Origin of the sequence: Halalkalibacter sp. AB-rgal2 (assembly GCF_041821005.1) — a bacterium.
Classification (GTDB): domain Bacteria; phylum Bacillota; class Bacilli; order Bacillales; family Bacillaceae_D; genus Halalkalibacter.
Map to the genome: position 1 here is coordinate 1 of NZ_JBGUAV010000035.1, position 44,645 is coordinate 44,645.

The 44,645-nt window shown below is 38.4% G+C and carries 34 protein-coding genes; 26 read left to right on the forward strand and 8 right to left on the reverse strand.

Features of this window, described 5'->3' with window-relative positions; all coding sequences use genetic code 11:
* From ACERJO_RS19305 to ACERJO_RS19335, 7 genes are all read left to right on the forward strand, one after another.
* The coding region (locus tag ACERJO_RS19305) for a cadherin-like beta sandwich domain-containing protein (protein WP_373648567.1) at positions 1–1,167 on the forward strand (1,167 nt) is incomplete at its 5' end.
* 148 nt (positions 1,168–1,315) lie between these two features.
* Positions 1,316–2,407 (forward strand): AI-2E family transporter, encoded by a 1,092-nt coding sequence (locus ACERJO_RS19310; RefSeq protein ID WP_373648568.1) that lies wholly within the window; start codon positions 1,316–1,318, stop codon positions 2,405–2,407.
* A 290-nt stretch (positions 2,408–2,697) separates the two neighbouring features.
* Complete coding sequence (fosM, locus tag ACERJO_RS19315; RefSeq protein ID WP_373648569.1) at positions 2,698–3,120, forward strand: FosM family fosfomycin resistance protein; 423 nt, start codon at positions 2,698–2,700, stop codon at positions 3,118–3,120.
* A gap of 237 nt (positions 3,121–3,357) precedes the next feature.
* Complete coding sequence (locus tag ACERJO_RS19320) at positions 3,358–3,969, forward strand: TetR/AcrR family transcriptional regulator (RefSeq protein ID WP_373648570.1); 612 nt, start codon at positions 3,358–3,360, stop codon at positions 3,967–3,969.
* Positions 3,969–4,817, forward strand: coding sequence for an ABC transporter ATP-binding protein (locus ACERJO_RS19325; protein ID WP_247103544.1), 849 nt, complete (start codon positions 3,969–3,971; stop codon positions 4,815–4,817). Before ACERJO_RS19320 ends, ACERJO_RS19325 begins: the two co-directional genes overlap by 1 nt.
* Entirely contained in the window at positions 4,814–5,530 is a 717-nt protein-coding gene (locus ACERJO_RS19330) for a fluoroquinolone export ABC transporter permease subunit (protein WP_373648571.1), read from the forward strand. The genes ACERJO_RS19325 and ACERJO_RS19330 overlap by 4 nt, the downstream gene beginning before the upstream one ends.
* Positions 5,527–6,306, forward strand: a complete 780-nt coding sequence (locus ACERJO_RS19335; protein ID WP_373648572.1) for an ABC transporter permease — start codon at positions 5,527–5,529, stop codon at positions 6,304–6,306. Before ACERJO_RS19330 ends, ACERJO_RS19335 begins: the two co-directional genes overlap by 4 nt.
* Positions 6,307–6,416: 110 nt before the next feature.
* Here the strand turns inward: ACERJO_RS19335 and ACERJO_RS19340 are convergent, their stop codons facing one another.
* Both ACERJO_RS19340 and ACERJO_RS19345 read right to left on the reverse strand, forming a co-directional pair.
* Positions 6,417–7,262 (reverse strand): AraC family transcriptional regulator, encoded by an 846-nt coding sequence (locus tag ACERJO_RS19340; RefSeq protein ID WP_247103540.1) that lies wholly within the window; start codon positions 7,260–7,262, stop codon positions 6,417–6,419.
* Positions 7,263–7,342: 80 nt separating this feature from the next.
* The gene (locus ACERJO_RS19345; protein WP_373648573.1) at positions 7,343–9,187 is read right to left on the reverse strand and encodes a sialate O-acetylesterase; all 1,845 of its coding nucleotides are present in this window, start codon (positions 9,185–9,187) and stop codon (positions 7,343–7,345) included.
* 293 nt (positions 9,188–9,480) lie between these two features.
* Here ACERJO_RS19345 and ACERJO_RS19350 point away from each other — a divergent pair, with 293 nt between their 5' ends.
* From ACERJO_RS19350 to ACERJO_RS19425, 16 genes are all read left to right on the forward strand, one after another.
* Positions 9,481–10,503 (forward strand): LacI family DNA-binding transcriptional regulator, encoded by a 1,023-nt coding sequence (locus ACERJO_RS19350; protein WP_373648574.1) that lies wholly within the window; start codon positions 9,481–9,483, stop codon positions 10,501–10,503.
* A gap of 31 nt (positions 10,504–10,534) precedes the next feature.
* Positions 10,535–11,173: a class II aldolase/adducin family protein gene (locus ACERJO_RS19355; RefSeq protein WP_247103738.1), complete on the forward strand. Its 639-nt coding sequence runs from the start codon at positions 10,535–10,537 to the stop codon at positions 11,171–11,173.
* Between the two features lie 19 nt (positions 11,174–11,192).
* Complete coding sequence (locus ACERJO_RS19360) at positions 11,193–12,677, forward strand: rhamnulokinase (protein ID WP_373648575.1); 1,485 nt, start codon at positions 11,193–11,195, stop codon at positions 12,675–12,677.
* Positions 12,670–14,457 carry an L-fucose isomerase gene (locus ACERJO_RS19365; protein ID WP_373648576.1) on the forward strand — a complete coding sequence of 596 codons (1,788 nt, stop codon included), beginning with the start codon at positions 12,670–12,672 and terminating at the stop codon, positions 14,455–14,457. Before ACERJO_RS19360 ends, ACERJO_RS19365 begins: the two co-directional genes overlap by 8 nt.
* Positions 14,458–14,493: 36 nt before the next feature.
* Positions 14,494–16,008 carry a sugar ABC transporter ATP-binding protein gene (locus ACERJO_RS19370; RefSeq protein WP_373648577.1) on the forward strand — a complete coding sequence of 505 codons (1,515 nt, stop codon included), beginning with the start codon at positions 14,494–14,496 and terminating at the stop codon, positions 16,006–16,008.
* Positions 16,005–16,991, forward strand: coding sequence for an ABC transporter permease (locus ACERJO_RS19375; RefSeq protein ID WP_373648578.1), 987 nt, complete (start codon positions 16,005–16,007; stop codon positions 16,989–16,991). Before ACERJO_RS19370 ends, ACERJO_RS19375 begins: the two co-directional genes overlap by 4 nt.
* Before the next feature lie 62 nt (positions 16,992–17,053).
* A complete protein-coding gene (locus ACERJO_RS19380) occupies positions 17,054–18,046 on the forward strand; it encodes an ABC transporter substrate-binding protein (RefSeq protein ID WP_373648589.1) in 993 nt (330 codons plus the stop codon).
* Positions 18,047–18,066: 20 nt separating this feature from the next.
* A complete protein-coding gene (locus ACERJO_RS19385) occupies positions 18,067–18,498 on the forward strand; it encodes an RbsD/FucU family protein (RefSeq protein ID WP_373648579.1) in 432 nt (143 codons plus the stop codon).
* Between the two features lie 536 nt (positions 18,499–19,034).
* Positions 19,035–20,540: a glycerol kinase GlpK gene (gene glpK / locus ACERJO_RS19390; protein WP_247103527.1), complete on the forward strand. Its 1,506-nt coding sequence runs from the start codon at positions 19,035–19,037 to the stop codon at positions 20,538–20,540.
* A gap of 88 nt (positions 20,541–20,628) precedes the next feature.
* Positions 20,629–21,783: a Gfo/Idh/MocA family protein gene (locus ACERJO_RS19395; RefSeq protein ID WP_247103526.1), complete on the forward strand. Its 1,155-nt coding sequence runs from the start codon at positions 20,629–20,631 to the stop codon at positions 21,781–21,783.
* A gap of 46 nt (positions 21,784–21,829) precedes the next feature.
* A complete protein-coding gene (locus ACERJO_RS19400; protein WP_373648580.1) occupies positions 21,830–22,930 on the forward strand; it encodes a Gfo/Idh/MocA family protein in 1,101 nt (366 codons plus the stop codon).
* 81 nt (positions 22,931–23,011) lie between these two features.
* A complete protein-coding gene (locus ACERJO_RS19405) occupies positions 23,012–24,037 on the forward strand; it encodes a TRAP transporter substrate-binding protein (protein WP_373648581.1) in 1,026 nt (341 codons plus the stop codon).
* A 168-nt stretch (positions 24,038–24,205) separates the two neighbouring features.
* A complete protein-coding gene (locus ACERJO_RS19410; protein WP_247103523.1) occupies positions 24,206–24,748 on the forward strand; it encodes a TRAP transporter small permease in 543 nt (180 codons plus the stop codon).
* 2 nt (positions 24,749–24,750) lie between these two features.
* Positions 24,751–26,055 (forward strand): TRAP transporter large permease, encoded by a 1,305-nt coding sequence (locus ACERJO_RS19415; protein ID WP_373648582.1) that lies wholly within the window; start codon positions 24,751–24,753, stop codon positions 26,053–26,055.
* A 118-nt stretch (positions 26,056–26,173) separates the two neighbouring features.
* Positions 26,174–28,504, forward strand: a complete 2,331-nt coding sequence (locus tag ACERJO_RS19420; RefSeq protein ID WP_373648590.1) for a glycoside hydrolase family 31 protein — start codon at positions 26,174–26,176, stop codon at positions 28,502–28,504.
* Positions 28,505–28,777: 273 nt separating this feature from the next.
* Positions 28,778–33,523 carry an endo-1,4-beta-xylanase gene (locus ACERJO_RS19425; protein WP_373648583.1) on the forward strand — a complete coding sequence of 1,582 codons (4,746 nt, stop codon included), beginning with the start codon at positions 28,778–28,780 and terminating at the stop codon, positions 33,521–33,523.
* Positions 33,524–33,576: 53 nt separating this feature from the next.
* Here ACERJO_RS19425 and ACERJO_RS19430 read toward each other — a convergent pair whose 3' ends face one another.
* The 6 genes from ACERJO_RS19430 to ACERJO_RS19455 form a co-directional block, all read right to left on the reverse strand.
* Positions 33,577–34,218 carry a hypothetical protein gene (locus tag ACERJO_RS19430; protein ID WP_373648584.1) on the reverse strand — a complete coding sequence of 214 codons (642 nt, stop codon included), beginning with the start codon at positions 34,216–34,218 and terminating at the stop codon, positions 33,577–33,579.
* A gap of 20 nt (positions 34,219–34,238) precedes the next feature.
* Entirely contained in the window at positions 34,239–34,991 is a 753-nt protein-coding gene (locus tag ACERJO_RS19435; RefSeq protein WP_247103516.1) for a MerR family transcriptional regulator, read from the reverse strand.
* Positions 34,992–35,262: 271 nt separating this feature from the next.
* Positions 35,263–36,081 carry a MerR family transcriptional regulator gene (locus tag ACERJO_RS19440; protein ID WP_373648585.1) on the reverse strand — a complete coding sequence of 273 codons (819 nt, stop codon included), beginning with the start codon at positions 36,079–36,081 and terminating at the stop codon, positions 35,263–35,265.
* A 24-nt stretch (positions 36,082–36,105) separates the two neighbouring features.
* Positions 36,106–37,449, reverse strand: coding sequence for an MATE family efflux transporter (locus tag ACERJO_RS19445; RefSeq protein WP_373648586.1), 1,344 nt, complete (start codon positions 37,447–37,449; stop codon positions 36,106–36,108).
* Between the two features lie 170 nt (positions 37,450–37,619).
* A complete protein-coding gene (locus tag ACERJO_RS19450; RefSeq protein ID WP_247103511.1) occupies positions 37,620–38,411 on the reverse strand; it encodes an MBL fold metallo-hydrolase in 792 nt (263 codons plus the stop codon).
* 206 nt (positions 38,412–38,617) lie between these two features.
* Complete coding sequence (locus ACERJO_RS19455; RefSeq protein ID WP_247103510.1) at positions 38,618–39,190, reverse strand: NAD(P)H oxidoreductase; 573 nt, start codon at positions 39,188–39,190, stop codon at positions 38,618–38,620.
* Positions 39,191–39,310: 120 nt separating this feature from the next.
* On the opposite strand from ACERJO_RS19455, the gene ACERJO_RS19460 reads away from it, so the two are divergent.
* The 3 genes from ACERJO_RS19460 (at position 39,311) to ACERJO_RS19470 (ending at position 44,474) form a co-directional block, all read left to right on the forward strand.
* On the forward strand, positions 39,311–40,213 hold the full coding sequence (locus tag ACERJO_RS19460) for a LysR family transcriptional regulator (protein WP_247103509.1): 903 nt from the start codon (positions 39,311–39,313) through the stop codon (positions 40,211–40,213).
* A 457-nt stretch (positions 40,214–40,670) separates the two neighbouring features.
* On the forward strand, positions 40,671–43,718 hold the full coding sequence (locus ACERJO_RS19465) for an efflux RND transporter permease subunit (RefSeq protein ID WP_373648587.1): 3,048 nt from the start codon (positions 40,671–40,673) through the stop codon (positions 43,716–43,718).
* A gap of 258 nt (positions 43,719–43,976) precedes the next feature.
* Positions 43,977–44,474: a hypothetical protein gene (locus ACERJO_RS19470; protein WP_373648588.1), complete on the forward strand. Its 498-nt coding sequence runs from the start codon at positions 43,977–43,979 to the stop codon at positions 44,472–44,474.
* Positions 44,475–44,645 lie beyond the last annotated feature (171 nt).

The window sequence follows — 44,645 nt, forward strand, 5'->3', positions numbered from 1 at the left end:
TATTTTGAAACAGCCCGAGTTACTGAGAATATTATTCTATATGCAAAATGGAAGGAGCTAGATAGTGAGGCGATTCTCCATGATTTAACGACAAATATAGGAGAATTAAGTCCGACTTTTCGCTCTGATCTTAATGAGTACACAATAACAGTAGGAGAAAGATATGACCGTATAAACATGACAACACTATTCACGGAAAGCGCAACTGTAACTATTAACGGTAAGGCAACACGTAACGGTGAAAAAAGTGAAGATATTTTACTAAACAGTGGTAAAAATGAAATTGAAATCGTTATAACTGCTGAAAACGGTCATATTAATAAGTATATTGTGAAAGTTAATCGATTAAAACAAATCGTAGAAAGTACCCCTATTGAAGTCAATGGAACGGCTGTTGTTCGAGATGATGAGGTTCATTCAGTTGATTACAATGGAGTGCTAGTAGCTTCTCTAAATAATGAATTGGCAAATATAGAAAAGTTCCAATTATCTATAGAACAAGTTGCAACCCTTCGCAAGCGAAATGTCAATGTAATGGTTGTAAAGGATGATGTAACAGTCAATGTAGCAATCGCTAATTTTGATAGTTCAGAAGATTTACTCATTTATCTTGAAAGAATAGGGGAACAGAGGAATTGGCCAAATGCTTCTGATCGTTCGAAAAGTTCCATATATGATTTCACTATTAAACAGAACGGTAAGAAGATAAGAGAGTTTGAACATTCTATTGAATTAGGGTTTCCGATTGATGATTCAGATGAATATATTGTGGATGAATTAAAAGTGTATTTTTGGAATGCAGAACTCGAGCAATGGGAGTATGTAGGAGGATCGTATGTGGACGGCTTCATAAGAGCAATGACGAATCATTTTAGTATTTTTGCTGTGTTTCATCCAAATGACATTTCGGGTATAGAGGATAACGAGGATGACACGAAGGAAGAGGATGACACGAAGGAAGAGGATGACACGAAGGAAGAGGATGACACGAAGGAAGCAAAATACAAAAATGAAATGAAGGAAAAGGAACGCAACTGGCAAACTGATCATACTGAAGGGGTCTTGCCTGTTACATCGACTCAATTTGTTCAATGGTTTTTAATTGGGATCTTATTTGTCTTGTTAGGTACAGGATTAACTACTACACGCCAAAAGATAACAAAATAAGTAAATAATGAGTTAGGTTTAGAAAGGACTACTGATAAGCAAAAAAGCTACTTTCAGTAGTCTTTTTTCTGTTGACAGATGACGATAAAATTTGGAAGTGCTAAAATGAATGGGAAGCAGTTATCTAAGTCAAAGGAGATCATTCGCCGTGTACATAAAAACATTAAAAGTCGGGTCCATCATTATCATGCTGTTTGTCATTATTTATTTGGGCACCTTGATTGATTGGATCTTTCGACCGGTTGTCGTGTTTGTTCAAACATTATTTTTCCCAATCCTGATAGCGGGAATCTTATTCTATCTGTTAAGACCTCTCGTACATTTGCTAAGTAAAAAAGTCCCTAGAGTGTTATCTATTTTGATTATATATGTCGCTTTACTAATAGCCGGTACGATTTTTATTTCGATCATTGGACCGGAAATCCAAAAGCAATTTACGAATTTTATAAATAATATTCCCGCTATTTTTGCTGAGCTGCAGTTATTAATTGCGGAAATACAGCGAAATGAATGGATTGATCGTATAGGTTTAGCGGAAACATTTGAAATTGAAGGTCAAATTGAACAAATAGGTGCTGTCATTGGAGGGATTCTTGGGGATCTTGTTCCTAGAAGTGTTGGTTTTATTGGTTCTATTTTCAATACATTATTAATGTTTTTAATTATTCCTTTTCTTCTTTTCTATTTGTTGAAGGAAGGAGAGAAGCTTCCAAAATATATGGTTCGTTTTTTTAACAAGGAGAAAAAAGATGAAGTGAGCACAATATTGACGAATATGGATAAAACATTAAGTAGCTATATTCAAGGGGTTTTAATTGTTTGCTCATTCATTGGTGTTCTTTATTATATTGGCTTTACGAGTATTGGCTTAGAGTATGCGTTGATATTAGCGATGATTGGTATGCTTACAAATGTTATTCCATATGTTGGGCCTTGGATTGGTGCCGTACCATCCTTTATTGTCGGCTTGCTCCATTCACCGATGATGGCGCTACTCGTACTTATCATAGTTGTGGTCATTCAGCAAATTGAAAGTATTTTTGTTCAGCCGCAAATTATCGGAAAGAAGATGTCGATTCATCCAGTAACGGTGTTAATTTTAGTATTAGTGGCAGGTCGTTTTATTGGAGTATTAGGAATGATTCTTGTCATTCCGACCTATGCAGTTTGTAAGGTGATTGTGACGCATTTGTATGGTTTGTGGAAGGTAAAGGCAGAGGAAAAGGCGAATAAGACGTGAGGTAGGCTGATGAAGGGACGTACATGGCATTTGAATGAATGCTAGTGCGTTTTTCATTCAGCGATAGAAAGACTATCAAGTGGTAGAATTGATTTTATTATTGATGAAAGTGGTCATATTCTAATTGATGCGAGTGATTTTGATAAAGCTGTCATGTGCTGTTCATAATCAAACGGCGACGGTAGAAAAAAGCTGGAACTGTTCTACAAACAGATGCAGAAGGAAGTGGTAAAGAGATCTACCTTCTGCTTGCTGTGATAATAATAAAACGACCTTAGAGGTGATAACTAGTGTCGATAAAAGGACTTAATCATTTTTTGTTCTCCGTTTCTAATTTAGACCATTCCATTCATTTTTACCAAAACGTTTTTGATGCGAAACTATTGGTGAAGGGTAGAAAAACGGCTTACTTCGATTTACATGGAATGTGGCTAGCTCTTAACGTAGAAGAAGACATACCTCGTAATGACATACATCATTCGTATACGCATATTGCTTTTTCCATTGAAGAGAATGAGTTTGATAAAATGTATGATCGATTAAAGGAATTGAATGTACCTATCTTATCAGGGCGTCCGAGAGATGAAAGAGACAAAAAATCAATTTACTTTACTGACCCAGATGGTCATAAATTTGAGTTCCATACAGGTACGTTATCTGATAGGTTGGATTACTATAAGCAGGAAAAAACACATATGGAGTTTTTTAATTAAGCTGTTTGTGACACAATTCATATTCAGTATAGTGAATTAAGGAAGAATTCTTCCATTTCATAACGTCTATTAAAATAAAATGATTGATGTAGAGGCCACTGAGAAGTTAAAATCCACTTCCGGTGGCTTTAATTGTTTAGTAGTATCTGCAAGAAAAAATTGACATATGCTAAGTATTTCTATAATATGAACGTATGAATAAAAAATAAAAACATTCATAAAAGAGGGTGAACTGAAATGCCAAGTGGCTTTAATCAAGAAGAGCAAGAGCACATTAAAGAGAAGTTACAGGAAGCTGGAAGACGACTGTTCGGATCTGTTGGATTGAAAAAGACGAGTATAAAGGATTTAACAGAGTACGCTGGAATTGCGCAAGGCTCGTTCTATAAATTTTACGATTCAAAGGAGGTTCTTTACTTTCGTTTGCTAGAGAAAGATGAGGAAGAGATCAAGCAGGCGCTTATGATTAAGTTTGCTTCGGAGAAAACGATCGATGCAGACGTATTAGCGGAAGGACTCATTGAAGCAATCAAACAGGTTGAGCAATATCCGTTGATTAGAAGGCTTTATACGACAGATGAATATGAAATGGTTGTACGAAAGCTCCCTAAGGAACTTTTAGACGAGCATGGAAAAGAGGATACGGTCAGTTTAGGACCATTGTTGGATCAGTTAAGGATGGCAGGGAAAATCGATTCTCAGCTATCAAATGATATCGTGAGTGGAGCGTTAAGAGCGCTTTTTCTAATGATGATTCATGAAAAGGAAATTGGTGAAAAGGTGTATAAGGAAAGCTTACACTTTCTTGCTGAAGCGATCGCAATGAGAGTATTTAAGGAGGTTAAGTGATGATTCAAGTACAGGACTTAACGTTTACGTATCCAAAGAACGTAGAGCCGACGATTCAAGATATAAATGTATCGATAGACGAAGGAGAAATTTTTGGGTTTTTAGGTCCATCTGGTGCAGGCAAAAGTACGTTACAAAAAATCTTAATTGGCGTGTTAAAAGGATATAAAGGTGATGTCACCGTTTTACATCATAAAGTGAAGCATACGGATTTTTATAATCGACTAGGTGTGGCGTTTGAAACGCCCAATTTTTATCAAAAATTTACAGCTGCTGAAAATCTACAATTCTTTCAATCATTTTATAGAAAGAATCGGTTAGATGGGAAGGAGCTAATGGCTAAGATGGGGCTAAGTGATGCTTATCATACACGGGTTTCAGAGTTTTCAAAAGGAATGAAAATGCGCTTGAATCTTTGTCGGGCCTTTTTACATGATCCAGAGCTTATTTTTTTAGATGAACCGACATCAGGCTTAGACCCTGTTAATGTGAAGAAAGTAAAGGACTTTATTTTAGAGAAGAAAGCGCAAGGAAAAACGATTATATTAAATACCCATAATATGAGTGTAGCTGAAGAGCTTTGTGATCGAGTCGCCTTCATTGTCGATGGTAGTGTTAAATTGGTCGAATCACCGAATGTGTTGAAGAAGCAATATAGTGAGAAGACCGTCACTGTCGTTTATGAAAGTGACGGTGTGGAAAGAAGCGAGCAGTTCGAACTTAAGAAGCTCGGACAACAAACGACGTTTCAAACCATTCTAGAACGCGATCAAATCATCAAGATTGAAACAGAAGAAAAGACATTAGAAGATATCTTTATTGCTGTTACGGGGAGGAATCTCCAATGATGAGATTGTTGAAACAGGATGTTCAGTTTCAATTTAGGCACGGGTTCTATTATGTATATGCTTTTTTTACGGTTGTCTATATAGCGATTTTATTATTTATCCCAAGTGATTATCGTAGCTTTTGGACGGTTTTGATTATATTTACTGACCCAGGAACGCTAGGCTTGTTCTTTGTCGGGACGATTATCATGCTAGAGAGAAATCAGCAGCTATTAACGTACATGTTTATTACACCATTGAAGCTAAGCACCTATCTACTATCAAAAATCATTTCATTAACACTTATCGCTTGGTTAACGAGTCTTCTTATTGTCACGGTGACATTAGGAACAACGACCTCCTTCCTATTACTGTCGTTGACGATTGTTCTATGTAGCTTTTTCTTTACTGCATGTGGAATGGCGATCTCCGTCGACGCACCATCTCTTAATCATTTTATGTTTCGCTCTATCATTCTATTGCTCGTTCTATGTACGCCGTTTCTTCATTACTTGAATTGGATTTCTTTTTCCATATTTGAAATCATGCCGAGTTATTCTGTGCTCGTTTTGTTGCAATTATCTATAGAAGGTTCAGGGCTGATACATAATGAGTCTCTTGTCCATTTTAGCTTGCTTATCATTTGGACGTTAGTAGCATTTTCAATTGCTTTCTACCGATTTCGTAAATATATATCTGCTCAAACAGGTGAAAGCAAGGAGGTGTCGGTATGAATACGCAGCATAGTAAGAAGCGAATGCTCACAATGAAGAAAATCGTCTTATTTCTCAAGGGGGATATTCGCAGTACGATTCGCGATCCATTAATGCTGCTTGTGTTCACGATTCCATTTTTAATGTATATGCTCGTTACGTTTGGGTTGCCCTATATAGATCAGCAAATCGTTCAGTTTAGTCACTTTCAACTGATGGATCATCGAGTATTTATCATTGCGATGATCATGACAATGGTGCCGATGATGGTGGGGATGCTAACAGGGTATTTGTTATTAGACGAAAAGGATGATGGGATTTTGCAGTATATGGAGATTACCCCACTAAAAAAAGCTGGTTACATTTGGTATCGAATTTCACTTCCGGCCTTTCTTTCCTTCATGATCACAATGGTCATGGGATGTGTTCTCTTGTTTCGTGAATCTGTTCATTGGAGCACATTCGTAGCGGCTGTTGTCGTTGTTTCCTTGTTGGGGCCTGTCATTACGATGTATTTAGCGTCGTTCGCTCAAAATAAAGTCGAGGGAATTGCTTATACGAAGCTTATTAATCTTGTCATGATTGCCCCGCTCGTTCCTTATTTATTTGATGGATGGTGGACATGGATAAGCTATGTCATTCCGTTGACATGGGGAGTAGAGGCGTTCAGTGTTGCGATGAATGGAAATGGTACTGTTAATTCTATGAATGTTGTGTTCCTTATAACAGGCGGAGGAGCTGTAACGCTAGGCTGGTTGTATGTGCTTTATTTGAAATTTCAGCGGAGTGTTCATTGAGGAGCTTTTTTAAGTGTAATAATGGTTATGAGTAACATATAACCGAGATGAAAATAAAAGCCCTTAGTGTCAGCAGAAACTGAACCTAAGGGCTTTGGTGGCATGAAGTGTTATTTTTTTATGACAGGAATCCAAATCTCACTTTTTTCATTGGCGCTTGCTAATATTTCTGGCCCGCCTGCATGCTCATATCCTGAAGTTGGAAACCATTCCGAATAAATTTGTCCCCATGCTGTTTGCACCTGAGACCAATCGCCTTCTATTTCAAAGATGGCCCATGTATAGCGAGGGATGTGAAGCTCAGAAAGGTGAGGGGGACAAGGCTTTGTTGTAGCGGCAGCTAAATAATAATCAAGCTCCCCCTCACTAGAATCCTCTTCCGAATAATTGGCACATACGTTAATCACTCCACTTGGGGAAACATTAGAAAGCTGTTCAAGCAGCGAATATGTTTCATCACTAGTCGTTTCCACCATTTTTACGATTTGGGGATTATCCCCAGTTGGTGCTAGCTGTACCCTCTCTTTTAATCCGACAATTCGAAAAGCTTCCTTCTGTTCCAATCTGTAATTCATTTCTGTTCCTCCTTGAATGGATAATTGAAAGGTCATACGCGGATAGGCTTTTAACGATGAGCCATTGTTTCTAGCATCGGTTGGTGTTACACCGTGGATACTATGAAAAGCACGAGTGAAAGCATCGGGTGAGCTGTAGCCATATCTCAAAGCAATATCAATCACCTTATCATTGGAATGCTTGAGATCGAACGCGGCTAATGTGAGCCGCCTTCTCCGAATATATTCAGATAAGGTGATATCTGCTAGAAACGAAAACATGCGTTTAAAGTGATATTCGGAGCAATGAGCAAGCTGTGCGACCTTTGCTAAGTCCATGCTTTCCGTTAAGTTCGCTTCAATGTAACTGATCGCTTCATTCATTCGTTTCAGTGAATCCAACTAAATGACCTCCCTTCGATTCAAGAATAACAAACCTCTCTTGAAGGTACCCGACAATATGTGCACCATTAAGTCGGATGTTACTCAGTCGTAAATGGCGATGCTGGCAATCCTTCTTTATTATATAAATTTGCTTCTTCAGGGTTATCGGACCATGCATAGCGTACATGTACGGGGTTTTGGATTTGATCGTGGTATACGATGACATGATCATCTTTAATATTCGCCGTAGCAGCGAAGAAATTCAGATCCGAACCACAAATTTCAAACGCTTGTAGCTCCCCATCTTTGGTCACTAAACCACTTCCGATATGATCGAATGATAGCTTGATCTTACCATCGATTCGTTTCATTTCTTTATAGTGTGGTCCACTATACACGATATTTTCACCATATGCGATATGTCTAGCACATAAGGCGAGTCGCTGACCGACACTTTTCTTATCTTGTGGATGCAGATCATTCTGCTCACCGACATCAATGGTTACAGCCATCGCTGTGTGCGGAATGGTAAGAGATTTGCGCTGCTCCTCACGTAAGATCGCCCAATGATGATGAGGGTCTCCATTTTCTAAATTTGATAGCTGTGTGTATAAGAAAGGAAGGTCTTGTTGCTGCCAATTCGTCCGCCAATCATGAACGAGCTTGGCAAAAAGCTGAGCGTAGCCGCTTGGGTTAGCTGTATTGGATTCGCCTTGATACCAAAGGACCCCTTTCATAGTCATTTGCTTGAGTGGAGCAATCATTCCATTGTACATTCCAGTCGGTTTGTATTGGAAAAAAGTTGGTGGATCAAGTGTTTCTGTTATCGCTCCAATCTTATAGCTCCAACTACCTTCAAGATTGATTTCGTTGCTATTGACGATAAGCTTATAGGGCATGTCTGTTACAAAGGCTCCTGTCGTTTGTGTACTTATGACGCGGACGGCTAACGTATTCTTGCCAGGCTTCAATATTCCAGCTGGTATGTTGTAACGTCTTGGTGGATAGCGGTATGCAGTTGAACCGATGTGTGTGCCATTTATATACGTATCGTCAGCATCGATAATCGTACCGAGCATGAGCTTCGCATTCTCCGTACACATTTCATCAGATAATTGAAATTCTTTTCGAAACCAAACAGCTCCTCTTAATGACTCAAGTTCACTACTCTTCCAGGAGTTCGGAACGCTGAACTCTTGCCAATCATTCGTTGAAAGGTTCTCCTCATACCAAGCGGGCTTCTGCAATCCAAGGTCATTCGCATTTAATTGCTCATACCATTTAGTATGCCGCTCTTCATCTTGAAGCTTTGTAAGTGAAACATATGAATCATCTTTGTTCTGGTGTAATTCTTCGTCATAGACATGAAGCTCGCGCAAAGTCTTTTCACTGATCCATGCTTCAATTGGTGTACCACCGACAGCAGCATGAACAAGTCCGATCGGGACCTCGTATTTTTTATATAGTTCGTTCGCAAAGAAATAACCGACAGCGCTAAAGTCTAACACTTCATTTTGGATCGCTTTCGTCCATTTTCCCCCTTCTAGGAAATCATTTTCTTGATGAAATTGATATGTTTGTGGTACAGAAAATTGGCGAATGGAAGGGTTATGAACCGCTTTCATTTCTTCGGAAAATAAATCGAGTGTGCGCCTTATCGGTAGCTCCATGTTTGACTGACCACTTAACAACCAAACATCCCCAATGAATATATCCTCTATGACGAGCGTTTCATCAGCTGAAATCGTCATTACATAAGGGCCACCATGGTTAAAGCTTCCTAATACAATTGCCCAATTCCCATGACGGTCAGATGTCGTTTCATATGTACGGTGAAGAAAGGATAATTGAATCGTTTGAGAGGGTATTGTTTCGCCAGATATGGTGATCGTCTGATGTCGTTGAAGAACCATCCCATTACTTATGATACTGGATAATTTCATCTCATTTCCCACTTTCTCATTGTTGGTCGTTTATTTATTTTACAATAGATTGCTAGTCTTATTGATCGTTTTCCTTGAAATTCTTTAGTTATTTAAATGTTTTCTATCGTACGTGTGCTGTCATAAATATACATATTTTCAGTAACAGTTAATGGCTAGTATTGGGCGTAGACGTTAACCATTAGATATGTGGTAAGGGAAAGAGAAAGAGGAGGCGACATAAAATCAAGCATATTCATGTTATCGGTATCATACACATCTTACTAACAAATGAACAATGAGGAATGGATGAGATGGTAACGATATATGACATTGCGAAAAGAGCGAGTGTTTCTCCAATGACTGTATCTAGAGTCATTAATCATACCGGCAACACGAGAGAATCAACGAGAAAAAAAGTAGAGAAAGCGATTAAGGAGCTTGGATATGTCCCAAATGCTGCAGCAAGAAGCTTAACATCGAATCAATCAAATAATCTAGCTTTGTTGTTACCTGATATTTCTAATCCATTCTTTTCAAAAATCGCTAGAGGAGCAGAGGATGAAGCGGCTAAAAAAGGCTATCGACTGTTGCTGAGTAATACCGATGAGAGTAGGGAGAAAGAGGTTCATTATATCGATTCAGTCTTGTCTGCAAGAGTTGATGGTGTGTTGCTTGCCCCGACCTGTGATCATTCGATTAAGCAAATTGAACGATTAACTGCACACAAGATTCCAGTTGTATTAATTGATCGAACCATTGCAGCATTTAATGGAGATTACGTTATTGGTGACAGCTATATAGGAAGTAGAAGGTTAATGGAGCATCTTATTTCTTTAGGACATGAAAGGGTGGCCTTTATTAATGGTCCTCTTAGTATTTCCACTTCTCGTGAACGAAAAAGAGGCTATTGTGAGACATTGAAGCTAAACGAATTGCCTGTATATGACCACTATATTTCCGAGGTTGATTATAACAGCGAAAGTGTAGCAGATATTATCGAACGATTGTATGCGTTACCAAAAATGAAAAGACCTACGGCAATCTTTGCCGCTAATAATCTCATTGCGATTAATACCATTCGAGCGTTAAAGGATATGAATCTTCAAGTGCCTGAAGATGTTTCGATTGTTTGCTTTGATGAGGTAGAACCAGTTGTGTACTTTGATCCCTTCTTTACTGTAGCTGCTCAGCCAGCTCAAGAATTTGGTCGAATTGGGATTCAGTTCTTAATTGAACATGTACAGCAAAAGATGACAACGGAAGCCCGAAAGGTTGTTCTTCAACCGAATATCCATATACGCAAATCGACAAGAGTGATCAAAAGAAGTAAGTAAAGAGGAAAAAAGGAGGAGTTGGAGCTTGAAAATGTTGAATGTGTTAAACGAGTATGCTAACAAGGTCGTACAAACAGGATTAGTCGTTGGTGCTGGTGGGAATTTAAGCATGCGTGATGGAGACTACATGTATATTTCTCCTAGTGGTTTTGATTTGCAAGAAATTGATGATCAATGGGTGAAAGTCCACATTGCGTCAGGGGAAGTGATCAGTGATTTGAAGCCATCTTCTGAACTGTCCATGCATTTGGCTTGCTTCAGAAGGAGGTCAGATATTCAAGCAATCTTACATGCGCATCCGACTTATTCGGTTGCCGTAGCTTCTACTGGGAAGGAGATTCCTAGTATGTTCCCTGATTTTCCCGCTATGGTTAAAAGTGTATCGTATATAAATTATTTAATTCCGACTACTAATGTGCTAGCGGATGCAGTAGATAACGTCATTTCACATCATGATGTCGTTGTGATGAGGAACCATGGTGTTTTAACGATTGGAAAAACGATGAAGCAGGCATATTTCTATATGCAGCTAGTAGAAGAAGCGGCTAAAGTGTATGCGATTTCACAATCTGTTGGAACACCTCGACTTTTAACAGATGAAGAGTGTCAGGAATTAAGAAATCTATCAAGTGAAAAATATCGTGCGACTTTATTGAAGAAACCAACATGATGTGTAGGAGGTGAGAATCATGAAGGGAGTGTGGGCGTTTGATATCGGTGCATCTAATGGTCGTTTAATGCTTTCTCGATTTGATGGGGAACGTTTATTTCTTGAAGAGGAGTACCGATTTGTCAATGAACCAATTTCATTAATGAACCATTTATATTGGGATGTCTTAAATATTGTCCGGGAAATAAAAGCAGCAATGCTCATAGGCTTGAAGAGAAATCATATGGAGCTTGCAAGCGTAGGGATAGACACTTGGGGAGTCGATTTTGGATTGATATCGAAAACAGGTGAATTACTAGCAAATCCATATTGTTATCGTGATCCTCAAAATGATCAAGCAATGGAGCAAGTGCTCACAAGGATTCCAGAAAAAGAATTGTTTCAATTAACGGGCGTGGCCTCGTCTCCAATTAACACGTTGTTTCAATTGTATGCGCTTTCCAATAGTAATCCGGCGTTAATCGAACAATCAGAGTCGCTTCTATTAACACCAAATTTATTAACATACTTTTTAACAGGTGAAAAGCAAAATGAATATACGATTAGTTCAACAACTCAGTTATTGTCTGTAACAGACCAAGATTGGTCAAAGGGTCTGTTACAGGAGATTGGTTGTTCACATGAAATATTAGCACCTGTCGTGAAGCCGTGTACGACTTCAGGGTATACATTGCCGTCGATTAATGGTGAATTACAAATGAGCCGACTAAAGGTAGTCAATGTAGGAGGTCATGATACAGCTAGTGCACTCGCAGCTTTGCCGATTGAAAAGGAAGGTTCAGCATTTATGAGCTGTGGTACATGGATACTTATTGGTGTGCCCGTCAAAAAGCCCGTTACGAGTGACGAAGCAAGGAAGAATGGTTTTACGAATGAGGGAACGATAGATGGGGGGTATCGACTACAGAAGAATTTAATGGGAATGTGGTTCTTGCAACAATGTCGGACGATTTGGAAGCGGCAGGGTGTTGAATTTAATTATGCAGAAGAGAAGAAGCTAATGATGGAGGCTGACCCCTTTCGTTCATTTATTGACCCAGATCATCATCGTTTTTTTAATCCTGAACATATGATTGCGGAAATTAAGCGTTATTGTCAGGAAACGAATCAACCTATCCCTCATACCCCTGCTGAAATTCTTAGGTGTATACTCGAAAGTCTTGTGTTGAAATACCGTTTTGTGATGGATCAATTAGAACGAGTCATTCATAAACGGATCTCGACGGTTCATATGGGAGGTGGCGTCATTCAAAACGAATTATTTTGTCAGTTTGTTGCAAATGCAACGAACCGAGAAGTGATAGTAGGCCCTGTTGAAGCTAGTTCAATTGGAAATGCGATTGCTCAATGGATAGCGTTAGGGGAAATTGGGAACCTTCAAGAGGCTCGAAGCATCGTTAAGCGTTCATTTGATGTGAAGCACTATCAACCGGCTGTGGAAGAAGGTTGGCAAACAGCCTATGAATCTTTTAAGACATTAATAGAGGTGAGTGAAGATGACTAAGGTAGAACGTTTAATCGGAAATAGGCCTGCGATTGGAATACGTCCGACGATTGATGGAAGACGTAAAGGCGTACGTGAATCGTTAGAAGAGAAGACGATGACCATGGCGCAGTCTGTGGCGACATTGCTTGAGTCAAGTCTATATGACAATCATGGTGAGTCGGTACGGGTTGTTATTGCTGATCAATGCATTGGAGGGGTGGCTGAAGCGGCAGAGGCAAAAGCGAAATTTGCACAAGAATCTGTTGGATTAACCATTACTGTCACACCTTGTTGGTGCTATGGATCAGAAACGATGGATATGGATCCAGTCAAACCAAATGCGATTTGGGGATTTAATGGGACAGAACGGCCTGGTGCTGTTTATTTAGCAGCTGTTTTAGCGGCTCATAACCAAAAGGGGATTCCGGCTTTTGGCATTTATGGACGTGATGTGCAGGATATTGAAGATGAAACGATTCCAGTTGATGTGCAAGAGAAGTTGCTACGATTTGCAAAGGCAGGATTAACGGTGGCGATGATGAGGGATCAATCGTATCTATCAATGGGATCGGTATCAATGGGGATTGCTGGAAGCATGATTGATGAGGATTTCTTTCAAGATTACTTAGGTATGAGAAATGAGTATGTTGATATGACCGAAATCCTCCGTCGCGTTCAAGAGGAGATATATGATCCTGATGAATTTGAACGTGCATGTCTTTGGGTGAAGGATAACTGTCACATCGGTGCTGATCGTAATCCGAAGAGCCGTGCAAGGAGTGATCAGGAGAAGGAAGAAGATTTAAAAATGAGTATAAAAATGGCGATGATTACTCGTGATCTAATGGTAGGTAATGAGAAGCTAGCTGATCTAGGCTACAAGGAAGAAGCAACAGGGAGAAATGCGATAGCTTCAGGCTTTCAAGGGCAACGTCAGTGGACGGATTTCCTACCGAATGGAGATTTTATGGAGGCATTCTTAAATTCATCGTTTGACTGGAATGGTATTCGCGCGCCATACATTGTTGCGACGGAAAATGATTCGTTAAATGCGGTTACGATGCTATTCGGTCATTTGCTAACAAATACGGCACAAATATTCGCTGATGTAAGAACGTATTGGAGTCCTAGTGCGATTAAACGTGTAACAGGTGAAAATTTAGAAGGAAAGGCGCGGCACGGAGTCATTCATTTAATTAACTCTGGTGCAGCCGCATTGGATGGGACAGGGGAGCAAGAGATTGGTGGAACACCAGCTATGAAGCCTTTTTGGCAAATAACAGAAGATGAAGTGAGGAAATGCTTAGATGCAACAAGCTTCAGACCTGCTAATACCGAATATTTCCGAGGAGGAGGGTTTTCAAGTAACTTTCTAACGAAGGGAAATATGCCTGTTACGATTGCTCGATTAAATTTAGTGAAAGGACTTGGACCAGTGCTACAACTAGCAGAAGGGTATACAGTGACATTACCGAAGCATGTCCACCAACTATTAGATGAGCGAACAGATCCGACATGGCCGACAACTTGGTTTGTCCCAACATTAACAGGAGAGGGAGCTTTTAAAGATGTCTATTCGGTTATGAATCATTGGGGAGCGAATCATTGTGTAGTGAGCTATGGACACATTGGAGCTGATTTAATTACGTTAGCGTCAATGCTTCGAATACCTGTCAATATGCACAATATTTCTAACGAAGCTATTTTCCGTCCAAGTGCTTGGTCGATGTTTGGTAGTTATGATTTAGAAGGAGCCGATTATCGAGCATGCTCCAATTATGGCCCGCTTTATCGTTAAAAATGAAATCATTCCACTTTTATTAGGAGGGTGACGATGAGTGAGGATTTGTTACGAATGGACGGCATTTCAAAGAATTTCCCTGGTGTGCGTGCATTATCAAATGTCCACTTTGATTTGAATAGTGGTGAGGTTCATGCGATTTTAGGAGAGAACGGGGCGGGAAAGTCAACCTTAATGAAAATCCTCACAGGAATTTATGAAAAGGATGAGGGGACCATTACTTACTGTGGGGAGGAAGTAGAGATAACGAATATGCAAGTAGCTCAAGATTTAGGGATCAGTATCATTCATCAAGAGCTGAACTTAATGCCAGATTTGACAGTTGCTCAAAATATTTTCATTGGCAGAGAACCAAGGAGAAAATTAGGACTTTTTCTAGATGAGCAAGAGCTTAATCGAAATACCCTGTCCTTATTCGATCAATTAAATCTTCAAATCAATCCGAAATCCTTTGTTTCAGAGCTTTCTGTTGCTAAACAGCAAATGGTTGAAATTGCTAAGGCCTTATCCTTTCGCTCGAAAATTCTCATTATGGATGAACCGACAGCAGCTTTAACTAATAGTGAGATTGATCGATTGTTTTCTATTATTGCCGATTTAAAAAAACAAGGAGTCGGAATCATTTATATTTCACATCGAATGGAAGAATTGAAGAGGATAACGGATCGAGTGACCATTTTACGAGATGGTACGTATATCGATACGTTTCAGACAAAGGGTGTATCGATTGATCAATTAATTACAAAGATGGTCGGAAGAAAGATCGATCAACAGTTGAAGCCGAACGTAGAATCTCGAACGGAAGAGGTTGTATTAGACGTTCGTCAATTGTGCAACAGAGAGCTTGAACACGTTAGCTTCCATTTGAAAAAGGGAGAGATTGTTGGGTTTGCTGGATTGATGGGTGCTGGAAGAACAGAGGTGGCAAGAGCTGTTTTTGGTGCAGACCCTATCACGAGTGGTGAAATCTATGTTAAAGGGAAAAAAGTAACGATTAAAAACCCTAATGATGCGGTTCGTCATGGCATTGGTTATGTCTCAGAGGATCGTAAACAGCTCGGACTAATGGTTGATATGGATGTGAAAACGAATATCATCATTTCCTCTATAAAGCACTTTTTGTATCCATTCGGTTGGACGAAAGATCAGGAAATGGTTGAAACAGCACGTGCTGTTTCTGAGCAGCTAACGATTAAGACGCCGTCGGTGCATCAGCAAGTGAAATTTCTTTCAGGAGGAAATCAACAAAAGGTTGTCATCGCCAAATGGTTAACAAGAGATTGTGATATTTTGATATTTGATGAACCGACGCGAGGAATTGATGTTGGAGCAAAAGGGGAAATCTATAAGTTAATGAATGAGTTAGCTAAGCAGGGAAAAGCGATCATCATGATCTCATCTGAATTACCAGAAATATTGAGAATGAGTCATAGAGTGATCGTCATGTGTGAGGGAAGGATTTCTGGAGAATTGGATTATGAAAACGCTTCACAGGAAGCGATTATGACCTATGCAACAAAACGCAAAAGTATGGAGGAATTCATATGAAAAGGGTTGAATTCATAAATCGTTTTAGTAAAGGTTGTTTTCTATTTCAATCAGGTGCTGTTCAACAACTATTGGCGTTTACTAGTTTAATTCTATTAGTTGTTTTCTTTTCTATTGCATCACCTAATTTTTTGCAATTTTCAAATATTGTAGGTATTTTACTTTCTACGGCTGTTATCGGTATTTTGGCGCTTGGAGCAACATTTGTCATTATAACGGGTGGGATTGATTTATCTGTCGGGACAGTCATGACACTCTCCTCAGTGATGACGGCAGTAATGATTACAACTTTGGGATTTCCTATCATCGTCGGTGTATTAGTCGGGATCGTAACTGGAGCAATATGTGGACTATTATGCGGGCTAGCGATTGCCAAGATGAATATTCCCCCTTTTATCGCAACGTTAGCTATGATGATGATTGCAAAAGGAATGGCTCTCGTCATTTCAGGGGCGTCGCCGATCTATTTTACCAATACACCTATTTTTTCCAATATTGCATTAGGGACATTGATTCCAGGAATTCCTAATGGAGTTGTGCTCTTTTTTGCCGTAGCTATGATCGCAGCACTCATTTTGTCTAAAACGGTTATCGGGCGCTTTACGTTCGCTATTGGTAGTAATGAAGAAGCAACTCGTTTATCAGGTGTGAATGTGAAGCGCTGGAAAATAAAAATTTATACGATAGCGGGCTTATTTACAGGATTAGCTGGTGTCATTATGGCTTCTCGATTAAATTCAGCACAGCCCGCATTAGGAATGGGCTATGAGCTAGAGGCAATTGCGGCTGTTGTAATCGGTGGAACATCTCTAAGTGGTGGAAAAGGCACGATTGTTGGGACGGTGATTGGGGCCTTAATTATGAGTGTGCTGACGAATGGCTTGCGGATCTTATCGGTGCCACAAGAATGGCAAACGGTCGTGGTTGGTTGTGTCATTATTCTAGCGGTCTATGCGGATAATTTACGTCGGAAAAATACGTAAACGACATGTATTGAATGAACTCCATCCTCAGGAGCATGATCATACAAAACAAAAAAGGAGAAATGATGATGAATCGAAAATGTGTGCTGTTATTTATGTTTCTTGTTGTTCTTTTACTTGTGGCTTGTGGTGAAGAGGGTGATGAGTCTAATCAAGGGGAGGCGCAACCTGATGTTGGAGAGGATGAATTATTTATTCCGATTATATCAAAAGGGTTTCAGCATCAATTTTGGCAAGCGGTTAGACAGGGTGCCGAGCAGGCTGCTGCGGAATATGGGGCTGTCATCACATTCGAGGGGCCTGAATCAGAGGCGAATGTGGACCGCCAAATTGATATGCTAAGAGCGGCCTTGGATAATCAGCCCGATGCCATCGGCTTTGCAGCGTTAGACAGTCAAGCGTCGATTCCTATTTTACAGCAAGCCGAGGATAGTGGAATTCCTGTGGTAGCGTTTGATTCGGGTGTAGATAGTGAGATTCCGATTACGACCGCTTCAACGGATAATAAGGCGGCTTCAGCACTAGCTGCGGAGAGAATGGCAGAACTAATAGATGGAGAAGGGCAAATTGGGTTAATTGTTCATGACCAAACGAGTATTACAGGTGTGGATCGTCGAGATGGGTTTGTCGAATATATGGAAGAACATTTTCCTGCTATTGAAATTGTTGATATTCAATATGGGGGAGGCGATCATTTAAATTCGACAGACCTTGCGAAAACAATTTTACTAGCATATCCAGACTTAAAAGGTTTTTTTGGATCTAATGAAGGTTCAGCAATCGGTATTATTAACGCGGTGAATGAACTAAATAAAGCAGGAGAAGTGGTGGTTGTTGGGTTTGATTCAGGAGATCTGCAAATGGAAGCGATTCGAAGTGGTGTCATGGCAGGTGCGGTTACGCAAAATCCAGTTGGAATTGGTTATGAGACAGTTAAAGCAGCGGTTCAAGCGGTGAAGGGTGAGGAAGTTGAGGAAATGATAGATACCGGTTTTTTCTGGTACGATCAATCAAATATTGATGATGAAGACATTCAAGCGGCTCTGTATGAATAATAGGAAGAAGGTAGAGTGATATGTTAAAAGGTATTCCATCTATTTTGTCTCCTGATCTTGTAAAAGGATTAATGGAAATGGGACATGGAGATGAAATCGTCATAGCAGATGGACATTTTCCAGCAGCACGTTTAAATGAAAACGTCATAAGGTGTGATGGCCATCAGATTGTTCCCATTCTAACAGCGATATTACAGCATTTACCGTTAGATACGTATGTCGACAAACCTGTTGCCTTAATGGATGTTTTACCTGGTGATTCAATACCTAACATTTGGGAGCAATATGTAACAATTTTAAAGCAGGAAGGTTTTAAAAAGGACAGTATAAAATGGGAGTCGCGCTATGACTTTTATGAGCGCGCAAAGTCAGCGTTTGCTGTTATTGCAACAAGTGAAAGAGCGTTGTATGCGAATGTGATTTTGACGAAAGGGATTGTTAGTGAGGAGTAATTCATTTTGGATGTTTAATCATAGATGTGGAAATGGATACATGGGTGCTATCACCTCCGTTCGTTATCGATTGGTTATTGAAGAGCACGTTCATTTAATCATGACGATGCACACCGTTTGTAAGAAAAGATCACTGCGATTTTTCTTTTTAAAAAGGAAAAAGTATTGACAGCGTTTTCAATGTTTGTTTTAATTGTTACTAAGTTAATAATTTTCGATGAGACTTGGAGATCGACGAAGCTATGTGTCTAGTTTTTTGTAGACACCCTGTTTCGTTGATTTTTTTTTTGAGAGTAGCATGTTTCAGTTTTCAAAAAAGAAATGAATGTTGACTTATTAATGGAAGGGTATCATATCTGACTATTATTTAAGAAAGTAATGTGTATTCATTCCATAAGTTGTCTTAAGTGTTTCTTTGATAAAGTCTACTATTAACATTTTCTCATCTTAGACTCTTTTGATCAGTATGTGAAGGCGACTAATAAGGCATTAGGTATAAAGGGTAAAAAGAAGTCATTGTTCTTGGAGGTAATGTAGTGGAGAAAAAATATGTATTAGCTTTAGATCAGGGGACAACTAGTTCAAGAGCTATCCTTTTTAACAAGCAAGGAGAAGTCGTAGATATCGCGCAGAAGGAGTTTACACAAATTTTCCCAAAGCCGGGTTGGGTTGAACATAATGCCAATGAAATTTGGTCTTCGATCCTATCAGTTATCGCCGAACTATTAAGTAAGTCAGAGATTTCACCGAAAGAGATTGCTTCAATTGGTATTACGAATCAACGCGAGACAGCAGTTGTCTGGGATAAAGAAACGGGTAAACCGATTTACAATGCAATCGTCTGGCAATCGCGGCAAACAGATGGTATTTGTGAAGAGCTTAAGGAGCAGGGGCTTAATGAGACATTTAGAAATAAGACAGGACTGTTAATTGATGCTTACTTCTCTGGAACAAAAGTGAAGTGGATGTTAGATCATGTTGAAGGAGCACGTGAAAAGGCTGAGCAAGGTCAACTATTATTCGGTACGGTTGATACGTGGCTTATTTGGAAGCTCTCTGGTGGGCAGGCACATGTAACGGATTATACGAATGCGTCTAGAACGCTGATGTTTAATATTTATGACTTAAAGTGGGATGAGGAGCTTTTAGATATATTAGGTGTACCAGCCTCGATGCTACCTGAAGTTCGCCCATCTTCACATATATATGCGCATACGATTGATTATCATTTCTTCGGTGAAACTGTTCCGATTGCAGGAGTGGCTGGGGATCAGCAAGCAGCACTATTTGGGCAAGCATGCTTTGAGCCAGGAATGGCGAAAAATACGTACGGAACCGGCTGCTTTATGCTCATGACAACAGGGGAAGAAGCGGTTAAATCCCATCATGGCTTATTAACGACGATTGCTTGGGGAATTGATGGGAAAATCGAGTATGCACTAGAGGGGAGTATCTTTGTCGCTGGTTCAGCAATTCAATGGCTTCGTGACGGGCTACGAATGCTTCAATCAGCAGCAGATAGTGAAAGGTATGCGACTAAGGTGAATTCAACGGATGGAGTGTATGTCGTACCGGCTTTTGTTGGACTTGGGACACCGTACTGGGATAGTGATGTTCGTGGGGCTGTTTTTGGAATGACACGTGGAACGGAGAAGGAGCATTTCATACGTGCGACGCTAGAATCGTTAGCATATCAAACGAAGGATGTATTAGATGCGATGGAAGCAGATGCTGGAATCGATCTCAAAGCATTAAGGGTTGATGGTGGGGCAGTAGCAAACAATTTTTTAATGCAATTCCAAAGTGATATTCTCAATGTACCTGTTCAACGACCAGTCATTCAGGAAACGACCGCTCTTGGAGCTGCTTATCTGGCAGGACTTGCTGTTGGATTTTGGAAGGATAAAAATGAGATTACACAAAGGTGGAACATCGATTGTACGTTTACTGCGCAGATGGATGAATTGGAAAGAAAAGAATTATATGACGGATGGAAGCAAGCAGTCGAAGCCGCGATGAAGTTTAAGCGAAGTTCTTTATAAATAAGCTCAAAATTGTGAGTTTTAGAAAGAGTCTTCATTAATTTGTTGGAACAAGTAATCTATTCTATAAATAAAAGGAGCATTAACAATGATTAAAGTCGCGATAATAGGAACAGGTGCAATATCTACTTCTCATATTGACGGTTTTTTAGCATTTCAAGATCAATGCAAAATTGTTGCATTATGTGATATTTATTCAGAAAAGGCTCAAAAACAGGCCAAAGATTTTAATTTAGATGTAGAAATATTTAACGAATATAAAGACGTAATGGCTCGTAATGACATAGATTTAGTTTCTATATGTACGCCTCCGTACACTCATGCAGATATTACAATTGAAGCTTTAAAGCAAGGAAAGCATGTCATTGTTGAAAAACCTATGGCGTCCTCTTTAGAGGAATGCGATGCAATGAATGCGGCTGCTGAACAGAGCGGGAAAATTTTATCGGTTATTGCACAAAATCGTTTTACATCTCCGATGATGAAACTGAAGAGTGTGCTCGATTCTAAATTAATGGGAAAAATTCTTCATACTCAAGTAGATTCATTTTGGTGGAGGGGCTATTCTTATTATGATTTATGGTGGAGAGGTTTGTGGGAAAAAGAAGGGGGAGGGTGTACCTTAAACCATGCGGTTCATCATATCGATATATTTAATTGGATGAATGGTATGCCAGCTGAAGTTACAGCGGTAATGAGTAATGTGGCACATGATAATGCGGAAGTAGAAGATATTTCAATCGCTATTGTTCGTTATGTAAATGGTAGTTTAGCGCAAATTACAAGCTCTGTTGTACATCATGGAGAAGAGCAACAGCTAATTTTTCAAGGGGAATTTGCTCGTGTCTCTGTACCATGGAAAGTAACGGCATCTAAACCACAGGAAAATGGATTTCCTGAAATCAATGAAGAACTAGAATCTAAAATACAGGAAGAATATGATTTAAAACCAAAACTGCAATATGAAGGTCATGCAGGACAAATTCAAGATGTTCTATTGGCCATAGAAGGGGAGAAAGACGTATTAGTGACTGGCAAGGATGGAAGAGAAACTTTGGAGCTTATCACGGCTATATATCAATCTTCTAGCTTAGGAGAAAGCGTTACATTACCTCTAGGAAAGAATAGCCCATTTTATTCTAGAGAAGGGGTATTAAAGAATGCCACTTATTTTTATGAAAAGAAAAATAGTATAGAAAACTTCGCTACAAATGAGATTACGACAGGTGGCAAATATGAGTAGTCATCATGAATTAGTTAATTCCACTGCCATTAAGGAGGAATAAAAAATGAGTAATAGTGATGGGATGAATTATCAGCCAAAAGGAAAAGCAAGCAAAGTTATCGATAGTGGAGAATTCTTCTTTGCGGCAATTGGTTTAGATCATGGACATATTTATGCAATGTGTAATGGATTGTTGGAAGCAGGAGGAGAATTGAAACTTGTTTATGACCCTGACTCAACAAAAGTAAAAGAATTTGTTAAAAAGTTCCCTAATACTAAAATAGCTAATTCAGAGGAAGAAATATTGCTAGATTCGACGATTAACCTAGTTGCAAGTGCTAGAATCCCAGCAATGCGCTGTGACTTAGGATTAAGAACACTTGATAAAGGAAAACATTTCTTTGTAGACAAGCCTGCATTTACGACTAAAGAGCAATTGGAAGAAGCAAGGAAGAAAACAGAAGAAACAGGGTTGAAGTGGGGGATATACTACAGTGAACGTTTACATGTTGAGGGGGCGATTTTAGCAGGTCAACTAATTGAAGATGGCGCAATTGGCAAGGTTGTTCAAGTTATTGGAACTGGTCCACACCGAGCTAATCCGTCGTCTAGACCGAATTGGTTTTTTGATCGTGATTATGTTGGAGGTATTTTATGTGATATTGGAAGCCATCAAATTGAACAGTTTTTATATTATGCAGGAGCGAAGGATGCAAGAGTATTGCATAGTAAAGTAGCTAATTATAAATTTAAGGATTATCCTAAATTCGAGGATTTTGGAGATGCCACACTCGTTGCTGATAATGGTGCTACTTTTTATTTTCGCGTAGACTGGCTAACACCAGATGGTTTAGGGACATGGGGAGATGGTCGTGTCATCATATTGGGAACAGATGGGTACATCGAAGTACGAAAATATATAGACATTGCTAGAGATGAAAAAGGCGATCACGTTTATGTAGTGAATCATGAAGGAGAGCAACATATTCATTGTCATGGCCAAGTAGGGTATCCATTCTTTGGAAAGTTTATTTTGGATTGTATGAATGGAAGCGAAGAATCAATGAGTCAAGAGCATGCTTTTAAAGCTGCTGAATTATGTATTGACGCACAAAATAAGGCTATACATTTGGATGTGCCAGGTGGTTTTGAGGATGTTACTTAAGTTAGTGGGTTGAGTCTATACTAAAGAATTAGCTGCAAAGCAGTTCATTATATAAGATCAATACTAAAAGGGGGATTTACATTGAAAAAAATAATTGGAAGCTTAATCATGGGAAGTTTGTTAATGTTGGCATCTGCATGTGGGAATGATAATGCTGATCCACAAAAAACACCAACCGGGGACGAGAATGTAGAAGCAACAGAGCATAACTTAAGGCTGGCTCATAACTTGAGTGAAGATCACCCTGTTCATATGGGATTAGAAAGGTTTGTTGAAATAGTAGAAGAACGTTCTGAAGGTCAAATTACAATGGAGATCTTTCCTAATGCAGTGTTGGGTGAAGAAAGAGAGATACTAGAGCAAGTTCAAGTAGGTGGAGTCGATATTACAAAGGTAAGCGCAGCTTCACTTGAGAATTTCTCTTCACAATATTCAGTGTTTAGTTTGCCATATGTTTTTAGTGATGAAGATCATTTCTTTACGTCAATGGATTCTGAAGTGGTACAAGATCTTTTTGATTCAACAGATGAAGAAGGTTTTGTAGGATTGACATGGTATGACTCTGGTGCTCGGAGCTTTTATACAAAAGATCAGCCGATCCTGCATCCAGATGATTTAAGTGGACTTCGAATTCGTGTGATGGATAGCCAAACTCAAATTGAAATGATGGAGGAATTAGGTGGATCACCAACTCCAATGCCTTACGGTGAGATATATACAGCGCTTCAGTCAGGAGTAGTAGATGGAGCTGAAAGTAACCCAACTGCCTTGACAACGGGCAAGCATGGGGAAGTTGCTAAAGCTTTCTCATTTGATGAACATGCACGAATTCCTGATATTGTAGTAATTAGCAGTGATTTATGGAATGAGCTGACAGAAGGTCAACAAGAATTACTAAGAGATGCAGCTAAAGAATCAACAGAGTATCAAAAAGAATTATGGGCTGAAGCTATTAATCAAGCCATAGAAGAGGCTGAAGAAATGGGAGTGGAGTTTTTCTATCCAGACCAGGAACCATTTTTCGAAGCTGTTCAACCAATGCATGAGAAGTATCGAGAAGATGAGCAAATCGCTGAACTGTTAGATGCTTTTGAAGCTTTACGATAATAGGAAAACTTTAAATGAAGTGCCCCTCTTTTTAGTGGGGCACTGACATTTATTGAAATAGATTTAACACGCGGGATTCATATAGAGAGACTAAGATAATTATTTTGATCATAGATAAAGGTTTTACCATTAAGGAGAACATGATTTTATAAAAAGAGGTGACTAAATATGCTGAAAATTTTAAAAAAAGTGAAGAATATCTTGAACCTAGGAATTATGATATTCGCCTCTATACTAACTGTTATCCTTGTTTGCGGAGCGCTATGGCAAGTATTTAGTAGGTATGTATTAAATGATCCAAGTGTATTTACCGAAGAGCTTTTACGATTTCTGTTAATTTGGGTAGCTTTTTTAGGAACAACTTATGCATTTGGCTCAAATGAACATTTAGCAATTACTTTTGTGAAGAACAAGTTACGTGGCAAGGAGAAAAAGTCATTACAAATTTTTATTGATGCCTCTATCGTATTTTTTGCAGCATTAATTCTCGTAAAAGGTGGATATAGTATTACAATTTCAACTCTCAATCAAACTTCTCCAATTTTACAAATTCCAATGGGGTATATTTATGCTATTTTACCGGTTTCTGGGGTGCTGATAATATTTTATCAAATCATAAATGTCTTTGAGAGAAGAGAAGAGGAAAGTTCGATTGAACAAGCTGTAATTGCCCCTAGTTCTTCTAATCTAGAGAATAAAAAGGAGGGATAACAATGGAATTAGCAGTACAAGCGGCTCTGTTATTGTTTGGAGTATTTTTTTTGCTTCTATTATTAGGGGTACCAATATCAATTAGTATTGGAATATCTTCTTTAGCCTCCGTAATTCTTGTTTTGCCAATAGATATTGTTCTATTTACAGCGGCACAAAGAATGCTAGGTGGTATAAATAGTTTTGCATTGTTAGCTGTTATTTTTTTTATTATGTCAGGAAGTATTATGAACAATGGTGGAATAGCGTTACGGTTAGTAAATTTAGCAAAATTGATAGCTGGTAGGTTGCCTGGGTCATTAGCACATACGAATGTAGTTGGAAACATGCTATTTGGTTCTATATCGGGTTCAGCTGTAGCCTCTGCGGCTGCTATTGGAAGTGTTATGTCTCCATTACAAGCAAAAGAGGGCTATGATAAAGGGTTTTCCGCAGCAGTAAATATCGCTTCTTCACCCGTAGGTTTACTCATTCCTCCTAGTGGTGTCTTAATTCTTTATTCATTGACTAGTGGAGGGACGTCAATTTCAGCATTGTTTATGGCGGGTTACTTACCAGGGATTTTAATGGGACTAGCGGTTATGATCGTGGCTTATTTTATTGCAAAAAAGAATAATTATACAGTCTCTGAAAAAGTAAGTATAAGAGACGCCATTAAGATTATATTTCAAGCGATTCCAAGTTTAATGTTAATTGTCATTGTTATCGGAGGGATTGTTGCTGGAATTTTTACAGCAACAGAGGGTGCAGCAATTGCTGTCTTGTACTCATTAGTCCTTTCATTGATTTACGGTAATTTGACGTGGTCACATGTTCCGAAAATATTAAAAGAAACTATTGTTATGACTGGTATTGTCTTATTTTTAGTAGGTGCTTCTTCTATTATGTCTTGGGCCATGGCTGTAACGGGTTTACCGAGTGCTATAAGTAATGCTCTACTAAGTATTTCAGATAATCCTATTATTATTTTGTTGATCATGATGTTTATGTTGTTAGTTATTGGAACTTTTATGGATTTAACTCCAGCTGTATTAATCTTTACACCTATCTTTTTACCGATAGCCATTCAGTTAGGAATAGATCCCGTTCATTTTGGCATTATGCTTGTATTCAATTTAGCAATTGGAGTGATTACACCACCTGTAGGGAGTTGTCTATTTATAGGTTGCAGTGTGGGGAATGTTCCTATTGAAGCTGTTATAAAGCCACTTAGTAAATTTTTTGTTGTTCTAGTTGTTACATTGTTGTTTGTTGTATATATTCCTGAGATTAGTTTAGCTTTGCCACGATGGCTTGGTCTGTTATAGAATGCAAAAAAATGAATTAGTTGAAATATTCTTTAGAGGAGGATGAGGAGTGAATTATTCAAAGAAACAATTTACTGTAAATAAAATAACTGAAGAAGGTTTGCATTTTATAAACCGTATGAAAGACATTGAAATAAGTATTTTAATATTAGAACAGAATATCTTTCGTGTTCTATTTAAAAAAAATAGCGAATTGAAAATGAAAAATACATGGCTAGTTGCACCAGGTATGGAAGATATCCCATTTGAAGGAAGAGATCGTATGGATCTGTCTCCTTTTTCTTTACCTACATTTCAATATGAAGAAAATGATAATAAAGTAACAATCTATACAGACAAGCTAAAAGTATTCGTTCAATTAGATGGCTTTATTCTAACATGGTTTGAAAACAGGAATAATCACTGGCATGAAATTGCAGGTGATAGAAAAACTCAATCGTATAATCATGATGGTTCTCTTGGAAAAGGTATTTTTCATTATATGATAAGAGATTTAGAAGATAAGTATTATGGCTTAGGTGAAAAAACGGGAAATCTTAATCGTCATGGAAGAAGGTATCGCATGATGAACCTTGACCCAATGGGATATGACCCGATTCACACAGATCCATTATATAAACACATTCCTTTTTATTTTACGAGAACGAAAGAAAAAAGTTGGTATGGCATCTTTTATGATAATACGTCAACGTCGACATTTGATATGGGAAATGAATTAGATAACTACCATGGGTTCTATCGCTATTATCACTCGGAAGGTGGGGATTTAGATTATTATATGATCCAAGGATATCAAGCGTCCGAAGTTGTAGAGACATTCTCATGGTTAACTGGTCAAACAGCATTATTTCCGAAATGGAGCTTAGGTTATTCTGGTTCAACGATGACATATACAGATGCTGAAAATGCACAAGAGCAATTATATCAATTTTTAGAGGATTGTAAAAGATATGACATTCCTTGTGATTCATTCCAGTTATCTTCTGGCTACACTTCTATTGAGAATAAACGTTATGTATTTAATTGGAATAAGAGTAAATTTCCAAGTCCTGAACAATTTACTGTTGATTTCCATGAAGCAGGGGTCAAGCTTTGTGCTAATATTAAGCCTGCTCTTCTACATGATCATCCAAAATATGAAGAGTTGAAGCAAGGTGAAATGTTTATTAAAGATTCAGAAGGTGAACGAGAAGAGGTTGTTCAATTTTGGGATGATGTAGGAGCATATTTGGATTTTACAAATTTTGATACGATTAAATGGTGGAAAGAGAACATAAAAGAACAGTTATTAGAGTTCGGAATTGATTCAACATGGAACGATAATAATGAATTTGAATTGTGGAATTCAGATGCTACAGTTAATGGTTTTGGATCGCCAATTAATATTGGATTGCTCCGTCCCATTCAGCCTTTGTTAATGATGAAAGCATCCTATGAAGCGCAAAAAGAATTTGATTCTCATACAAGACCGTACCTTATTTCTCGTTCGGGTTGCCCTGGAATGCAAAGGTATGCTCAAACGTGGACTGGAGACAATAGAACGAGCTGGGACTCATTAAAGTTTAATATTAAAACCGGATTAGGCTTAAGCTTATCAGGAGTTTATAATGTTGGACATGATGTAGGTGGCTTTGCTGGAAGGAAACCAGAGCCGGAGTTGTTTGTTCGTTGGATTCAAAATGGGATCTTTCATCCTCGTTTTACGATTCACTCTTGGAACGATGACAAAAGTGTAAATGTTCCATGGATGTATCCAGAAATCATTAAACCAGTAAGTGAATTAATGAAATTTAGAGTGAAAATGATCCCATACTTATATCATTTGATGTATGAATCACACACAAAGTATAAGCCGATCATTAAGCCTACATTCTATCAATTCCCTGAAGATGAAAAAACGTTTGAAGAGAATGATGATTTTATGCTTGGAGACTCTTTATTGGTTGCTTCTGTTGTTGAAAAAGGTGTTCAACAAAGAGAGGTATATTTACCTCTTAATCAAAAGGGCTGGTATGATTTCTATACAGAAATGAAGTATGATGCAGGTCAAACGATTGTACTTCCTGCACCGTACAATTCAACACCGCTTATGGTTCAAGCTGGATCGATTGTTCCAATTAATGATCAGCAGATCACGTTTGAAAACAAAAATGAAGAGTCGAGAGGCTTTATTTGCTACCCACATTTTGAAGTGGGTGAAACAAGCTTTTCTCTTTATGAAGATGATGGTCTTACAAATGATTATAAAAATGGAAAAAGTTCGTTTGTAAATATAACAATGAGATGTTCGAAGAAAGAGGTTCAAATAGAGGTCAAGAAAAAAGGGCAGTTTGTTTTACCTTATAATACTGTTCGAGTGTACTTAACTAAAGGTGAGACACGGAAAATGATTGTGAATGGAGATAGAATTGGAACCGATTCTGATCCGGTATTTGAAGTACAGGTATAAAATTAAATAATGTCTTCGTTAGTATAAGAGTCCTGGTATTTTATACCGGGGCTTTTTTCTGTATAAACAAAGGCATGAGTCATTAGTTATAGACAGAATTAAACATATTAATTTTTTAAAGTAATATCTTTAGTTATTCGGATGTAAGCCTTTACATAAAAAGATGATAATAAGAAATTGAAGGATGAAGAAAGGTGGTGATTAGTCGTTTCGAAAGATTGTAAGCGCTTTACTTGAATTGGAGGAAAATTCTACTGTAGGGGAGTGCAACAAATGAGTAGGAAGATGAAAAAATTCACTTTAATTTTTCTAATTGCTTTGCTGATCATGCCAACTGGCTGGCTGTCTGCGTTCGCTGAGGAAGCGACAGGGACAGAGTCAGAAACGGAGACGGTCTATCACGAAACGTTCCAAAATGATTTAGGTTTAGCTACACAATCAGGTGACTCACAATTAGAAGCGGTATCTGACGTTGTATTTGATGGAAATGATGATGGATATGCCTTACATGTAACTGGAAGAACGAACAATTGGGATGGGGTGGACATTTCCTTTGCCGATGTTGGAATGGAAGATGGACAAACTTATGATATCAAGGTGACAGGGTATGTCGATGAAAGTGTAAGTGTTCCAGAAGGTGGACAAGCATTACTTCAAAATATAGACAGCTATGATGGCTTGTATTTAAACGCTAATTATGTAGCGGGTGAGCCGTTTACTTTAGAAGGACAATATACTGTCAATGTAGAGAGCGATTCAGCGTTACGGATACAATCCAATGACGCAGGTCAGACTGTTCCGTTTTATATTGGTAATATTTTAATTACAACAGAGGGAAGTTCTGAATCAGATGGTCCTGAAATTCCTGAAGGAGAAGGTATTGCTGTTTATACGGACTTTGAAGATGGTTCTTTACAAGGCTGGGAGCCACGAGAAGGTGTGGAAGAATTATCTGTCAATGCTGGAACTGGTAAAGACAGTGAATACAGTTTATTAATTGAAAATCGTCAAGGTACGTTTTACAGTGCGAAGTTGGATTTTCTTGAAAATATGTATGAAGGTTATACATATGACATTAGTGTATGGGTGAAATTAGCTCCTGGTGAAGAACCGACAGAGTTACAAGTATCGCGAGCTGAAACGGATGCGGATGGTACGAATTATTGGCCGCCAGTAGTGACGCCAAAAATGGTAACAGACGAGGAATGGGTCTTATTAGAAGGGACATATACGTTGTCTAGTGGAGTAAACGACTTATTCTTTTATGTCGAGGAGCCATATGACCCGGATCAATCATCAGGTGTTTCTTTCTATTTGGATGATTTCAAAGCTGAAGCACAAATACAAGATGAGATTGAAGAAATTCCGGAATTAAAAGAAGTGTTCGCAGATTACTTTGACATTGGAGCTGCGATTGAGCGTGATCAAATGTTCGGTAGACATGGTGAAATGCTGCAGAAGCATTATAATATGCTCGTTGCTGAGAATGTAATGAAGCCAGAAGCCATTCAGCCCAATGAAGGAGAATTTAGCTGGTCAAGAGCTGATGCGATGCTCGACTTCGCTGAAGAAAATGGGATGAAAACTCGCTTTCATACGTTAGTATGGCATAGCCAATCACCAAGTTGGATGTTCAATGATGCAGATGGAAATCCTATGGTAGTTGGTGGAGAAGTGGCAGATCCTGATAACCTCGAAGAAAATAAACAATTACTTCTAGATCGTATTGAAGATCATATTGTTGCTGTAGTGGATCGCTATCATGATCGAATCGACTCATGGGATGTTGTCAATGAAGTTATAGTCGCTCATGAAAGTGATGGATACCGCAGAAGTGAATATTATCTTATTACAGGGTCAGATTTTATTCGCCACGCATTTGAAATTACAGCGAGAGAGCTAGAGAAGCATAATGCTAGTGGAAAGCTTTATTATAATGATTACAGCACGCACAGTCCTCAAAAACGAGACCTCATTTATGATATGATTCTTGACTTAAACCTAGTTGAGAATGGTTTAATCGATGGAGTTGGTCATCAAACACATATCAACATTGAATATCCACCAATGAGTGAAATTACAGATTCCATTGAAAAGTTTGCAGAGCTTGGCTTAGATAATGAAATTACTGAATTAGACGTTAGCATTTACACAAACGATAACCAAAATTATGATGGATTTGACAATATTCCAGCTGAAGTATTGGAAACACAGGCAGAACGCTATAAGGAATTGTTTAATGAGTTTAGACGATTAAAGGATCATATAAGTAGCGTTGTATTCTGGGGGATTGGCGATGACCATACGTGGTTACATGACTTTCCGGTAAGTGGACGGACGAATGCTCCGTTTGTATTCGACCATAATCTTCAAGCGAAGCCAGCTTATTGGGCGATCATTGAAGAACCACAAGAAGAAGAGGAAGAAGTGATTCCTTCTTTGTATCAATTCTATGAAGAGCATTTCCAAATTGGGGCGGCCATTGAGTTGTATCAAATGGAAGGACCACACGGAGAAATGCTTGATTATCATTACAATAGCATCGTTGCTGAAAATATAATGAAACCAGCATATATTCAGCCATCAGAAGGTGAATTTAATTTTAGTCAGTTAGATCAAATGATGCAATATGCGCAGGATCATGACTTATCTTTGCGTTATCACACATTGTTATGGCATAGCCAATCACCAGATTGGTTCCATGAAGATGAAAATGGTGATCCGTTAGAAGCGACAGAAGAGAATAAGCAGCTAGTATTAGATCGTGTCGAAACGCATGTGGATACAGTTGTCAGACATATTGTGGAGAACTATCCAGGTGTAGTGGATTCGTGGGATGTAGTAAATGAGGTTGTTAATCCGAATGGTCCAGAAGGTATGCGAGAGAGTGAATGGTACCGACTAACGGGAACAGATTTCATAGCTACTGCGTTTCGTACGGCTAAATCGGTACTAGATGAGTATGGTGATGACTCCAAACTGTATATTAATGATTACAACACACACGAACCAGCCAAACGGGATGCTCTATTTGATCTTGTGATGGAATTAACTGCAGATGGTGTTCCAATTGATGGTGTTGGCCATCAAACGCATGTGAATATACGTAATCCTCATATTAACCTTATTACAGACTCAATTGAGCTGTTTGCGAATGAAGGATTCGATATTCAAATTACTGAGCTTGATGTAAGTATCTATACAGATGATACGACTGTATATGAGACATTTGATGATATTCCTGAAGAGATATTTGTTCTTCAAGCTGAACGGTATAAGCAGCTATTTGATGAGTTTGTTAGAATGAGTGACTCTATTAGTAATGTAACGTTTTGGGGAATTGGAGATGACCATACTTGGTTAACGGATAGACCGATTCCACGACAAAATGCTCCGTTTGTATTTGATCATAATTTACAACCGAAGCTAGCTTTTTGGGCGCTAGTCGACCCATCACGATTACCTGAATTGAAACAGGAAGCGAATTCAACTTACGGTACACCTGAAATTGATGGAGAGAAAGATCTCCTTTGGGAAACAACTGTACCGGTTACGATTGGAGCAGGAGAAGCTTTATCAGCATCATTCAAAACAACATGGGATGAGAATCATTTATATCTTTGGGCTGAAGTAAGTGACGAGCATCTTCACGAAGATGATGCGTTAGAAGTGTTCATTGTTGACGGCGAAGAATTGTCACATTCTATTTTTGCTAGAGGAAGTGGCTCTACTGATGAAGTGTCTATTTCTGAGATAGATGGTGGATATATTGTCGAAGCGATGATTCCATTAACGAATGGATTAACGGAAGGGGACCAAGTAGCCTTTGATCTACGTGTCTTAGACGGTGAGACATATAGCTTTTTATCTTGGAATGATCTTACCCATGAGCAGGAGACTAGTGGAAGGTTAGGAACATTATCTTTATTGCCTGAAGTAAATGTTTCTGAAGCGATTTATGGTACACCAGAAATTAATGCAGAGTTTGATGATATTTGGGAGAATGCAAATGAACTATCTACTGACGTGTGGGTAGAAGGTTCAGAAGGGTCAACTGCAGTTGTTCGCACACTTTGGGATGAAGAGAATCTTTATGTCTATGCTGATGTAACAGACAGCTATTTAAGTAAAGAAAGTGCTAATGTGTGGGAGCAGGATTCTATTGAAGTTTTCGTTGACCAAAACAATGCAAAGACAGAATACTATCAAGCGGATGATGGTCAATTCCGAGTAAACTATGAAAATGAGCAAAGCTATGGTGGCTACGCTAATGCTGACACATTCGAAACAGCAACTAGACTAACGGAAGATGGTTATGTGGTGGAAGCAGCCATTAGCTTAACAGATATTGATCCAGCAGAAGGAACGATCATTGGATTTGATATTCAAGTGAATAACGATGAGAATGGTGATGGATCTCGCGATAGTATAGCGATTTGGAATGACTCAACTGGTCAATCTTATCAAAATACTTCAAGGTTTGGCGTTCTACGATTCTCTAACTTAACTGAAGAAGATCCTCCTACTCTACCAACTGATCCTGATCTAGAGGATTTGGAAAGGTTTATTAACGAATTGATCGATTACATCAATGACTTAGAGCGTAGATTGGCAGGACTTGAGGATGTTACAAAAGAGCAATTAGATGAATTGAAAAAGGAGCTTGAACTGTTAGAGAGACTCATGGCAGGCTTGTTAGCATTAGATGAGGAACTAAGAGATCAACTAGCTAGCTTTGAGCAGACTATTGCAGACCTGCGAAAAATGATAGAAAGCTTAGAGGCTCAGCTAGAGGATATTGAAGATGAAAAGGAAGAACCAGTTATAGATGAAAATGAGCATAAGGAAGGTCAACTAGGCTCAGGTTCTGATGATACTACTGGGGAAAGCAAATCAGGAGGACAAGGTCTTCCAGATACAGCAACGAATTACTATACGATTCTTTTCTTCGGACTTTTTGCTTTATTAGCGGGGATCGTCTTCACGGCGATTGTTTCTACAAAGAGAAGAATCGTATAATATATAGTAAATGCCGCCTAGGAATCATACTTAGGCGGCTTTCTTTTATAGGATTACGCTTTTTTATTCGGGAAGATGGTATAAGAAATCGAATAAAGGAAGTCAACAATAAAGACAATCCCCCATATCATTCCGATCGCGTACATCGTCTCATTTGCATAGGGGGAGTTGGCCGCTGACCCCGTTTCAATCCAAGAAAAATCAGTAATATATTTCACCATCTCATTCGTACTAGATGTTCCTAAATGCCAGAAAATCGCTTGAACGATAAAAAAGATGATCAGATGAATAAACGCACTGATCCGGTATTTTTTTGCAATATAGTTGGGATTTTTGTTACGTTCGATTATGTTATAGTCCTTCTTGGATAATAGCTCTACACCACGGAATTGGCCTATTTTTCTGCGCATCCACCGATCCAGTCTAATGAAGTCAGCGATCCCAAAAGTACAAGCGTAAATCACAAAAATAGTCATGACGAGAAGGATCGTTGAAAACTCGCCGGTACGCTCGTAAATATACAAACCAAGCAATACTTCGAGTATGAGAAAGCCAATAAAGCCGAGAATAAAGATCAAGCTAATTCTTTGTTGCCCAAGAAAATAGCGAAAATAGCCAAATAATAATAGGGAAGTAATGGATAGCACCTCGGCAGCTATAAATAACTCCCATTGAAACTCTATTAAAAAATCCATCTAATCACCTCTGTAACGACTTAACATAATGACTTCTGCTGTTTCAAATAATAATTCGTAGCGTCTTCAATAAATGTAAGCACTTCTGGCTCGATCGGATAAAACCCTGCTTGTTTTGATTGCTCCTCTGATCTTCTAATTTCCCATACCTTTTCAGCAAAGGCTTCGTCACCACCAAATTGCTCCTTTTCTTTTTCCTCCATTCTGCGAATGATCCGCTGAACTTCAATGGCTCCAATACCTTTTGACATATGTCTTTTGATTTGAGCGAGTAAAGAGATCCATTCTAATGTATCAGGATCGCCACTATTAACGTTTGGTAGGAGGTCTAATAGCTCTCTTTCATTTTGATTGAATGATTCATGTAGAAAAGTTTTCTGCTCGTCCTTAACACCTTCATACATTTTGATGAGCTTTTGAATATGAAGGAGGTCGTTTTTTCCTTCTAAAGTGTATTCATTCATTAAGCCACGAAGTAATTGAGCCATTTGATTTAGCTTTGCTTTTTCTTCTAAAACAAACGTTAGTTGATTTTGAAGACTGCTGTACCAATCCTGTTGTTCTCCTGCTAACATGTCTTGGATTTCCTGTAACGTGAAACGAAGTGTCTTTAAAAATTGGATTTGCTGCAGCCGTTTTATTTCATTAACACCATATAATCGATGTCCTCCTTCCGTTTTTCCAGCTGGCTTCAGTAAGCCAATGTGATCATAATGGCGTAATGTGCGGACTGTCACACCTGTTTGCTTGACTACCTCTTTTATTGAAATCATTGGCATCCTCCCCATGTCTGTATGCTTCAATATTACATTATACAAAATGACGTTACGTCACTTTCAAGTAGATTTTACAATATAACATGCTATTGACAGAGTAACTTTAAACAAAACGAATTTATAAAGGGTTAATGGATGGGATACGTGTCAGAAACTTGAATAGAAGAAAAGGCAATATCGAGTGATGTTAATATAAAGATCAGACGGTCCTAAAATCCTCCATTCATTGATGGAAGCAAGTGACAAAAGAGCGTCTCAGTATGTCGAATTAATCTTGAATTTGCACCGAAAGCTTAATGACATATTTTTCAAACCCTTTTACAGCTAATTCACCGAGTAATATATCCTCGTAAAAGTATCCTTTTAACACTAAGTTGTGATCTTGAGCATATTGAATTAATCGACTGTAAGCTTGTTCGATGGTGAGATATCCCTTATCATGGTAAGCAACTAAATAGGTTCCTTTCTCTATTAAGTGATTAGCGTATTTTGAATCATTTACTCTTGTATAAAGATAGTCATACAGCAAATTATCTCCACTTAAAACCTTCTTGACACCTATCATCCAACCTTCATTAGCCGCTTCGTCGATGTTATGTTCAGTTAAATACTTGTGGTGGTTAAGGAGGGATTCATAAATGTTTTTGTCACTTGTAACAGGCTTTGAATCGGTAATGACTAAATACATTTGATCATTGTATTCAACATGAATGCTTGTAGGAGTTATCTCCAGTGCTTCTTTTGTTACGTTTATTTTTTCTGATACCATTTTTTTCATCTTTTCGAGACGATGGATTTTCGCTGTAAGAGTCTTTTCTTCTCTTTCAAGTAATTGAATAAGCCTTTCAGGTGATCGATTATCAAGAAATGTTTTAATATCCTTTAAAGGCATATCTAATTCCTTTAATACCGAGATGACATGGAACACGTCTACTTGATAAATGGAATAGTAACGGTAGCCGTTAGAAGCAATCATGTCTGGTGAAAATATTCCAACCTTATCATAATGAAACAAAGTATCTTTACTAATCTCCATTAATTTTGCAAATTGACCAGTCGTTAAGTTGACTTGGGGGTTGATGTTCATCATTCCTTTCATTTAAATAGTGCTTTAGAAATAATCATACACTTTTCTATTTCTTAATAAAAAGATGGTACAAACAATAATAGATAGAAATTCTGCTAACGGTATAGCGATCCAAATTCCGTTAACACCGATAACTAATGGGAGCACGAATAATGCAATTAGTACGAATACGAATGTTCTAAGCAATGAAATAATAGCTGAAACCTTCCCATTTGAAAGTGCAGTGAATAACATTGAACTGAAGATATTAGTTCCCATGAATAAAAAGCTGATGCAAAAAATACGAAACCCGTCTCTAGCAATGTTATAAACATTACTACCTTTCTCGACCATGAATTGAATAAGAATTGGTCCAATGAGAAAGGATAAGCCAAATACCATGATTGAGGCTATACTAATAATTAGGAGGCTACTTTTAACGATACGTTTAAGCTGAGTTGTATTTTTACTGCCATAATGATAGCTTATGATTGGTACAATACCAACGGAGTATCCCATAAAAACAGGAGTTAAAAACATCATGACATAAAGCATGATGGTAACAGCTGCAACTCCATCGACTCCTAAGTACGATAGCATTAAGAGGTTAAAGACAAAAATGATAACTGAAGTGGAGAGGTTTGTTACCAATTCAGACGAACCATTGATACAGCTTTGTATCAATACCTTCCAATGCGCTTTAGGACTAGAAAAGTGAAGTTGATTATTTTTTGCAAATAGAAAATAGACGATTCCAATAATGGCTGGGACGGCAATTCCTATTGCTGTTGCAACAGCAGCTCCTTGTATTCCCATGTTCATCTTAACGATAAATACGTAATCTAAAATAATGTTTAAACTTCCTCCTGCAACGGTAATGGCTAGACTTAATTTCGGTTTTCCAGCGGTCACAAAGAAATTTTCGAACATCATTTGAATGATTATCAATGGGCTGACGGCTAAAATGATTTTTCCATATGTGTGTGTGTATTCAAAGAGTTGCTCATTTGCTTCTGCTCCAAACCATTTTAATATTGGTTGAAGAAAGGATAATCCTAACAACATAATGAATAGGCCGATAGCTGCTCCGCATATTAGGAGAAATGTAAAGTTACTTCTCGCTTCAAGGATGTTCTTTTCCCCAAGTTTCTTAGCAACAATGGCACTTCCTCCTGTACCGAGCATTAACGCAATGGCAAATAGTAAAGTATAAATTGGCATGAATAAATTTACTGCAGATAATGCTGTTTCATTCACATAACGTGCTACAAAAATACCGTCAACCATTGTATAAATCGCAACAAATACCATTACTCCAATGGTAGGAGCAGCATATTCTAGTAACGATTTCATGGTAAATTCTTGTTCGATTCCTTTTGAAATAGACATAATGGTCATCTCCTATTAGATACTATTAACATATACACTCTAAGGTATGGAGTAACCCTATAGTCAAGGATCAATATTAACTTAGACTAAAAAAATCACCCCCTGATTAGAAAGTTATCAAGGGATGAATTTTCATTTAATGTTATAGTTCAACAAGAAATAAGTACCGATTATTGCACTAATACAGGAATCCATTTCCAGCCTTTATTAGTTCGTTCGATTCGCCCTAACCCTGGGAAAGGATAGTGACAAACAAATAGTAGTGCTGATTTGGATGATGCCTCTTCTAAGAACTTTTTCCGAGTTTCCAATGCTTGTGTCGGTGTTTGCTCTGCCCGAATATGGGAAGGCAGATGCTCTAGCGTTGTTGGGTAATTAAGAATATCGGAAGCGAGCATTAGGTGTTCCCCTTCTGAAAAAATAGAAAGAGACAGGTGACCTGCTGTATGTCCAGGTGTATGAATAAGACGGATGCCAGGAAGGATCTCTTTGTTTTCTGTTAACAGTTTAATTTGATTCTTAAGAGGGAGTAATTGCTTATATTCATTAGAATCTGGCTGGCTTGTCCATACATCCCATTCTTCTTTGTGCATAATATATTGTGCGTGGGGGAAAGTTGGTTTTCCATTCGTTAGCATACCGCCAGTATGATCTAGATGGGCGTGCGTGATGATGACGGTTTGGATATCCTCTGGGTCAATTCCTGCTGCTTTTAAATTGGAGAGCAGTTTACCTGCTGTTGGAGAATGTTCATATCCAAGTCCCGTATCAACTAATACCTTCTTATCTCCAGAGTCAATCAATAAAAAGTTTAAAGGGGCTCTAAACTGAGTTGGAATATGTTGAATAAGTTCATCTGGTGTTTCCGCAAAGAAAAAATCTCTTGTAACAGGAAAAGCACCATCTGATATAGCCATTAACTTGAAAGCGCCTAATTGAAAAGGGTGTATTTGATTTGTCATAGTTCCTCCTTAATTTAAATCGTAATTATTACGATTTAAATTATGATAGGATTACGTTTCAAAGTCAAATAGAAAGCAAAATTGAAAGTGTTGAGGTAGGGACATAAGAGTTGTAGTCAAGTCAAAGAAAATTCGAATGGTGATTCAATATTCTCCAGTGATCATTAATGAATATAAGAGTATTCATCTCGATTCATTCATGATATCTATTTTCCATAATGGTAACCAAGCTCATAAGCTCTATTTAACCAGGTTTTTACATAACCTGATTTAACATTGACAGTATCGTAAAAAAGCTCAAAGGTTGAATGAGGAATGCCACAGTAATCAGCTAAACCGACATTAAAGTAGTGAGTGATCATGTGATCGTATTTTCTTTTTTCAAAACGTTCAATTGGAGCCCCTGCTAGACTAAGCCACAAAACATGACTATGTTGAAGCTTGCCTGGCCCGTATGCAAATCCGTAATTCCAGACACGATCGATATAGCCCTTCATCATAGCTGGCATACTCCACCACCAGAGCGGAAAGATAAATGCTAATGCATCGAATTCATTTAACTTTTTCATTTCTGATTCAACCTCAGGAGAATAGCTTTGTTCAGTTGCTTTCCAATCCGGCTCATCCTCCTCCCATAGTACTGGGTCAAAGCCACTTCGGTAAAGATCGAATAATTCCGTTTCATGACCTGCTTCTTTTAGCCCTTTAATAAATGAATGAGCTACTTCAAAAGTTAATGAGTCTGATCTTGGGTGGGTAACGACGGTTAATACTTTCATCATGCACCTCTTTCTTTTCTCTTTGGAATATTGTATAGATTCAGTATATAATAGGATTATAATTCAGCAAAATTGATAATTATGATATATAAATTCATTAAAAATGATAGGAGGGTTGAAATGGAGCTTCGTCATCTTATTACGTTTAGAACAATTGTTGATTTAGGGGGATTTAACAAGGCTGCTCAAGAATTAGGTTATGCCCAATCATCCATTACAGCTCATATTAAAGAGTTAGAAACCGAATTGGGCTATCCGCTTTTTGATCGATTAGGTAAAAAAGTAACATTGACACAAACTGGCCGGCGTTTTCTCCCTTATGCGTTGGATATCATTACCTTATACACTAAATCAAAAGAAATGATTAAAGAATCGGATGAACCTTCAGGAGAGCTCACAATCGGTGTTAGTGAATCGTTAATGATTTATTGGATCCCAACAATCATTATGAACTTCACGGAGCATTATCCTAATGTCCAATTAACCGTTAAATCGATTAAGTATGAGAATTTAACAGATCAGCTACGGAAGGGCGAAATAGACGTGGCTATTCTAGTAGAAACAGCCGGTTGGACTACGAATGAATTGACCATCACTAAAATGGAGGATACTAGATTATCACTCATTCAATCGACAAAGTATAAAAATCATTTTCATCAACATACGATGCTTGTAACGGAAAATGCTTGTAGCTGGCGTTCGATAATTGACGAATATGTCAAAACGATGGAACAAGTGTCAATGAGAAAGATTGAATTACCTGGCATTGAAGCAATTAAAAAGTGTGTACTGTCTGGTTTAGGAAAAGCAATTCTTCCAGACTTTACGGTGGAAGAAGAAATGAACAGTGGGGAGCTTGTGGAGATACAAACGAATCTTGATAATACCCCTCTTGCGATTTATAGTGCTGTCCATAGGGATAAATGGCTTTCTGTTAATTTAGAGGCTTTTTTCAATGTAATGAACAAATGTAAGAACGTAGATGGTGAACATGGACGTTTAAGTGGAGAATTGCACCAATGAAAATCATACGTAATGGGTAGCATCTTTTTTCTGTGCCCATTTTGTATTGACAATGAAAAATTCAGTGTTATACTGTGTATATCTATATAAACAGTATAACTTTACATGTGACGAGGGGGGTTGCTGGAAATTTAATGAAAGAGTAGAAAGACGAATTCACGAGTGCGTAGGATGCGTGCTTTATAAGTTTTTCTGAAATAAATCCACTACGTACATATCTGTAGAAAAGAAAGTTTGCTATCGTATTTTTCTTATCTTTTGATACGTAAATGTGATTTTATTCGTTCCGGTAGTGGTTCATCGTTTGCAATCTAATAGAAAATCAGTCTTAAGTCTTAGAATGGAACAGACTCAAGCACGTCGAGTAGGATAATCCTTCCATGTATAGTAAGTAGTGAAGGAAATGATGTGTGGATGATGCGTCCATACATAACAATGAAAAAAGCGAGGGGTTTTAATGAGTGTACTACGTAAGATTTTAGAACGTAAAATTTTAATTGGACTTATGGTTGTATTAGTTTTTATCGTAGGGGTTTATTCGATTAATAAGCTTGATAAGGAGCTCATACCGGGCATTGATTTTGATATGGCTCTTGTTTCCGTCTATGCGGGTGATATGCCGGTATTAGATGTTGAGGAACGGGTAACAAAACCACTTGAGCAGCTTTTAAGTGGGACGGACGGAGTAGAGTCCTTTCAGTCTAATTCAGCGACCGGAAGTAGTTCTTTATATGTAGAAATAGAAGATGGACGTTTACAAGATGTGATGAAAGATCTCGAGGCTGGGGCGAGTCGTTTGGAGGCAGAGCTGTCGGAGGTTCACTTTATTGAAGTGTTCCCGATGTCTACAGATCAAGGGTTTGAGTTTTACATGGAGCTGTCTGATGGTTCGATGGATGAGTTAAGTACCTTCGCTCGAAATGAAGTGAAAAAAAGACTCGAAGCCATTGCTTCAGTAAGAGAAGTTCGTTTAAGTGGGATTGAAGAGAAAGAGTATGTCATTGAATTTGATCGTGATGAGTTAGTAGAGCATGGGCTTGATATGAATCAAGTGATTAGTGTTCTACAGCAAGAAAATATCGCGATGTCTTTAGGGGAATTGACTGAAGAAGAGAATGCACCGTCACTCCGTTGGGATACAGCCTTTCATACGCTAGGAGAATTGGAAGAGACGATGATTCCGACAATGAATGGAGCGATCAGACTCGATGAAATTGCTGATGTAAGAGAAGAAGCGAATCAACATTCATCTATCGCGTGGAAGGATGGAAGCAGGGACTTCATTCTGATCGAGATTGGCCGTGCGAATGGCTATACGCAATTAGATATGGCTGAAGCTGTTCGTGCCGAAGTAGAGACGATGAAAGAAGAAGGCTTTCCATTTTCCTTTACGGAAATTGTCGCGGAGGCTGATTACGTAAGCTCAGCGTTAGATGGTGTGGTACAAAATATTTTGATTGGGGGAATGATTGCACTCGTTATCTTAATGCTGTTTTTACGAAACATTCGAGCGACAATCATTGTTGGATTGACCATTCCTGTATCGATTCTTTTAACTTTTTCCACAATGTGGATAATTGGATATAGCTTTAATATTTTGACATTAGTTGGTCTCGGTCTGGGGATTGGAATGATGGTCGATGCGTCAATCGTTATTTTAGAATCGATTTATCGTAAGAAGGAACAAGGCTTTGTTGGAATGGATGCTGTTGTCAAGGGGGTGCGTGAGGTAGCCACTGCTGTTCTTGCTTCGATGTTAACGACAGTTGTTGTATTTGTTCCTGTAGGGTTATTTGGTGGCGATTTTGGTGTGTTTATTCTTATTTTAAGCGTTGTAGTCGTCATTACGTTAGTAAGTTCGGTCGTGGTTTCCTTTAGTCTTATCCCTTCTCTTTCGGAAAACTTTCTGAAGCTGAAAAGAAAGGCCAATAAAAAGAAGCGATCGAGTCGAATCATTGAAGGGTATGGCCGTTTGATTGGTTGGTTAAGTGGTAAGAAAAGACGTCGTTATTCGATGATCGGTCTCTTCTTCCTCATATTTGTTGGCTCAATTGTGATGACAACGAAAGTACCTATTACACTGATGCCAGATGTATATGATCGTTATGCTGAGCTTGGTATTGAGCTTGAAAGTGGTTTGACTCCTTCTGAAAGAGATGAAATCGTTCAAGCAGCGAGCGAGAAGTTAACAACAGTTCCAGATGTTGAGACGAGTATTTTTCTCGATGATGTTCAGTATTTGTTTGCTCTTATAAATATGACCAAGGGCGATGAGATTACGACTGATCAAGATGAGGTAAACATTGCGATTAATGAGGCGTTAAGAGAGCTTGAAGACGAGTACCCTGTGAAAAGTGTTGGCATGTTGATGGGACCAACAGGTGCTGCGCCTATTCAGTTAGTCGTAAAAGGTGATGATTTATCAACCATTCAAGAGCTAGGTGATCATTTAGTAAGTGAGCTTGAAGGGATTGAAGGCTTAGTAAATGTTGGAACTTCAATCGATAAGACAAGTGAGGAGCGTTTATTAGTACTTGACGAGGATGCCTTAGAAGAGGATGGTTTAACTGCTTCAGAGATACTAGGGCAATTGCAAGGGTCTTTCTCTACTGCGCCAGTAGGGGAATTGGTTGAAAATGGATTGACCGTACCAGTTGTTGCTAAATTAGATGTTGTGCTTGATAACGAGGAAGCGCTAGAGGAGTTCGAAATTGGGACACTGACTGGAACAGAGCCGTTATCGAATTATATGAGTTTAGAGACGATCCATTCACCTTTAGAAATTAGCAGAGATAATGGCGAGCGTTATGTGACGGTTTCTGCAGAAATGGAAGGCAGAGATTTAGGCTCGGTTTCACGTGATGTTCAACAGGTTGTAGCTGACTTTGATACGCCTGCAGGCTATACGGTAGAGATGGCTGGTGACATTGAGCTACAGCAAGAAATGATCATGGACCTGTTAATCGTTTTAGTCATCTCGATTTTCCTTGTATACTTTGTCATGGCTGTTCAATTTAACAGCTTAGTCCATCCGATTATTGTTATGTCTGTTATTCCGATGACAGTGATTGGAGCGATTTTGGCATTATTAATCACACAGAGTGAACTGAGTGTGTTTTCTGCATTAGGATTGTTAATGCTGATTGGAATTGTGCTAAACAATGCGATCTTACTAATTGATCGAACGAAACAGCTTCGTAATGAGGGACTTACCGTTCATGAAGCAGTCAAAGAAGCTGGGAAAAACCGTATTCGTCCGATTTTCATGACAACCTTAACAACAGTAGGTGGGATGCTTCCACTTGCTCTTGCAACAGGAAGTGCTAGTGCGTATCAGGCGCCATTGGCGACCGTTATTATTGGTGGTTTGCTGTTTGCGACAGTGATTACGTTAGTGCTAATTCCATCTGTTTATCTGTTATTTAACGACGTTGGACGTGGTGTGAAAAAGATTTTTACTCGTAAAAAGAGAAAAAAAGCTGAGAGTATCGAAAAAGCTATTTAAGAATAGGAAAGGAAATGTGCTTACAGCGTTATAAAGCTGTGAGCACTTTCTTTTTTGTTAAGTTCAAAAATGCAAGGACATGTTTGTTTCCCTAGCACTAATCTCATGGTGTTCTATTGGGTATATTTGAAAAAAACAGATATTTTAAAGTGTAACCGAGGAAATTCATAATGTTCGTGCAATAAACGCCATAACCTTTTATACAGCATATGACTTTACCTTGTGAAATGCGTTATTAAATACTAGGAGGGAAACGTTGTGAGAAGAGAAATTAGGTTTTCGGAGAAGATATTATTTGCAGGGTTCAGTTTGATTTTATTATTTATGATTATGCAAGATTGGATACCATTAGGATCATTAAATGATGTCCAAGCTATTGCAGAAGGCCGTTCATTTAATGAGATGTTGATCGTTACAATGATTGGTGTAATGCAAATTTTATTATTAATGGGACTCTTATCTATTTTTATGGGTAAAGGGTATCCAATCTGGGTAAAGCTCTGGTTGGTTATCCATCAAATCTGTATTTTTGCAGGGGCATTGTTGGATTGGTGGATTCCTTATTTCTTTGGCTATGGCGTAGAGCAAAGGACGGTTAGGTACAATCAAATGTTTGGAGATACACACACTTTCCTTCCTGAATTAAATGGTATTATTCCGAATACTCTTCATACACTATTTCATATTATATTGTTATTATGTATAGTTCTAACTATATATATTACTGTGACTAATTCAAGAAAAACAGGAATGTGATACTACGTGACATTCTAGTCAACTAAACGATGCAACCTCTTAAATTTACTCGGTGTATGATAGAAAGGATGAAATGAATCCTCTTGGAGTTATATGTTTAGCTTTAATGATCATACGATTCTTTAGGGGGATGTTTCTCAAAAGATGTGGTCTCGTTCGTGTCATAAAAAC

Coding starts and splice junctions, on each gene's coding strand:
- ACERJO_RS19370 (WP_373648577.1), top strand. CDS start 14,494: ATGAGTGAGGATTTGTTACGAATGGACGGCATTTCAAAGAATTTCCCT.
- ACERJO_RS19350 (WP_373648574.1), top strand. CDS start 9,481: ATGGTAACGATATATGACATTGCGAAAAGAGCGAGTGTTTCTCCAATG.
- ACERJO_RS19345 (WP_373648573.1), bottom strand. CDS start 9,187: ATGAAATTATCCAGTATCATAAGTAATGGGATGGTTCTTCAACGACAT.
- ACERJO_RS19395 (WP_247103526.1), top strand. CDS start 20,629: ATGATTAAAGTCGCGATAATAGGAACAGGTGCAATATCTACTTCTCAT.
- ACERJO_RS19325 (WP_247103544.1), top strand. CDS start 3,969: ATGATTCAAGTACAGGACTTAACGTTTACGTATCCAAAGAACGTAGAG.
- ACERJO_RS19450 (WP_247103511.1), bottom strand. CDS start 38,411: ATGACAAATCAAATACACCCTTTTCAATTAGGCGCTTTCAAGTTAATG.
- ACERJO_RS19420 (WP_373648590.1), top strand. CDS start 26,174: ATGAAAGACATTGAAATAAGTATTTTAATATTAGAACAGAATATCTTT.
- ACERJO_RS19465 (WP_373648587.1), top strand. CDS start 40,671: ATGAGTGTACTACGTAAGATTTTAGAACGTAAAATTTTAATTGGACTT.
- ACERJO_RS19355 (WP_247103738.1), top strand. CDS start 10,535: ATGTTGAATGTGTTAAACGAGTATGCTAACAAGGTCGTACAAACAGGA.
- ACERJO_RS19415 (WP_373648582.1), top strand. CDS start 24,751: ATGGAATTAGCAGTACAAGCGGCTCTGTTATTGTTTGGAGTATTTTTT.
- ACERJO_RS19410 (WP_247103523.1), top strand. CDS start 24,206: ATGCTGAAAATTTTAAAAAAAGTGAAGAATATCTTGAACCTAGGAATT.
- ACERJO_RS19385 (WP_373648579.1), top strand. CDS start 18,067: ATGTTAAAAGGTATTCCATCTATTTTGTCTCCTGATCTTGTAAAAGGA.
- ACERJO_RS19320 (WP_373648570.1), top strand. CDS start 3,358: ATGCCAAGTGGCTTTAATCAAGAAGAGCAAGAGCACATTAAAGAGAAG.
- ACERJO_RS19400 (WP_373648580.1), top strand. CDS start 21,830: ATGAGTAATAGTGATGGGATGAATTATCAGCCAAAAGGAAAAGCAAGC.
- ACERJO_RS19440 (WP_373648585.1), bottom strand. CDS start 36,081: ATGAACATCAACCCCCAAGTCAACTTAACGACTGGTCAATTTGCAAAA.
- ACERJO_RS19330 (WP_373648571.1), top strand. CDS start 4,814: ATGATGAGATTGTTGAAACAGGATGTTCAGTTTCAATTTAGGCACGGG.
- ACERJO_RS19380 (WP_373648589.1), top strand. CDS start 17,054: ATGATGATGAATCGAAAATGTGTGCTGTTATTTATGTTTCTTGTTGTT.
- ACERJO_RS19455 (WP_247103510.1), bottom strand. CDS start 39,190: ATGAAAGTATTAACCGTCGTTACCCACCCAAGATCAGACTCATTAACT.
- ACERJO_RS19445 (WP_373648586.1), bottom strand. CDS start 37,449: ATGTCTATTTCAAAAGGAATCGAACAAGAATTTACCATGAAATCGTTA.
- ACERJO_RS19435 (WP_247103516.1), bottom strand. CDS start 34,991: ATGATTTCAATAAAAGAGGTAGTCAAGCAAACAGGTGTGACAGTCCGC.
- ACERJO_RS19360 (WP_373648575.1), top strand. CDS start 11,193: ATGAAGGGAGTGTGGGCGTTTGATATCGGTGCATCTAATGGTCGTTTA.
- ACERJO_RS19335 (WP_373648572.1), top strand. CDS start 5,527: ATGAATACGCAGCATAGTAAGAAGCGAATGCTCACAATGAAGAAAATC.
- ACERJO_RS19460 (WP_247103509.1), top strand. CDS start 39,311: ATGGAGCTTCGTCATCTTATTACGTTTAGAACAATTGTTGATTTAGGG.
- ACERJO_RS19365 (WP_373648576.1), top strand. CDS start 12,670: ATGACTAAGGTAGAACGTTTAATCGGAAATAGGCCTGCGATTGGAATA.
- ACERJO_RS19425 (WP_373648583.1), top strand. CDS start 28,778: ATGAGTAGGAAGATGAAAAAATTCACTTTAATTTTTCTAATTGCTTTG.
- ACERJO_RS19430 (WP_373648584.1), bottom strand. CDS start 34,218: ATGGATTTTTTAATAGAGTTTCAATGGGAGTTATTTATAGCTGCCGAG.
- ACERJO_RS19375 (WP_373648578.1), top strand. CDS start 16,005: ATGAAAAGGGTTGAATTCATAAATCGTTTTAGTAAAGGTTGTTTTCTA.